The organism is Pantoea sp. Nvir (genome assembly GCF_009829915.1).
Lineage (GTDB): Bacteria > Pseudomonadota > Gammaproteobacteria > Enterobacterales > Enterobacteriaceae > Pantoea.
In genome coordinates, this window is the sequence record NZ_SZZW01000002.1 from 115,344 (window position 1) to 173,014 (window position 57,671).

The 57,671-nt window shown below is 40.7% G+C and carries 37 protein-coding genes, 1 tRNA gene and 2 pseudogenes (2 of these 40 cut by a window edge); 27 read left to right on the forward strand and 13 right to left on the reverse strand.

All coding sequences use genetic code 11. From position 1 onward, the window contains the following. The 5 genes from folC to FD729_RS02360 all read left to right on the forward strand — a co-directional run. Window positions 1–944: the 3' portion of a bifunctional tetrahydrofolate synthase/dihydrofolate synthase gene (folC, locus tag FD729_RS02340; RefSeq protein ID WP_159931684.1), read on the forward strand. The gene continues 337 nt to the left of window position 1, outside the view; the window shows 944 of its 1,281 coding nt (coding positions 338–1,281); the start codon falls outside the window, past its left edge; it ends in the stop codon at window positions 942–944. Beyond that, a complete protein-coding gene (locus FD729_RS02345) occupies window positions 934–1,425 on the forward strand; it encodes an SPOR domain-containing protein (RefSeq protein WP_159931685.1) in 492 nt (163 codons plus the stop codon). Before folC ends, FD729_RS02345 begins: the two co-directional genes overlap by 11 nt. A 248-nt stretch (window positions 1,426–1,673) precedes the next feature. Continuing rightward, window positions 1,674–2,150: a colicin V production protein gene (cvpA, locus tag FD729_RS02350; protein WP_159931686.1), complete on the forward strand. Its 477-nt coding sequence runs from the start codon at window positions 1,674–1,676 to the stop codon at window positions 2,148–2,150. Between the two features lie 46 nt (window positions 2,151–2,196). Continuing rightward, window positions 2,197–3,714 carry an amidophosphoribosyltransferase gene (gene purF / locus FD729_RS02355; RefSeq protein ID WP_159931687.1) on the forward strand — a complete coding sequence of 506 codons (1,518 nt, stop codon included), beginning with the start codon at window positions 2,197–2,199 and terminating at the stop codon, window positions 3,712–3,714. Between the two features lie 124 nt (window positions 3,715–3,838). Then, window positions 3,839–4,408 (forward strand): UbiX family flavin prenyltransferase, encoded by a 570-nt coding sequence (locus FD729_RS02360; RefSeq protein ID WP_159931789.1) that lies wholly within the window; start codon window positions 3,839–3,841, stop codon window positions 4,406–4,408. Window positions 4,409–5,280: 872 nt separating this feature from the next. Here FD729_RS02360 and pta read toward each other — a convergent pair. The 3 genes from pta to yfbR all read right to left on the reverse strand — a co-directional run bounded on the left by pta (window position 5,281) and on the right by yfbR (window position 10,188). Then, complete coding sequence (pta, locus tag FD729_RS02365; protein WP_204162608.1) at window positions 5,281–7,425, reverse strand: phosphate acetyltransferase; 2,145 nt, start codon at window positions 7,423–7,425, stop codon at window positions 5,281–5,283. A gap of 76 nt (window positions 7,426–7,501) precedes the next feature. Continuing rightward, complete coding sequence (ackA, locus tag FD729_RS02370; protein WP_159931688.1) at window positions 7,502–8,704, reverse strand: acetate kinase; 1,203 nt, start codon at window positions 8,702–8,704, stop codon at window positions 7,502–7,504. Window positions 8,705–9,585: 881 nt separating this feature from the next. Next, window positions 9,586–10,188: a 5'-deoxynucleotidase gene (gene yfbR / locus FD729_RS02375; protein WP_159931689.1), complete on the reverse strand. Its 603-nt coding sequence runs from the start codon at window positions 10,186–10,188 to the stop codon at window positions 9,586–9,588. 740 nt (window positions 10,189–10,928) lie between these two features. On the opposite strand from yfbR, the gene ndhC reads away from it, so the two are divergent. From ndhC to elaB, 14 genes are all read left to right on the forward strand, one after another. Then, the gene (gene ndhC / locus FD729_RS02380; protein ID WP_159931690.1) at window positions 10,929–11,384 is read left to right on the forward strand and encodes an NADH-quinone oxidoreductase subunit A; all 456 of its coding nucleotides are present in this window, start codon (window positions 10,929–10,931) and stop codon (window positions 11,382–11,384) included. Further along, the gene (locus FD729_RS02385; protein ID WP_159931691.1) at window positions 11,384–12,061 is read left to right on the forward strand and encodes an NADH-quinone oxidoreductase subunit B family protein; all 678 of its coding nucleotides are present in this window, start codon (window positions 11,384–11,386) and stop codon (window positions 12,059–12,061) included. Before ndhC ends, FD729_RS02385 begins: the two co-directional genes overlap by 1 nt. A 125-nt stretch (window positions 12,062–12,186) precedes the next feature. Then, window positions 12,187–13,986 (forward strand): NADH-quinone oxidoreductase subunit C/D, encoded by a 1,800-nt coding sequence (gene nuoC / locus FD729_RS02390; RefSeq protein ID WP_159931692.1) that lies wholly within the window; start codon window positions 12,187–12,189, stop codon window positions 13,984–13,986. 3 nt (window positions 13,987–13,989) lie between these two features. Beyond that, on the forward strand, window positions 13,990–14,508 hold the full coding sequence (nuoE, locus tag FD729_RS02395; protein ID WP_159931693.1) for an NADH-quinone oxidoreductase subunit NuoE: 519 nt from the start codon (window positions 13,990–13,992) through the stop codon (window positions 14,506–14,508). Next, window positions 14,505–15,851, forward strand: coding sequence for an NADH-quinone oxidoreductase subunit NuoF (nuoF, locus tag FD729_RS02400; RefSeq protein ID WP_159931694.1), 1,347 nt, complete (start codon window positions 14,505–14,507; stop codon window positions 15,849–15,851). Before nuoE ends, nuoF begins: the two co-directional genes overlap by 4 nt. Before the next feature lie 103 nt (window positions 15,852–15,954). Beyond that, window positions 15,955–18,678 (forward strand): NADH-quinone oxidoreductase subunit NuoG, encoded by a 2,724-nt coding sequence (gene nuoG / locus FD729_RS02405; protein ID WP_159931791.1) that lies wholly within the window; start codon window positions 15,955–15,957, stop codon window positions 18,676–18,678. After that, window positions 18,675–19,652, forward strand: a complete 978-nt coding sequence (gene nuoH / locus FD729_RS02410) for an NADH-quinone oxidoreductase subunit NuoH (protein ID WP_159931695.1) — start codon at window positions 18,675–18,677, stop codon at window positions 19,650–19,652. The genes nuoG and nuoH overlap by 4 nt, the downstream gene beginning before the upstream one ends. Window positions 19,653–19,662: 10 nt before the next feature. Continuing rightward, entirely contained in the window at window positions 19,663–20,205 is a 543-nt protein-coding gene (gene nuoI, locus FD729_RS02415) for an NADH-quinone oxidoreductase subunit NuoI (RefSeq protein WP_159931696.1), read from the forward strand. Window positions 20,206–20,216: 11 nt separating this feature from the next. Beyond that, window positions 20,217–20,759 (forward strand): NADH-quinone oxidoreductase subunit J, encoded by a 543-nt coding sequence (nuoJ, locus tag FD729_RS02420; protein ID WP_159931697.1) that lies wholly within the window; start codon window positions 20,217–20,219, stop codon window positions 20,757–20,759. Continuing rightward, window positions 20,756–21,058: an NADH-quinone oxidoreductase subunit NuoK gene (gene nuoK, locus FD729_RS02425; protein WP_159931698.1), complete on the forward strand. Its 303-nt coding sequence runs from the start codon at window positions 20,756–20,758 to the stop codon at window positions 21,056–21,058. Before nuoJ ends, nuoK begins: the two co-directional genes overlap by 4 nt. Continuing rightward, on the forward strand, window positions 21,055–22,896 hold the full coding sequence (gene nuoL / locus FD729_RS02430; protein ID WP_159931699.1) for an NADH-quinone oxidoreductase subunit L: 1,842 nt from the start codon (window positions 21,055–21,057) through the stop codon (window positions 22,894–22,896). The genes nuoK and nuoL overlap by 4 nt, the downstream gene beginning before the upstream one ends. Window positions 22,897–23,102: 206 nt before the next feature. Then, entirely contained in the window at window positions 23,103–24,623 is a 1,521-nt protein-coding gene (gene nuoM, locus FD729_RS02435; protein ID WP_159931700.1) for an NADH-quinone oxidoreductase subunit M, read from the forward strand. Window positions 24,624–24,629: 6 nt separating this feature from the next. Then, the gene (gene nuoN, locus FD729_RS02440; protein ID WP_159931701.1) at window positions 24,630–26,105 is read left to right on the forward strand and encodes an NADH-quinone oxidoreductase subunit NuoN; all 1,476 of its coding nucleotides are present in this window, start codon (window positions 24,630–24,632) and stop codon (window positions 26,103–26,105) included. 249 nt (window positions 26,106–26,354) lie between these two features. After that, entirely contained in the window at window positions 26,355–26,666 is a 312-nt protein-coding gene (gene elaB, locus FD729_RS02445; RefSeq protein ID WP_159931702.1) for a stress response protein ElaB, read from the forward strand. Window positions 26,667–26,964: 298 nt separating this feature from the next. Here elaB and yfaE read toward each other — a convergent pair whose 3' ends face one another. The 3 genes from yfaE to nrdA all read right to left on the reverse strand — a co-directional run bounded on the left by yfaE (window position 26,965) and on the right by nrdA (window position 30,726). Further along, complete coding sequence (gene yfaE / locus FD729_RS02450) at window positions 26,965–27,225, reverse strand: class I ribonucleotide reductase maintenance protein YfaE (protein ID WP_159931703.1); 261 nt, start codon at window positions 27,223–27,225, stop codon at window positions 26,965–26,967. 2 nt (window positions 27,226–27,227) lie between these two features. Then, window positions 27,228–28,358, reverse strand: a complete 1,131-nt coding sequence (gene nrdB / locus FD729_RS02455; RefSeq protein ID WP_159931704.1) for a class Ia ribonucleoside-diphosphate reductase subunit beta — start codon at window positions 28,356–28,358, stop codon at window positions 27,228–27,230. 82 nt (window positions 28,359–28,440) lie between these two features. Next, on the reverse strand, window positions 28,441–30,726 hold the full coding sequence (gene nrdA, locus FD729_RS02460) for a class 1a ribonucleoside-diphosphate reductase subunit alpha (protein WP_159931705.1): 2,286 nt from the start codon (window positions 30,724–30,726) through the stop codon (window positions 28,441–28,443). A 595-nt stretch (window positions 30,727–31,321) separates the two neighbouring features. Here nrdA and gyrA point away from each other — a divergent pair. Together gyrA and apbE are read left to right on the forward strand one after the other, a co-directional pair. After that, the gene (gene gyrA / locus FD729_RS02465) at window positions 31,322–33,943 is read left to right on the forward strand and encodes a DNA topoisomerase (ATP-hydrolyzing) subunit A (protein WP_159931706.1); all 2,622 of its coding nucleotides are present in this window, start codon (window positions 31,322–31,324) and stop codon (window positions 33,941–33,943) included. A 1,234-nt stretch (window positions 33,944–35,177) separates the two neighbouring features. Continuing rightward, window positions 35,178–36,230 carry an FAD:protein FMN transferase ApbE gene (gene apbE, locus FD729_RS02470; protein WP_159931707.1) on the forward strand — a complete coding sequence of 351 codons (1,053 nt, stop codon included), beginning with the start codon at window positions 35,178–35,180 and terminating at the stop codon, window positions 36,228–36,230. 1,138 nt (window positions 36,231–37,368) lie between these two features. On the opposite strand, the gene FD729_RS02475 is transcribed toward apbE, so the two are convergent. Continuing rightward, a tRNA-Pro gene (locus FD729_RS02475) sits at window positions 37,369–37,442 on the reverse strand. Between the two features lie 988 nt (window positions 37,443–38,430). Here FD729_RS02475 and FD729_RS02480 point away from each other — a divergent pair. After that, a pseudogene (locus tag FD729_RS02480) lies at window positions 38,431–39,230 on the forward strand (nucleoid-associated protein). Between the two features lie 223 nt (window positions 39,231–39,453). Here FD729_RS02480 and rplY read toward each other — a convergent pair. The 3 genes from rplY to nfo all read right to left on the reverse strand — a co-directional run bounded on the left by rplY (window position 39,454) and on the right by nfo (window position 43,431). Next, the gene (gene rplY / locus FD729_RS02485) at window positions 39,454–39,738 is read right to left on the reverse strand and encodes a 50S ribosomal protein L25 (protein ID WP_159931708.1); all 285 of its coding nucleotides are present in this window, start codon (window positions 39,736–39,738) and stop codon (window positions 39,454–39,456) included. Window positions 39,739–40,883: 1,145 nt separating this feature from the next. Beyond that, a complete protein-coding gene (locus tag FD729_RS02490; RefSeq protein WP_159931709.1) occupies window positions 40,884–41,582 on the reverse strand; it encodes a hypothetical protein in 699 nt (232 codons plus the stop codon). Between the two features lie 976 nt (window positions 41,583–42,558). Then, window positions 42,559–43,431 carry a deoxyribonuclease IV gene (gene nfo, locus FD729_RS02495; RefSeq protein WP_159931710.1) on the reverse strand — a complete coding sequence of 291 codons (873 nt, stop codon included), beginning with the start codon at window positions 43,429–43,431 and terminating at the stop codon, window positions 42,559–42,561. Window positions 43,432–44,622: 1,191 nt separating this feature from the next. Here nfo and FD729_RS02500 point away from each other — a divergent pair. From FD729_RS02500 to mglC, 5 genes are all read left to right on the forward strand, one after another. Then, the gene (locus tag FD729_RS02500) at window positions 44,623–46,089 is read left to right on the forward strand and encodes an amino acid permease (protein WP_159931711.1); all 1,467 of its coding nucleotides are present in this window, start codon (window positions 44,623–44,625) and stop codon (window positions 46,087–46,089) included. 1,055 nt (window positions 46,090–47,144) lie between these two features. Beyond that, entirely contained in the window at window positions 47,145–47,819 is a 675-nt protein-coding gene (gene folE / locus FD729_RS02505) for a GTP cyclohydrolase I FolE (RefSeq protein ID WP_159931712.1), read from the forward strand. Between the two features lie 1,356 nt (window positions 47,820–49,175). Beyond that, window positions 49,176–50,174, forward strand: coding sequence for a galactose/glucose ABC transporter substrate-binding protein MglB (mglB, locus tag FD729_RS02510; RefSeq protein WP_159931713.1), 999 nt, complete (start codon window positions 49,176–49,178; stop codon window positions 50,172–50,174). 72 nt (window positions 50,175–50,246) lie between these two features. Continuing rightward, a complete protein-coding gene (gene mglA, locus FD729_RS02515) occupies window positions 50,247–51,767 on the forward strand; it encodes a galactose/methyl galactoside ABC transporter ATP-binding protein MglA (RefSeq protein ID WP_159931714.1) in 1,521 nt (506 codons plus the stop codon). Between the two features lie 19 nt (window positions 51,768–51,786). After that, window positions 51,787–52,785, forward strand: coding sequence for a galactose/methyl galactoside ABC transporter permease MglC (gene mglC / locus FD729_RS02520; RefSeq protein WP_159931715.1), 999 nt, complete (start codon window positions 51,787–51,789; stop codon window positions 52,783–52,785). A 101-nt stretch (window positions 52,786–52,886) separates the two neighbouring features. On the opposite strand, the gene sanA is transcribed toward mglC, so the two are convergent. The 3 genes and pseudogenes from sanA to metG form a co-directional block, all read right to left on the reverse strand. Beyond that, a complete protein-coding gene (gene sanA / locus FD729_RS02525) occupies window positions 52,887–53,549 on the reverse strand; it encodes an outer membrane permeability protein SanA (protein WP_159931716.1) in 663 nt (220 codons plus the stop codon). Window positions 53,550–53,686: 137 nt separating this feature from the next. Continuing rightward, window positions 53,687–55,384, reverse strand: a complete 1,698-nt coding sequence (locus tag FD729_RS02530; protein WP_159931717.1) for an NAD-dependent malic enzyme — start codon at window positions 55,382–55,384, stop codon at window positions 53,687–53,689. A 930-nt stretch (window positions 55,385–56,314) separates the two neighbouring features. After that, window positions 56,315–57,671 (reverse strand): annotated as a pseudogene (gene metG / locus FD729_RS02535) (methionine--tRNA ligase) (its annotated part continues 246 nt past the right edge of the window); the annotation flags it as partial.

The following is a 57,671-nucleotide window of genomic DNA, read 5'->3' on the forward strand; positions in this document are numbered from 1 at the left end:
AATCTGAACGAAGCAATGTCTCCCTAACCTATTTTGAGTTTAGCACTCTTTCGGCCCTGAACTTATTTCAGCAGGCACATCTAGATGTAGTGATCCTTGAAGTAGGTCTTGGCGGCCGATTAGATGCTACTAATATCGTCGATTCAGACGTAGCAGTAATCACTAGCATCGCGCTGGATCATACTAACTGGCTCGGCCCAGATCTGGAAAGAATCGGCCGTGAGAAAGCTGGTATATTTCGCAGCGGCAAGCCTGCTGTGGTGGGTGAGCCAGAAATGCCTACTACCATCTCTGCGGTGGCCATGGAGAAAGGCGCACAATTATTACAGTGTAACCGCGATTGGTTTTATAACATCGATCAGACAGGAAAATGGGAATTTTGCGATGCAAAGGGAAAGTTACACAATTTACCAATACCGCAGGTTCCCCTTCCAAATGCAGCTACCGCACTGGCGGCTCTCCGCGTGTCTGGATTTAGAGTTAGCGAAAAAATTATACATAGATACTTACCACTAGTGATACTTCCAGGCCGTTTTCAGACGGTCAGAGAATCGCCTCGTGTTATCCTCGATGTAGCACATAACCCTCACGCAGCCGGTTATCTGGCATTACGTTTAGCACAGTTACCGAAAACTGGCCAAGTGCATGCGATAGTAGGTATGTTAAAAGACAAAGACATCGCCGGCACATTAGCGGCGCTAGCGCCGCTAATTAACTGCTGGTACTGTTCACCACTTGACAACTCGCGAGGCGCTAGCGCTGAGACGATAATAGCGAATTTACCACCAGAAGCAGCGATGATGTCTTTTTCTAATGTGGCACACGCCTGGCAGATGGCGTGCCAACGAGCTAAGATGCAAGATATCGTGCTAGTATGTGGATCCTTCCACACTGTAGCACAGGTCATGACTTTGATAGAGGCAGAGAAAGAGTTTGGCCAGTAAGTTTCTAAACCAGATAGTCGGTACTACTACCCTCGTCGTAGTTAGCGTGATAGTGTTACCAGGTCTGCTTGATGGCAAAAAGAAATACTACCAAGAGGAATGCATAACGATTCCTCTGTTTCCTAAACCAGACCACCAGCAAGAGAGTAAAATTATATCGTCGGTAACGCAGTCGCTGACAGTGAATCAGGGCAAATTGGCTGGTGTTTCAAATTTAACAGAGCAAAAGCTACTCACAGTTAAATCTTATGTAATACAGCTTGGGGCTCTAAAAAATGCCATAAAAACTAATGATATTATAGAGAAGCTTCGTCTATCGGGCTATTGCGCCTTTACTATTCCTTTAATACCAATTCAGGGCCAAATGACCCGTATTTACGTTGGTCCGGATACTTCAAAAACAAAACTACATAATTTTCTTCCAAAGTTGCAAAGAATGTTCGGTCTTGGCGGTGTGGTGAAACCCTATAATACCCATTAATTTATCAGATTGGCGTTATTAATAATAAAAGTTCTACTATCCGTTAGATTAAAACGTTTAAATATATATTTTTATACAAATTTAATAGGGTTATTTATTAACCCCATGCTGGGTAAAGAAGTTTTTATCCTTCTTTTTTATAGAAGGCAGAAAATGAAAAGTGCTATGTGAACATTTCCTTTTTCTGTTAGAATTCACCCTAAAATATATTTAAGTGTGCCAGAGACGCACTCGCGCTAGAAAAGTTCATGATTTACATTGATTACGTAATTATTGCGGTAGTTAGTTTTTCGGTGCTCATTAGCTTTATTAGGGGGTTTGTCTGCGAAGTATTATCTCTCATTACTTGGGGATGTGCATTTTTTATTACAAGTCATTACTATAACTGCCTTGCACCTTGGTTTATTGGCTTTGACGATCCTTTTGTTCGTAACAGCGTTTCTATTGCAGTGCTGTTCGTCGGAACACTAATTATCGGAGCGATGGTTAGCTACATAATTGGCTCGTTGGTCGAAAAGACCGGACTATCGGGAACAGATAGGGTGCTGGGGATCTGTTTCGGGGCATTGCGTGGTGTCTTGATTGTTAGCGTGGCTCTTTTTTTCCTACACACATTCACCGGATTTTCAAAAAGTGCGGATTGGCAACAATCTCAACTTATTCCTCGGTTTAGTTATATAATGAGATGGTTTTTTGAGTATATCAAAAGTACTTCGAGTTTTTGACCATGCTGAAATTACCGGGGGATCCGGTTAGTGAGGGAATAACAACATGTGCGGTATTGTTGGTATTACCGGATTTATCCCGGTTAAACAGTCGATCTATGATGCGTTAACAGTGCTTCAGCACCGTGGACAGGATGCTGCCGGTATTTGTACTATTGATGCACTTAACTGTTTTCATCTACGTAAGGCGAATGGTCTTGTTAGCGACGTTTTTGAAGCACGACACATGAGACGTCTGCAGGGTAATATGGGGATTGGTCACGTTCGTTACCCTACTGCTGGCAGTTCCAGTGCCTCTGAAGCACAACCTTTTTATGTTAATTCTCCATACGGTATCACGCTTGCCCACAATGGCAACATAACTAATGCGTGCGAATTACGTAAACAATTATTTGAAAAGGGACGCCGTCACGTCAATACTACCTCGGATTCGGAAATCTTGCTCAATATATTCGCACAGGAACTGGATCGTTTTCAGCACTATTTTCTAGAAGCAGATAATATTTTCGCTGCAGTCGCTGCATTGCATCAACAAGTTCGCGGTGCTTACGCTGTAGTCGCCATGATCATTAGCCATGGCATGGTAGCCTTCCGTGATCCTCATGGTATTCGTCCGTTGGTCTTGGGTAAGCGTGTTCTACAAGATAACCGCATCGAGTATATGGTCGCTTCAGAGAGCGTAGCACTTGATATCTTGGGTTTTGAAGTTCTACGTGACGTCGAGCCAGGAGAAGGGATATATATCACCGAACAATGCCACCTCTATACGCAACAGTGTGCCAAAAACCCGAAAAATAATCCTTGCCTGTTTGAATATGTTTATTTTGCTCGTCCGGATTCTTTCCTAGATAAAATCTCCGTTTATAGCGCACGGGTGCGCATGGGCACTAAGCTAGGTGAGAGAATTGCTCGCGAGTGGCAAGATCTGTATATCGACGTAGTAATCCCGATTCCGGAAACGTCTACAGATATTGCGCTGGAGATCGCACGCATTCTTAATAAACCCTATCGCCAGGGTTTTGTGAAAAATGGCTACGTGGGGCGCACCTTCATTATGCCAGGTCAACAGATGCGCCTTAATGCTGTACGCCGTAAGCTTAATGCTAATCGCTCCGAGTTTCGTAACAAAAACGTATTATTGGTAGATGATTCTATTGTGCGCGGTACTACCTCGAAGCAGATTATTGAAATGGCGCGTGAAGCAGGTGCAAAACATGTTTACTTGGCGTCAGCCGCGCCTGAGATCCGTTTTCCAAATGTTTACGGTATTGATATGCCGAGAGCTACTGAACTAATTGCTCACGGTCGAGAAGTATATGAGATCTGCCAGCTCATTAAGGCTGACGCGCTAATTTTCCAGGATCTCAACGACCTTATTGAAGCAGTACGTGAAGAGAATCCTGAGATTACCCAGTTTGAAAGTTCTGTCTTCAATGGTATTTATGTAACAAAAGATGTTGATCAGAAGTACTTAGAGTGTCTCCAATCGCTGCGTAACAATGATACTCAAGCGATCCAGCAGCAGAACGAGTTGGAAAATCTCGAGCTGTATAACGAAAGTTAAGTGTATTCAGTTCAGGTAAATTATTTTGGGGCAGAACAATCTGCCCCGTTTGTTTTCATCTTCTATCACAGATTATTATGAGTGTTTATTGCACAGACAAGGAAAAATCATGGAAGAAAAAACTATGAGAAAAATAATTGTTGGTATCTCGGGCGCCAGCGGCGCTCTTTATGGCCTGCGTTTATTGCAGGTCCTGCAACAGATCAACGGGGTAGAAATTCATCTAGTAATGAGTCTGGCAGCGCAGAAAACTCTGAGTCTAGAGACTGATTATAAGCTACGCGAAATAGAAGAGCTAGCGCATGTGGTACATGACGTTCGTAATACTGCCGCTAGTATTTCATCAGGTTCTTTCAAAACCATTGGTATGGCAGTTCTGCCGTGCTCGATGAAAACTCTTTCAGGTATAGTCCATAGCTACAGTGACAACCTGTTAACTCGAGCCGCTGATGTGGTATTAAAAGAGCAGCGTAGGTTAGTGCTGGGGGTACGTGAAACCCCACTACATATCGGACATTTACGCATGATGACAACTGCCGCCGAACTGGGTGCTATAATTATGCCCTTAGTACCAGCGTTCTATCATCGTCCACAGTCAATTATGGCTCTAGTTGCTCAAACGGTTAACCGTATCATTGATCAGTTTGATGTTGTACTACCAGAAGATCTCTTTACTCGCTGGAATGGTATATGATTTATTGAGTGCAAATACGTATCGCATCATGCTAAATACCCTAAAAATTTACATTGTTATTCTGGAATAAGATGTTGCTTCTTAAGAAGTCATAAACATATGACATGCTTATCACTAACTAACAGTTACTGCACTAATGTACATTCTATAATAAAGAGTTTGATTGTTTTTCCATTCTAGGATTTACCTAAATATCCTCCTCTATTTAAATTAAAAAATTAATATACTTCTATTATATTAATATTATTAATTAATAATTAATTTTTAAATATACTCACGTGCAGTCCACATCGATGATAAGCTCACTTGTTTCAATATACTTGGTTATTGACTTTATATAGATACTGTTGTTATTACATTTAATATTATATAATATATTTATTTTATTTAAAAATTAAAGTATGATGTAGTATCACCTGCTACTGATGGCGGACAAAGAGATCTAGATGTTTATCTTACTGATTCCAATATTCCTACATATTTTCTTTCCAGCACAATGCAATACTAACTGTCAAGCATGATAATAACTGGAAAGTTATTTTTAAAACTACGTTCTGTAGTTCCTGTTAATTAAGAATCGATATGCATATAAGGACAGGTAAGTGATGGAAGAAAGCACTTATTAAGTATTCTGCTGCTTGATCTTAGGCGAGATAACCCATGCCTATTATATATTTACCATATCGTCTAGAAACACTACTGGGCTCCAATAGAATTAATTCTAGTTTGAGAATATTCAAATAGGTTGTTTTACTAAAATTAAAAAATAGTCAATAAGTTCACCTAATTGAGGTTATAAATAGGTTACTATTTCACGATCGTTAGAAGTATGAAACTTAGTGCTAAGGGGAGAGCTCTTTTTATGATGAAAATTAGTCTTTCGCCTTCTGCGACTGAATAGCCGTCATAGCAATGGTGTAGATAATATCATCCACTAGTGCACCGCGCGACAAGTCGTTGACTGGTTTTCGCATACCTTGTAACATTGGGCCAATAGAGATTAAATCTGCTGAACGCTGCACAGCTTTGTAGGTGGTATTCCCGGTGTTGAGGTCTGGAAAAATGAAGACTGTGGCACGTCCAGCAACCGCTGAGTTTGGCGCTTTAGACTTCGCTACATCTTCCATAATCGCGGCATCATATTGTAAAGGACCATCAATCACTAAATCTGGCCGTTTTCCTTGAGCAATACGCGTTGCTTCACGTACCTTTTCTACATCGCTGCCTACACCGGAGTTACCGGTAGAGTAAGAAATCATCGCTACTCGTGGTTCAATACCAAAGGCTTGTGCTGAATCTGCAGACTGGATGGCAATCTCTGCAAGCTGCTCTGCGGTAGGAGAAGGGTTAATAGCGCAGTCTCCATAGACTAGCACTTGCTCCGGCAGAAGCATAAAAAATACAGAAGAGACCAACGAGTTGTTTGGTGCAGTTTTGATTAACTGCAAAGGTGGGCGAATGGTATTTGCAGTGGTGTGTGTCGCACCGGATACCAGACCATCGACGTCGCCGCGCTCCAGCATCATGGTGCCTAGTACTACATTGTCTTCCAGTTGTTCCTTCGCCACTACTTCAGTCATCCCTTTATTTTTACGCAGCTCGACCAGGCGCTGTATGTAGTGATCGCGTACCGTCTCAGGATCAACAATTTCAATGTCTTTTCCGAGTTGGCTGCCTTGTACGACAGCAACTCGCTGGATCTCATTAGGATTGCCCAGTAGTACGCAAGTGGCAATGCCACGTTCAGCACAGATAGCAGCGGCTTTTACGATACGAGGTTCTTCGCCTTCCGGGAGGACGATGCGCTTGCATGCTTTGCGTGCTAGTTCAGTGAGCTGATAGCGAAATGCAGGTGGTGATAAGAGACGCCTACGCTCGGACGCAGCTGTTAGTGATTCGATCCAGTCGACATTAATATAGCTTGCTACATACTCCTGAACTTTTTCAATGCGCTGGTAATCATCGCTAGGTACTGCCAGATTAAAGCTCTGTAAGCTGAGTGAAGTCTGCCAAGTATTTGTTTTCACCATAAATACTGGTAGGCCTGTCTGGAAGGCACGTTCACACAATTTCTCAATGCGGCTATCAATTTTATATCCGCCGGTTAGTAGGAGGGCGCTTATCTCAATACCGTTCATAACAGCCAGACAGGCAGCCACGAGTACCTCAGGCCGATCCGCTGAAGTTACTAGCAGCGAACCTGGACGGAAATGCTCTATCATATGTGGAAGGCTACGTGCACAAAAAGTCACTGACTTAACACGGCGAATGGCAACCTCACCTTCATTGATGATTTCAGCATTAAGATGGCGGCACATATCAATAGCACGCGTAGCAATCAAATCTAAGCTCCACGGTACACAACCTAATATCGGAAGCGGACTATCGATAAATATCTGCTTAAGATCGATATTATCCACACTTGGTTTAGGAGAATCGTCGAAAATTTCTGACAGATCTGGGCGTGTGCGACCTTGTTCATCAACCGGTGCATTCATTTTATTGATGATAACGCCGTTGACGTTTTTATTCTTGCTGCCGCCAAAACTACTTTGCGTTAGCTCAATACGCTCTTTTAATTGCATAGGGGAATCGTTATCAAGTGTCATCACAAAAACAATTTCAGCATTAAGAGTTTTAGCAATTTCATAGTTAAGAGCGTTTGCAAACTGATGCTTACGTGTCGGCACTAGGCCTTCTACAAGCACCACTTCTGCATCTTTCGTCTTTTCATGGTAGCGGGCGATGATCTCTTCCATTAAAATGTCCTGCTGATTAGCGCCCAGCAGTGACTCCACGCGCGACATTTCTAATGGATCAGAGGTGGGAATCGACGAGTTTGTACGGAGCATTAAGGTTATATGGTCCAACTTCTCTTTGTTAGAACGCTGTTGTGCAATAGGCTTCAATACACTGAGACGAACACCTTTACGTTCCATGGCACGAATGACGCCGAGACTGATGCTAGTTAGCCCGACACTGGCGTTAGTAGGGATAAGCATAATTGTGCGTGACACGTTTAGGACCTCGGTTTAGGGAACTTCAAAAACGATGCTATTAGCTATTATTAGCTAATAGCAAGAATAATAAACATTAGGTGGTAAGACGCGCCGCATCTTGAGCGATCACCAGCTCTTCATTAGTAGGAATGACAATGGCCGGACGAGTACCTTTTTTATTAATAAATCCTGATTTGCCGAATCGCGCCTCTAGATTGCGCTCATTATCAATTTCAAAGTTAAGTAACCCTAGTTTTTTTAGTGATAATTTGCGCACCATGGCGGAGTTTTCACCGATTCCGCCAGTAAAAATAACCGCATCAAGACGACCTTCCATCATAGTGCTATAGCTACCAATATACTTTGCTAAACGATGGCAAAAAACATCCATAGCTCTCTTTGCATCTCTTTTAATTTCATAGTTATCTTCAATATAGCGACAGTCACTAGTAACTTCAGTAAGGCCTACAAGGCCTGATTCTTGAGTGAGCATCTTATTAATGGCTGTGACGCTCATACCAAGTGTATCATGTAGATAAAAAATTATCGCCGGATCGATATCGCCGCTGCGTGTGCCCATTACCAGACCTTCTAGAGGGGTCAAGCCCATTGAAGTATCAACGCATTTACCATTACGCACTGCTGTAACTGACGCACCGTTGCCAAGATGGCAGGTGATGATATTTAGCTTTTCAACCGGTTTATTGAGGATTTTTGCTGCTTCGTGCGTTACATAGTAATGGCTAGTACCATGTGCGCCATAGCGGCGTATGCCATGCTCTTTGTAAAGTTTATAAGGCAGGGCGTAAAGATAGGACTCTTCCGGCATAGTTTGATGGAATGCTGTATCAAAAACAGCCACATTTTTGTTAGAAAGATGAGGGAAATTTTTTATTGCTTCTTCAATACCTATCAGGTGTGCTGGGTTATGCAGAGGCGCGAAAGAGACATTATCTTTGATTCTTTGTACCACAGCCTCAGTAATCACTACAGATTCAGTCATTTGATCCCCACCATGAACAATGCGATGACCAATTGCAGTAATTTGTGCTGAAATATCAGGTTTTTTTATTAGAATAGTTTTAACTATAAAATTTAAAGCTTCGCTGTGAGTAGCTCCTGCACCGAGAGGGGCTTCGTGTCTTGCTCCATCCTGTTTCCACTTAATGCGTGTATCAGGCAGGTAGAATAATTCAGCTAGACCGGAAAGGTGTTCTTCTCCGCTGGTAGCGTTTAACATGGCAAATTTCAGTGAAGAGCTACCGCAATTTAGAACCAAGACTAACTTATTTGACATGAAAGCACCTATTTATTGAAGATAAATAAATATAAGACGGCCCTACTATCTGAGTAGCCCATGAAAACAAAAAAGAAGGTAGAGCAATTATAAAAATCTTTATAGCCACAAGATTTATAGCTAAAATATTACTTTTATCTATATAATTTTATTATATTTTTTAATATTTAGTTAGAGCTTTAGCTGTTTTATTCATTAAAATAGTCTTTACACGCTTTTAGTGCCTTAATGAAGGTTGTGTTAGAATAGGAAATTAAGCCTTAAAAAATTAAGGAATAATATCATGTAAATTTGCAGAAATTCGAGGTATATCGTTCTTTCCCATTTTAATTGAGATTTGCCATGTTGATTGATTTTGGCAATGTTGCTTGGTGCTACTCTTTCCTAAAACGGCTAGATTTATATAAAAATTTTCGCAAACAAAATGTACGAGTCCTGCTGGGTGAAATAAAGATGGTTTTTGCTTAAAGTAATCATAAATATCCAGTAAGATCAATGAGTTGAAATCACAATACGTAATGTCCTATAATATCGAACTAGCATAAAATCATATATATATTTTAAATCATGATATTTATCGTTATCGACACTAATAAAAAATTATAGAATATGATGCTCGTAAGTTATAAACATAAACGATATTAGGTGCGCTTTAACTCCTGCTTTTTATTTGCTTAACACGCATTAAGAGGCCTGAAGGCAGATGATGAATCATCATGAAAACGCCTCTGCCGTGATACTGTGTGGCTTGAATATTCGCTGAATCGCTAGTGATATTTTATGTTCTAGATTTTTTTGGTGATTACGCTGCGCTGTAGACGCAAGAGATTTTTAGAAGACCAAACTTTATCGTCTGGAGCAATACCACTCATTACCACTCATTATAAGGACAAATCCTGTGATATCTTATCTAGCGAGATGTTGAAGCTGGGAATAAAGACTTCAACGAAATAGTCTATTTCTGGCGAGCGACATCGTAGCAGGATTTTCTTGAGGTGCTCTTTAACCACCGAAAAATCGTTATTACCTGCAGAGATTTCCTCAAGACACTTCAAGTAAGCGCAGAGAGCGTCCGCCTGCTTCACGAGCAATTGTTCTTTTTTGGGGTACTGATTTTTATCCATCAGCAATGGACGGTAAACATCCTGTAGCTCTTCTGGCAACATCTCGAGCAATTGTTGCTGAGCTATTTTTTCTATTTTTTTGTACTCACGGGCAATTTGCGCGTTATAGTACTTCACTGGAGTAGGTAAATCGCCTGTCAGTACCTCACTAACGTCGTGATACAGTGCTAGCATAGCGATTCTATTAGCATTCATATTGCCGTTAAACTTTTTGTTTTTGATCACAGCGAGTGCATGCGCTACCATAGCTACTTGTAGGCTATGTTCTGAAACATTTTCAGTGCGTACATTACGCATCAGAGGCCAACGGTTAATGAATTTGAGACGGGAAAGATAGACAAAAAAATGGCTTTGAGTCATGTGTTACCCTATTAGTAAATATGGGAATAAAAAGCACTGAGCTCCTCTAGATATTAATAGTATATACGCTACAGTTTTTATTGAAATTAGATTTATACTGTAAGTACAGTCACATTTACTAATTGTTATATCTAGATCGTCGGCGTATAGCTTACTATAATGATATATAGTGATTTATTTTTTAAATATATAAACATGTTATGATTTTTATAGCTTATTTAGTTTTACAGACGTAAAGATATATAAAAGCTCCTCCTCTTTCTTATTAAAGAAAGGTTAAGATGGCCATGATACTTTATATATCATAAATACCGTATCTCTTAAAAATAAAAAGAATGTTTTCTGAGGAAACAAAAATACTCTCTGTTAAGTAATAAAGAAGACTTCTACAAAATTGGCTAAAATTAGCTTGAGTTAGTTCTTAATTAATGGTTTTAAAGTCCTACTCCATAATACTAACACTCTAAACACCTTGCGACCTGCATAGATTTATGAGTATAATATTACTCAAGTTATAATATAAATTTCTATGAGCAAAAAATAATATTCCAATACTTGGACATCAAAGTTGACAAAAAACTATAGAAGGAGTAGAAAACTACATAACATTACTTTCCATACGATAGTTATCGCTTAATTTATAAGGTTTCCATTCCTACCTTTAAATCGATATGGTGTATGTGCTGCAGGTAACCATACAAGATGCCATCAACACTTTTGATGAGTAAGCAAAAAAGAATATGTCAGCAGCTACCGAAATCGCTGCCCAACAATGGGCGTTTATTGCATTTATTATTCTCTCTTTCGGCCTTTGTGCCTTCATACTTATCGGAGGGTGGCTTTTAGGTGGCCGTGCGTATGGTCGTTATAAAGAGACGCCTTTTGAATCAGGTATCAAATCCGTTGGCAACACTCATATCCGTTTATCAGCAAAATTCTACCTCGTCGCTATGTTTTTTGTTATTTTTGACGTTGAAGCGCTTTTTTTGTACGCATGGGCAACTTCGATCCGTGAAAGCGGCTGGGGAGGTTTTACGGAAGCTGCAATTTTTATTGCAGTGCTATTGTCTGGGTTATTTTATTTAGTACGCATTGGCGCACTAGACTGGGCGCCAGCGCACCGATGTGTAGTGGTGAAAGCTAGTTCGATTAAATCAATTCTCACAAGCAGTAGTAGTAAAAGTGAGGTAATCTGATGGACTATACACTCACCCGCGTAGAACTGAGCAATAGTGAGAACGACCCCTACCCGCTACAAAAACAGGAGATCGTCTCCGATCCTCTTGAGAAGAGCGTTCATCATAATGTCTATATGAATAAGCTTGAGCATACATTACATGACATGGTGAATTGGGGCCGTAAAAACTCTCTCTGGCCCTATAATTTTGGACTGTCCTGTTGTTATGTTGAGATGACGACCTCCTTTACCGCAGTACATGATGTGGCACGTTTCGGTGCTGAAGTGATGCGCGCCTCGCCGCGTCAGGCAGACTTTATGGTGATCGCTGGAACACCATTTATCAAAATGGCGTCAGTAATTCAGCGTTTATATGATCAAATGCTGGAACCTAAGTGGGTAATTTCAATGGGCGCCTGTGCTAACTCTGGTGGTATGTACGATATCTACTCCGTAGTGCAGGGCGTGGATAAATTTCTTCCAGTTGATGTTTATATTCCTGGATGCCCCCCACGCCCAGAAGCTTATATACAGGCGCTACTGCTTCTACGTGATTCAATTGGGAAAGAGCGCCGCCCTTTGTCGTGGGTGGTCGGAAATCAGGGATTTTACCGCGCTAATATGCAGTCAGAACGTGTAAGAAAACGTGGTGAACGTATTGCTGTTACTAATTTGCGCACACCTGACGAAGTGTAAATAAGTATAAGAATGCCGTACATGGATGTACTATGTGCCTAAAGTAAACATCCAACTATAATGCGCGCTCCCATCCCATGTAACGTCTTTGATGAGTGCTTAGCGACAGGATGAAATGGTAAATTATGACAGATTTAACCAAGCACTATATTGCGCAGCCTGCATGGCAAACTTGGGATCATCTGGATGACCCTGTAATTAGCGAGCTTTATAATCATTTTTTACAGTATACCTTTACCATTCAACCGACTCGCACAGGACTTCCTATCGTTTGGGTGAAGCGTGAGCAGTTATTAGATATCGTGGTATTTTTGCGTACATTGTCTAAACCTTACATAATGCTTTATGACTTACACGGCATGGACGAGCGCTTACGTACCTACCGCACAGGATTGCCCGCCGCGGATTTTTCCGTTTTCTATCACTTGATATCAATTGAGCGTAATCGCGATATCATGCTTAAGGTAGCATTGTCAGAGAAAAATCTATATTTGCCGACACTGACTAATATTTTTCCAAACGCCAATTGGTACGAGCGTGAAACTTGGGAGATGTTTGGTATTACCTTCGATGGACACCCGCATCTAACGCGTATCATGATGCCACAGAATTGGGAGGGACATCCTCTACGTAAAGATTATCCAGCACGTGCGACTGAATTTGATCCCTTCATGCTGACTAAACAGAAAGAAGATTTAGAAATGGAGGCGTTAACTTTCAAACCAGAAGATTGGGGCATGAAGCGTAGCACTCATAATGAGGATTTTATGTTCCTTAATTTAGGTCCGAACCACCCTTCAGCGCACGGTGCCTTTCGTATTATTCTACAGTTGGATGGCGAAGAGATTGTAGACTGTGTGCCAGATATCGGTTACCACCACCGTGGTGTAGAGAAGATGGGCGAGCGCCAGTCCTGGCACAGTTACATTCCTTACACTGACCGAGTGGAATACCTTGGCGGTTGCGTGAATGAGATGCCATACGTACTGGCGGTTGAAAAGCTGGCGGGTATTACAGTACCGGATCGAGTTAATGTGATTCGCGTGATGCTCTCTGAATTATTTCGCATCAACAGTCATTTGCTCTACATATCAACTTTTATTCAAGATGTTGGAGCAATGACACCAGTCTTTTTTGCTTTTACTGATCGTCAGAAAATCTATGATGTGGTTGAGGCTATTACTGGCTTTCGTATGCATCCTGCCTGGTTCAGAATCGGGGGCGTGGCGCACGATTTGCCGAAGGGCTGGGAGCGTTTGTTGTATGAGTTCCTGAACTGGATGCCGAAACGTTTAAGAGAGTACGAGAAAGCCGCTCTGCGTAATAGCATACTGGTAGGTCGCTCAAAAGGAGTTGCAGCATACAATATGGAAGAAGCGCTGGCTTGGGGCATTACTGGGGCTGCGCTGCGGGCTACTGGCCTTGACTTTGACGTACGCAAGTGGCGTCCATATTCTGGCTATGAAAATTTTGATTTCGACATTCCGGTAGGTACAGGTATCAGTGATGCTTATACTCGTGTACAGCTAAAAATGGAAGAAATTTGGCAATCGCTGCGAATTCTGGAGCAGTGCTTGAACAATATGCCAGAAGGACCATTCAAAGCTGATCACCCGCTGACAACACCCCCACCGAAAGAGCGCACGCTGCAGCACATTGAAAGCCTCGTCACCCACTTTTTACAAGTTTCTTGGGGGCCAGTGATGCCAGCTAATGAATCGCTACAAATTATTGAGGCAACTAAAGGCATTAATAGTTACTACCTAACCAGCGACGGCAGTACCATGAGTTATCGTACTCGTGTACGAACACCAAGTTTTCCACATCTACAGCAGATCCCTTCGGTAATACGAGGCAGCTTGGTATCCGACCTGATCGTGTATCTTGGTAGTATCGATTTTGTTATGTCAGACGTGGACCGCTAACTTATGTATGATCAAAAAATTGCTACTTATATAAGCGATCTAAGTGAGGATGTTTTCGTACTGAGCGCGGAAGAATATCACGCTATTGAGAACGAAAAAAACTACTATGAAGATACTCGCGCAGCTTCCATTGAAGCGCTAAAAATTGTACAAAAGCAACGTGGCTGGGTACCAGATGGCGCAATCAAAGCTATTTCAAAGTCTCTAGGCATCCCGGCCAGCGATGTCGAAGGTGTTGCTACTTTTTATAGCCAGATTTTTCGTCAGCCGGTCGGTCGTCATATCATCCGCTACTGTGACAGCGTTGTCTGCCATATTACTAATTATCAGGCCATTCAGTCTGCATTAGAACAAAGATTGAAGATTAAACCTGGTCAAACTACACTAGATGGCCGCTTTACACTGTTGCCAACATGCTGCCTCGGAAACTGTGATAAAGGGCCAACCATGATGGTAAATGAAGATACCCATGTTTATCTGACGCCAGAAGGCATCGCTTCGCTACTGGAGCAGTATCAATGACCTTTAAAAAGAAACTGCGTACTGCGGAAACCCACCCACTGACCTGGCGCCTTCGCGACGATAGGAAGCCTGTGTGGTTTGAGGAATATCGAAGTAAAAATGGCTACGCTGGAGCGGAAAAAGCTCTTAACAGTATGAGTCCTGATGAGATCGTCATGTTGGTAAAAGATTCTGGACTAAAAGGGCGCGGCGGAGCAGGTTTTTCCACTGGTCTAAAGTGGAGTTTAATGCCGCAAGATGAATCTATGCACATCCGCTACCTATTGTGTAATGCCGATGAAATGGAGCCTGGCACCTATAAAGATCGTCTGCTAATGGAGCAAATGCCGCATCAGCTAGTGGAAGGTATCTTGATTAGTGCTTTCGCGCTAAGAGCATATCGTAGCTATATTTTCCTACGTGGTGAATATATCGAGGCAGCTGTGAACTTACGGCGTGCTATTGCAGAAGCGACTAAAGCAGGATTCCTTGGAAAAAATATTCTTGGTGCAAATTTTGATTGCGAGATAATTTTACATACTGGCGCTGGTCGTTACATATGCGGAGAAGAGACAGCGCTAATAAATGCTCTGGAAGGTCGGCGTGCTAACCCACGCTCTAAGCCTCCCTTCCCGGCAAGTGTTGGCGTATGGGGTAAGCCCACTTGTGTAAACAATGTAGAAACCTTGTCTAATATCCCGACTATCCTTGCTAACGGTGTTCAGTGGTATAAAAGTTTATCAAAAAGTGAAGATACCGGTACTAAGATGATGGGCTTTTCTGGAAGAGTGAAAAATCCTGGAGTATGGGAGGTGCCTTTTGGCATCACTGCTCGCGAGATTCTGGAAGATTATGCAGGAGGTATGCAAGAAGGTCTGCGATTTAAAGCTTGGCAACCAGGTGGAGCAAGCACCGATTTCCTCATTGAACATCATCTCGATTTACCGATGGAATTCGCCAGTATTAGTAGAGCAGGCAGTCGTCTTGGTACAGCTCTAGCAATGGCTGTTGATCATGAGATAAATATGGTGTCGCTGGTACGTAACTTGGAAGAATTTTTTGCACGTGAATCCTGCGGTTGGTGTACTCCATGTCGAGACGGGTTACCATGGAGTGTGAAGATCTTACGTGCTTTGGAGCAGGGTAAGGGACATCCTGGTGATATTGAAACCTTGCAGCAGCTTTGTCGTCAGCTCGGTCCGGGAAAAACTTTCTGTGCACACGCACCCGGCGCAGTGGAACCTCTGCAAAGTGCAATCAAATATTTCTATGAAGAATTTGAAGCGGGTATCGATCCTCAAGGGTTCAGTAATATGCACGCGATTAGTGGTATACAGTCTAATCTGTTAAAAGAGTGCTGGTAATTTACAGCAGCAAGTAAAATCAGGTACCGCGCCGCTGCCCTAAAATTTAGGCAAGAATATGATTAACGCTCATCCTCATGAGCCTTACGGAAGTATGTTCAATATGGCGATAATACATGTAGATGGCAAAGAATATGATGTGAACGGAGAGAATAACTTATTACAGGCATGTCTCTCTCTGGGTCTTGATATTCCTTATTTTTGCTGGCATCCGGCACTGGGAAGCATTGGAGCTTGTCGCCAGTGTGTGGTGAAGAAATTTCAAAATACCCAAGATACCCGCGGCAGTCTTGTTATTTCGTGTATGACTCCAGCTTCCAACGGCACCGTTATCTCCATTGATGACGTCGAAGCGAAAGAATTTCGTAAAATTGTGGTAGAGTGGCTGATGATCAACCATCCACATGACTGTCCAGTTTGTGAAGAGGGTGGTAACTGCCATCTTCAAGATATGACGGTAATGACTGGCCATAACCTCCGTCGTTACCGTTTCACTAAGCGGACACACTCTAATCAGGAGCTCGGACCCTTCATTTCTCACGAAATGAACCGTTGTATTGCTTGTTATCGCTGTGTACGTTACTATAAAGATTATGCTGACGGTAAAGACCTAGGAGTCTACGGTGCGCACGACAACATTTATTTTGGGCGTCCGGAAGATGGAATACTGGAGAATGAATTCTCTGGTAACTTAGTTGAAATTTGTCCGACCGGGGTATTTACTGACAAGACACATTCAGAACGCTACAACCGTAAATGGGATATGCAGTTCTCACCTAGTATTTGTCAGCAATGCAGCATCGGTTGTAATACCAGCCCAGGAGAGCGCTATGGCGAGTTGCGTCGTATCGAAAATCGCTACAACGGTACAGTAAATCACTACTTCTTGTGCGACCGTGGCCGTTTCGGTTACGACTACGTCAATCGTAAAGATCGTCCACGTCATCCAATGCAGCTGCGCGGCAACGACTGGGTCACTCTCAATGCTGAACAGGCGGTAAACGCTGCGGCTTATGTGCTTCGTCAGGCGAAATGCGTAATTGGCATCGGTTCTCCGCGTGCTAGCGTTGAGAGTAACTTTGCACTTCGTGAGTTAGTAGGCGAGGAAAACTTCTCGACAGGCGTGCCTGCAGGTGAGCAGGCACGCCTGTCGCTGATACTTAACGTGTTACGTGAAAGCGGCATTTATACACCGTCGCTGCGTGAAATAGAGAGCTATGACGCGGTACTGGTATTAGGAGAAGATATCACTCAAGTAGGTGCACGACTAGCGCTATCCGTACGTCAGGCAATAAAAGGCAAGGCGCGCGAAATGGCTGCTGTACAAAAGATCGCTGACTGGCAGATCGCCGCTACACTTAATATTGGACAAGACGCTAAACATCCTCTTTTCGTCACTCACATTGATAAAACCAACCTAGACGACATCGCAGCATGGAGCTATCACGCTCCAGTCGAAGATCAGGCGCGTCTTGGTTTTGCTATCGCTAACAGACTAGATAAAAACGCACCTGCAGTCAGTAATTTTGACAGTAGCATCAGCAATAAGCTCGATGTAGTTGTACAGGCGTTAGCAGCGGCGAAAAAACCGCTAATCATTTCGGGTACCCATTCATGTAGTACGGCAATAATCGAAGCAGCAGCTAACATTGCTAAGGCATTGAAGGCACGAGGCGTTAACGTTGGTATTACACTTCTTGCCAGTTCTGCAAACAGCGTAGGTCTAGGTCTAATCGGAGGTAATACCCTCGACAGTGCCCTAGAGCGACTAAGCAACGGTCAAGCCGACGTAGTTGTAGTAGTAGAGAATGATCTATATCGTCACGCCCCGAAGGCTTTGGTAGATGCTGCCCTAGCGAACACGTCGGGTGTTATTGTAGTGGACCATCAGCGTACCGCAACAATAGAAAAAGCAGGTATTATTCTATCTGCTGCTAGCTTTGCTGAAAGCGACGGTACCTCCATTAACTATGAAGGTCGCGCCCAACGCTTTTTCCAAGTTTATAATCCTACTTACTATGACAATAGTATTGTAATGTTGGAAAGTTGGCGTTGGTTGCACTCTCTACATAGTACAGTAAAGAGCTGCCGTATGGACTGGACGCAGCTTGATCATGTTATTGACGCAGTGGTAGCTAAGCTACCTCATTTGAAGGGTATTAAAGAGGCTGCACCAGATGCAAGATTTCGTATTTGTGGCCAAAAGTTAGCGCGTTCACCGAACCGTGCTAGCGGCCGCACTGCCATGCTCACTAATATTAGCGTGCATGAACCGCGCCAACCACAGGATAGTGATACTATGTTCACCTTCTCTATGGAGGGTAACAATCAACCGCACGCGCCACGTTCGCACATCCCCTTTGCTTGGGCACCAGGATGGAATTCCCCTCAGGCATGGAATAAATTTCAGACGGAAGTAGGAGGTAAACTGTATAACGGTGACCCCGGCGTGCGTCTGTTCGAAACAGGCAATAGATCTCTTCCTTGGTTCACTCAGGTGCCAACTGCCTTTGTCGGTGGTGAGCAGTGGCGTGTCGTGCCATATTACCAACTGTTCGGCAGTGAAGAGATGACGCAGCGTTCATTAGTATTCCAGAAACGTATGCCGCAGCCAATGTTAGTAATTAATCAAAATGACGCGGCAAAGCTAGGTGTGCATGAAGGTGCAATAATTGAGTGTAGTTGTTCCGGTGAGACCTTACGTATGCCGGTGCGTTTCTCCAGTGCGCTACAAACGGGACAGGTCGGTATGCCGCTAGGTATGCCAGGGGCACCACCGTTCTTGGCAGGAGCGCAAATTGATAAACTGCAGGAGGCAACGCAATGAGATGGATAACGCTCGATGTTATTAACATCACGCTAAATGTGGTAAAGGCAGTGGTTATTTTAATGACCGTAGTAGCGTTCGGTGCTTTTATGAGTTTTGCTGAACGTCGTCTACTTGGCTTATGGCAGAATCGCTACGGCCCGAACCGTGTAGGATGGGGGGGTTCTCTGCAGATTATCGCGGATATGATTAAGATGTTTTTTAAAGAGGACTGGATTCCTTCTTTTGCAGATCGCTTTTTATTTACTCTGGCACCAGTTATAGCTTTTGTCTCTTTGCTATTAGTATTTGCTATTGTACCAGTCTCCCCAACCTGGATGGTCACAGATCTCAATATTGGGATACTTTTTTTCTTGATGATGGCGGGTATGTCAGTATATGCCGTGCTGTTCGCAGGCTGGTCAAGCAATAATAAATACTCGCTGCTGGGTGCGATGCGCGCTTCGGTGCAAACACTCAGCTATGAAGTATTTCTCGGTTTGTCTTTGATGGGTGTAGTGGCACAGTCAGGTTCCTTTAATCTGACTGCTATCGTTGAAAATCAGGCGTATTTATGGAATGTTATTCCACAATTCTTTGGTTTTCTAACTTTTTGTATTGCAGGCGTGGCGGTCTGTCACCGTCACCCATTTGATCAGCCAGAAGCAGAGCAAGAGCTCGCGGATGGATATCATATCGAATATGCTGGGATGAAATTTGGCTTATTTTTTGTTGGCGAATATATAGCTATTACCACCATTTCGTCACTTATTGTTACGCTATTCTTCGGTGGATGGAAAGGTCCTTTCTTAACGCCTTTCATATGGTTTGCAGTGAAAACAGCGTTCCTAATGATGATATTTATCCTGATTCGTGCTGCACTTCCACGTCCGCGCTATGACCAGGTATTATTGTTCGGCTGGAAAGTTTGTCTGCCGTTGACACTATTGAACTTGCTAGCAACCGCAGCAGTAATTTTATATAAAGCGCAGTAAGAGGCTTGACATGACTGTGAAAAGTATTGTCTTCGGCTTTGGCACGATAGTACGTAGCATTTGGATGATAGGCATGCATGCATTCTCTAAACGCGAAACTCAGATGTACCCAGAAGAGGCAGTCTATTTACCGCCGCGTTATCGCGGTCGCATTGTATTGACGCGTGATCCTGATGGAAAAGAACGCTGTGTAGCCTGCAACCTCTGTGCCGTTGCCTGTCCAGTTGGGTGTATTTCACTGCAAAAAGCGGAGATGAAAGATGGACGCTGGTACCCGGAATTTTTTCGCATCAATTTCTCTCGCTGTATTTTTTGTGGCATGTGCGAAGAGGCGTGTCCTACTACTGCTATCCAGCTGACACCCGATTTTGAGCTCGGAGAGTTCAAACGCCAGGACTTAATATATGAAAAAGAGGATCTACTAATCTCTGGTCCTGGCAAATACCCAGAGTATAATTTCTACCGTATGACAGGCATCGCGATCGAAGGAAAAGAAAAAGGTGACGCAGAAAATGAAGCTCATCCTATTAATGTTAAAGAGTTATTACCTTAAGGAGTGAGGCCATGGAGTATGCTTTTTATCTTTGTGGATTAGTAGCAGTCTTGACGACATTGCGCATTATCACTCATACCAATCCGGTACATGCACTGCTATATCTAATCGTGTCACTGCTCTCAGTTGCTGGTGTTTTCTTCTCACTTGGTGCTTATTTTGCTGGCGCACTCGAGGTTATCATTTACGCGGGAGCTATTATAGTGCTATTTGTCTTTGTAGTGATGATGCTTAACCTGGGCAATGCTACAACAACGCAGGAACGTGAATGGTTACAGCACTCTCTTTGGATTGGGCCATGCATTATATCATTGCTACTTCTAACAGTAATGTCTTACTCTATTATAGCAGTGAACAAGCATGAGGGAATCAATGGCACAGTAATCGATACAAAAGCGGTGGGCATCAGCTTATTTGGTCCTTATGTGCTGGCTGTTGAATTTGCCTCGATGTTTTTAATGGCAGCTCTGATAGTCGCGTTTCATATCGGGCGTACAGAACATCATGGTGAAGTACTGAGCAATCGTGACGCTACTAAGGAGGGGCATACGTGATCCCATTACAACATGGCTTAATTCTTGCGACAGTGCTCTTTATACTTGGATTGACATCATTAGTTCTACGCCGTAACTTACTGTTTATGTTGATTAGTCTTGAGATTATGATTAATGCGGCTGCGATGGCGTTAGTTGTGGCAGGGAGCTATTGGGTACAGCCAGATGGACAGGTAATGTATATTTTGGCAATTAGTCTTGCGGCAGCAGAAGCTAGTATTGGTTTAGCACTACTATTCCAGCTCCACCGTCAACGTCAAACGCTGAATATTGACACTGTCAGTGAGATGCACGGATGAATCTTCTCTACTTAACCATTCTGTGTCCTTTGATAGGTTTTTTGCTATTAGCATTTTCCCGTAATCGCTGGTCAGAGAATTTGATAGCTTCCATCGGTATGGGATCAGTAGGCTTAGCCGCATTGGTGACGCTTTATATTGGCATTGATTTCTTTACTAACGGTCAGCAGCTCTTCACCCAGGAGTTTTGGAGTTGGCTCAAGGTCGGTAAATTTGACATCAAAGTAAACTTGGCGTTAGACAAGTTGTCCCTTACTATGTTGTCAGTTGTAACCGGAGTTGGTTTCCTGATACATATGTTCGCCTCTTGGTATATGCGCGGTGAAGAAGGATACTCCCGTTTCTTCGCCTATACTAACCTCTTTATCGCTACCATGGTAGTACTAGTGCTGGCCGATAACCTAATGTTGATGTATCTTGGTTGGGAAGGCGTAGGACTGTGTTCTTACCTATTAATCGGCTTTTACTACAGCAACTCGAAAAACGGCAAAGCGGCTATGAAAGCCTTCATCATCACTCGTATTGGAGACGTTTTTCTCGCCTTTGCAATATTTATTCTCTACAATGAGTTAGGTACTCTTAGCTTCCGTGAAATGATGGATCTCGCACCTCAGTACTTTACTGCAGAAAACCATCATATGTTAAAGTGGGCAACACTAATGCTGCTGGGTGGTGCTGTTGGTAAATCTGCGCAGTTACCATTGCAGACCTGGCTGGCGGACGCGATGGCAGGTCCGACTCCGGTTTCGGCACTTATCCATGCCGCAACTATGGTAACAGCTGGAGTTTACCTGATCGACCGCAGCCACAGCTTATTCCTCTTGACGCCAGAAGTGCTGTATTTAGTAGGTATTATCGGAACGATTACGCTGGTGTTAGCAGGTTTTGCCGCGCTAGTACAAACCGATATAAAGCGTGTGCTGGCTTATTCAACCATGAGCCAGATTGGCTATATGTTTTTGGCACTCGGTGTGCAGGCGTGGGACGCAGCAATTTTCCATTTAATGACACACGCCTTCTTCAAAGCTCTGCTGTTCCTTGCATCAGGTTCAGTCATCATCTCCTGTCATCATGAACAAAACATATTTAAATTGGGCGGTCTGCGTAAGAGTATCCCATTAGTCTACATCTGCTTTTTAGTGAGTGGTGCCTCGTTATCTGCAGTTCCGCTGGTTACAGCAGGATTCTACAGTAAGGATGAAATTTTATTCAGCGCACTAGTGAATGGGCACATTAATTTGGTAATTGCTGGTTTAGTCGGTGGACTTCTAACATCTATCTATACTTTCCGTATGATATTTATTGTGTTCCACGGTGAAGAAAAGATTCGTGCATGTACACAAAAGGGTATAACTCATCATTTGCCACTGATCGTGCTGTTGGTATTATCGACCTTCTTTGGTGTGCTAATTACGTCGCCGTTGGCAATTGTACTACCACACAGCGAAATGGTAAAGACAAGTAAAGTCGTACTAGAAATTGCCTCTGGTATGATGGCTGTTTTTGGCATTCTGATTTCTGCTGTGCTCTGGTTGGGCAAACGTGAGTTAGTCAGCCGTATCTCTACCAGTGCTACAGGTCGTTTATTTAGTACTTGGTGGTTCGCTGCATGGGGATTTGACTGGCTGTATGACAAAGTATTTGTTAAACCTTATCTAGGAATCGCTTGGTTGTTGCAACATGATCCTCTGAATGCGGTAATGAACCTGCCTACACTGGTGTTGCGTATAGCTAATAAAGGTTTGGTGGTCACTGAAAACGGCTATCTACGCTGGTATATTGCCTCAATGAGCATAGGCGCCGTAATGATTTTAACGTTAATACTGCTGCTCATTTAATATTGATGAGGTAGGATTAAATTTATTTCAATTTTATTGAATATATAGAAAAATTGCCTAGTAATGAGCATTATCGGTATCGCCAATTTTATCGGTATCAGCTAATAGCAATCGAAGCGTACTAAAGTATGTGAAAAGTGCGAACGCTGCAGAGGTAAACTAGCTAGTAAGATAGCTCATCAAGGGGCACAGAAGGGAAGACTAAAGTGTTATTACCTTGGCTCATAATTATCCCGTTTATCGGCGGTTTGCTCTGTTTACTATCTGAGCGTGGTGGCACGAAAATGCCGCGTTGGATTGCCCTCATCACAATGTTCATAACTCTAGCGATTTCTCTGCAATTTTGGTTACAGAGCAGATATGTACTAACACAAGCAGGAGGCCTTTTGCAGTGGCAATCAGAATTCTCGGCTTCTTGGATTCCACGTTTTGGTATCAGCTTTCATCTGGCCCTGGATGGCTTATCACTGCTAATGACGGTACTCACTGGCCTACTGGGTCTAATGGCAGTGCTCTGCTCTTGGAATGAAATTGAGAAATACCAGGGCTTTTTTCATCTTAACTTGATGTGGATCTTAGGCGGTGTAATAGGAGTTTTCCTTGCTATTGACATGTTTCTTTTCTTTTTCTTTTGGGAAATAATGCTGGTGCCAATGTACTTTCTTATTGCGCTTTGGGGGCATAAAGCATCGGATGGTAAAACTCGTATTACCGCAGCCATAAAATTTTTTATCTATACCCAAGCATCTGGTCTAGTAATGCTAGTTGCAATTTTAGCAATGGTATTTGTACGATACAATGCAACCGGAGTTTGGACGTTCGACTACGAACAGCTACTACAAACACCGATGTCGTACACAGTGCAGTATTTGCTAATGCTAGGCTTTTTTATTGCTTTTGCAGTAAAAATGCCAGTAGTACCGTTACACGGTTGGTTACCAGACGCACATAGTCAGGCGCCAACTGCAGGTTCAGTGGATCTTGCTGGAATTTTGTTGAAAACTGCGGCGTATGGTTTACTCCGCTTTAGTCTGCCACTGTTCCCTGAAGCATCATCGGAGTTTGCACCAATTGCCATGTGGTTAGGGGTAATTGGCATTTTTTATGGCGCCTGGATGGCATACTCGCAAACTGACATCAAACGCCTAATCGCTTACACCTCTATTTCGCACATGGGGTTCGTGCTCATTGCAATTTATACAGGTAAACAACTCGCCTTACAGGGCGCAGTAGTGCAGATGATTGCTCATGGACTTTCTGCAGCTGCGCTTTTTATACTGTGCGGGCAACTCTATGAAAGGCTGCATACTCGTGATCTGCGTCAAATGGGAGGTCTCTGGTCACGTATCAAATGGATTCCAGGTATGTCGCTCTTCTTTGCAGTAGCTAACTTAGGATTACCGGGTACCGGCAACTTTGCAGGGGAATTTATGATATTAACGGGCAGTTTTCAGGTGGTACCGGTGATTATTGTAGTTGCTACCTTTGGTCTAGTATTCGCCTCAGTTTGCTCGTTGATCATGATGCAGCGAGCATATTACGGAGAAGCAAGGGCAAAGGACCCACTGCTGGGTATGTCACTACGTGAGTTTATCATGATTATGGTACTAATAGTTCTGCTGCTGATACTGGGCGTTTATCCGCGGCCTATACTAGATACCTCACAGGCTGCTATGAGCAATATTCAGAAATGGTTTAACGTTTCCACTTCAGCTATAAGTCAGTAATTTGCCATGATAATGAATTTTCAACAATTGATTGCAGTATTGCCTCTGTTAACTGTCGCATTTACAGTCATTACTGTAATATTATCTATTGCTTGGCGACGTAACCACTTTATTAACGCCACGCTAACTGTTATTGGTTTTAACTTAACTTTAGTGTCTTCTTTAGTGTCTTTCTGCTTTGTAGTACAGATTAGCACAATCGACGTTACACCGCTGCTGCACGTAGATTTTTATGCTGTGTTCTATACTGCACTAGTGATTTTGGCGAGCTTAGCGACTTGTACATTTTCTTATCCTTGGTTGTCTAATTTTCCGGATAATAAAGATGAGTTCTATCCTCTGGTACTGATTGCAGCGTTAGGTGGGATGGTGCTAACCAGCGCTAATCATTTAGCGTCACTATTTGTAGGCATTGAACTGCTTTCAATACCTTTGTTCGGCATGATCGGCTACGTCTTTCGCCAGAAACGTTCCCTGGAAGCGACGCTAAAATATACTATTTTGTCGGCAGTTGCATCATCCTTCTTGCTGTTTGGAATTGCGCTAGTCTATGCTGAGACCGGTAGCCTGAGTTTCGTGAAGTTAGGTCAGACACTAAACGATAGCATGATACAGCAGCAGATGCTACTAATTGGACTAGGAATGATAATCATTGGCCTAAGCTTTAAGTTGTCTCTAGTGCCATTTCATCTCTGGACGCCGGATGTCTATCAAGGCTCCCCTGCACCAGTCTCTACTTTCCTAGCTACCGCAAGTAAGATCGCTATATTTGGTGCAGTGATGCGTTTATTTATGTCTGTACCATTTTTGACAAATAGTGAAGTCATCCGTACCTTGCTAAGTGCTATTGCTTTCGTTTCTATCCTATTCGGCAACTTAATGGCGATTTCACAAAGCAATATTAAGCGTCTGCTTGGCTACTCTTCAATTGCGCATCTTGGCTATTTGCTAGTGGCGCTGATCGCGCTGAAAAGCAGCAATCAGTTATCCCTGGAAACATCGGGCATCTATCTAACCGGCTACTTATTTAGTAGCCTTGGTGCATTCGGTGTAGTGAGCCTGATGTCTGGTCCCTATCGTGGTCCGGATGCCGACTCGCTATATTCTTATCGCGGTCTTTTCTGGCATCGCCCGATCCTGTCAGCGGTGATGACGGTAATGATGCTATCGCTAGCAGGTATCCCGATGACACTCGGCTTTATTGGCAAATTCTACATTATTGCCTTAAGCATTAGTGAGCATTTGTGGTGGCTAACTGCAGCCATAGTAGTAGGTAGCGCCATCGGACTCTACTACTATATGCGTGTAACCGTAAGTCTTTACCTCAGCCCTCCGGAATTATATAAGCGTGACACTCTTGCTAACTGGGCATTCACAGCTGGCGGCTTAGTCGTATTAATTTCAGCTTTTTTAGTTCTGTTTCTTGGAGTGTATCCGCAGCCGTTGATTATGCTAGTGCAGATGACACAGCGTCTGATGTGAATATAATGTCATCTAATTTACCAGACTATCAGTTTTTTTAATATTTAATGCTTCGGCAGCGAAAAGTACACAAATGTATTGTGTAGGATACACAATCTCCACTTATTAAAAAATAATTAATTGAATGTTTGAGAGACTGTCGCTTAACTTGAAACTTAAGTAAATCTTGGTCACTTCATCCTACAAACGGTAATTTTAGCGCTATAGTTAAGAGGCTGTTTTAAACATAGATAACACGGAGGAAGAGATATGGTAAAAGAAACAGAGAGTTTTGATAGTAATCTAGGGGGCGATGCGGCGCTGCTAACGGAAACGTTGGAAGAGGTATTAAAATCTTCAGGAGACCCAACTGATCAGAAGTATATTGAACTAAAAAATAAAGCAAAGCGGGTACTAGAAGATGTAAGGTGTCGTGTTAGCCGTGCGTCAGACAGCTATTATTATCGTGCTAAAAATGCAGCTTACCGCGCAGATAATTACGTGCATGAAAAACCTTGGTATGGTATTGGCATAGGCGTCGCTAGCGGTCTAATCCTCGGTCTGCTGCTAAAACGCCGCTAAAAATTCTAGGATATAGGATATAGAAAAACGGCAGGCAGTCCTGCCGTTTTTACTATTTTTTCAAAGTGTATTCTTAATTATCTAGAAACTTTCTAGGCCATTTGATTTCTTGATATTAGTGTGAGAATAGTATTCTCATGATTAAAGTAACCATAATCTTCTGCTATTGCAGGAGTAGTAAAAAAATAGTGTTAGCGACGAATATATAGTGTTGATAGCTCCGTAGTATATGGAGCGTGGCCCCGCTCTCCCCCCCCACCATAGGCAATCGATGATCCAGTTGTTCCATCTAAATTTTTTAAAGCTCAATTTCGATTTCTTCGGTTACTAGACAGCAGCAAGGCAAAATCTCCCCTTTTTGCAAAAAAGCCAAAGGTTTTTCGGTATAATGTACTTCTCCCTTAATCAGCCGCGTACGACACAATCCGCAGTAGCCTTCACGGCATTGAAATTCTATACAGAGATTATGTGCTTCAAGTGTAGTGAGCAGGTTAGGATGATCTGCTGTACACTCTAGCCGCTGACCAGAGCTACGTAGAATAACAAAGGCACAACTCATATTTATAGCTGAAAATCCTTAAAATCGTTTTTATTCATTGACGAGTCAATTTGACCCACTAGATAAGAGCTTACTTCTACCTCTTGGGGTGCCACTTGCACGTTATCCGAGACCAACCACGAGTTAATCCACGGAATGGGGTTAGAACGTACCTGAAAAGGTAGATTTAGATTTACAGCCTGCATACGAATATTAGTAATATATTCAATATACTGGCAAAGAATGTCCTTGTTCAGACCTATCATCGAACCACTACTGAATAAATATTCAGCCCAATCTTTCTCCTGCTCGGCGACTTTCTTGAATAAATCGCAACATTCGTCGTAACACTCAGCGGCAATTTCTTTTATTTCAGGATCGTCTTCGCCAGTACGCATTAGATTCAGTATATGTTGGGTGCCGGTCAGGTGCAGAGCTTCGTCGCGTGCAATCAAGCGGATTATTTTAGCGTTGCCTTCCATTATTTCACGCTCTGCAAAGGCAAAAGAGCATGCAAAGCTAACGTAAAAGCGTATTGCTTCCAGGGCGTTCACGCTCATTAAACATATATAGAGTTTCTTTTTCAGCATGCGTATATTGACTATAACGGTTTCACCATTGACCATATGTGTCCCTTCCCCCAATATATGCCAAAAATTAGTCATCTCGATTAGATCGTCATAGTACTTTGAGATATCCTGCGCACGGATAAGGATCTGCTCATTTGTAACAATATCGTCAAAAACTAGAGACGGGTCATTCATGATGTTACGGATGATATGGGTATATGAACGCGAGTGAATCGTCTCGGAGAAGGCCCAAGTCTCTACCCACGTTTCTAGCTCAGGAATTGAAATTAACGGCAGAAGAGCAATGTTTGGGCTCCTGCCCTGAATGGAGTCTAAAAGCGTCTGGTATTTCAAGTTACTAACAAAAATGTGCTTTTCGTGCTCTGGCAGAGCCTGATAGTCGATTCGGTCACGTGAAACATCAATTTCTTCTGGACGCCAGAAGAAGGAGAGCTGCTTTTCAATCAGCTTTTCGAAAATGTTGTATTTCTGCTGATCAAAGCGTGCCACGTTGACGGACTGACCAAAGAACATCGGTTCTTTCATTTGATCATTTTTATTCTGTGAAAACGTAGTATAAACCATACAAAACTGTCCTGATGTAAATAGAGGGGAAGCGTAGCCCCGGTCATATGACGCAAGTGGGACAATAGCATCCCGTCTAGCCTTAAATTTTACAAGCCCCGCTTTCGCAACCGTCATCTTGAATGGAAGGCACGAGATCCTCTTGCACGTCTTCCGCACCATCGCGGGTATTTTGGTAGTAGAGAGTCTTTAAACCAAACTTGTATGCAGTTAGTAGATCTTTTAGCAGCTGCTTCATTGGTACCTTACCATTGGAGAAGCGTGCCGGATTATAGTTAGTATTAGAGGAAATCGCTTGATCAATAAACTTCTGCATCAGGCCAACCAGTTGCAAATAACCTTCATTGGATGGCATCTCCCACAGCAGCTCATACTGATTCTTTAGACGCTCATACTCCGGTACTACCTGACGTAGGATGCCATCTTTAGACGCTTTGATACTAATATAACCGCGCGGCGGCTCAATACCATTCGTAGCATTAGAGATCTGCGATGAGGTTTCAGATGGCATGAGTGCAGAGAGCGTAGAGTTGCGTAGACCGTAAGTCTTTATTGATTCTCGTAGGCTTTCCCAGTCAAGATGCAGTGGCTCATTACAAATGTTGTCAAGGTCCTTTTTATAGGTATCGATCGGTAAAATACCTTGTGAATAAGTTGTTTCGTTAAACCATGCACAAGCACCTTTCTCTTTCGCTAGATCATTTGAAGCTCTTAGTAAATAATATTGGATTGCTTCAAAAGTCTTGTAAGTTAAGTTGTTAGCACTACCGTCGGAGTAGCGCACGCCGTTCTTTGCCAGATAGTAAGCAAAGTTAATTACACCTATACCCAGCGTACGGCGACCCATAGTACTACGTTTGGCCGCAGGGATCGGATAGTCCTGATAATCGAGCATAGCGTCGAGCGCACGTACTGTTAGAGTCGCTAGTTCTTTCAAATCATCTAGGCTCTTAATAGTACCAAGATTAAACGCTGACAACGTACAGAGAGCAATTTCTCCGTTTTCATCATTAACATCCTTTAGTGGTTTCGTTGGCAGTGTAATCTCTAGACAAAGGTTGGATTGTCGTACTGGAGCGATGCTAGCATCGAACGGGCTATGAGTATTGCAGTGGTCTACGTTCTGGATGTAGATACGACCAGTAGAGGCACGTTCCTGCATCATCAGCGAGAAGAGTTCAAGTGCTTTTACGCGTTGTTTACGAATACTTTTATCTTGCTCATATTTGATATAGAGGTACTCAAACTTTTCTTGATTAGTAAAGAAAGTATCATATAAATCAGGTACGTCAGACGGGCTAAATAGGGTAATCTCTTCGCCTTGTAGCAAACGCTGATACATCAGCTTATTGATCTGCACGCCGTAGTCTATGTGACGTACACGGTTCCCTTCAACACCACGATTATTTTTGAGCACCAGCAGGCTTTCTACTTCTAGATGCCACATGGGGTAAAAAAGCGTTGCCGCACCACCACGTACTCCTCCCTGTGAGCAGGATTTTACGGCAGTCTGAAAATGTTTGTAGAACGGGATGCAGCCAGTGTGGAAGGCTTCGCCATTACGGATTGGGCTGCCTACCGCACGAATGCGACCGGCGTTGATGCCGATGCCAGCGCGTTGAGAAACATACTTTACGATAGCGCTAGACGTGGCGTTAATTGAATCTAGGCTATCGCCGCACTCAATTAACACGCAGGAGCTAAACTGGCGAGTTGGTGTACGTACACCAGACATTATCGGAGTTGGCAGCGAAATCTTAAAGGTAGAAATTGCATCATAGAAACGCTTAATATAGTCCATACGCGTGTCTCGGGGATAGCTGGAAAAAAGGCAGGCAGAGACTAGAATATATAGGAACTGAGCACTTTCATAGATATCGCCAGTAACACGGTTCTGTGCTAGGTATTTACCTTCAAGCTGTTTTACCGCTGCGTAGGAAAAATTCATATCTCTCCAGTGATCTATAAATTCGTCCATTTGTTCGAATTCTTCAACGGAGTAGTCCTCTAGCAAATGGCGGTCATATTTTCCTATTTCCACCATACGTACCACCTGATCATACAGCTTAGGAGGTTCAAACTGGCCATAAGCCTTTTTACGTAAGTGGAAGATCGCTAAACGTGCAGCAAGATATTGATAATCTGGCGTAACACGAGAAATCAAATCTGCGGCGGCCTTAATAATGGTTTCATGAATCTCAGAGGTCCTGATACCATCGTAAAATTGAATATGGGAGCGCAACTCAACTTGGGAAATAGAGACATTGCTTAGCCCTTCAGAAGCCCAATCGAGTACCCGGTGAATTTTGTCGAGATCAATGCTTTCCTGACTGCCATCGCGTTTAGTAACGAGCAGACTGTGATTCATGTCGTATAATACCATCCATCAGTGAAAAAAATACCTGTTTATTCATAAGTTTATTCAAATGAATAACTCTTTAAATAAACACTATATGTTGGGGGTTAAGAGACAATCGGTAACTATATGGAGGTTTATTCTAGTGACATGACGCCAGATAACAAGATGGAAAATGATATCTACAGAGCTTGTGTTTTTATGGAATTTCTTAACCCCTCGACTTATAAGGGCTAATAGCACAGAAACTAGTGTAGTAAAAAATTCTAGTTTTTGATCAACAGCTGATTTCTCATGCACTATTCATTCTCTGTAGTAGAGTAGATAGAAAGACAGATGGAAAGTGGGTGTAGCATCTTCTTAGCGTTGTACACGATGTACTTGCGTATAACGTGTACATAACATCTAGTTAACATTGATGTTATAACTCAGATAATATTGATTAGTCAGAATATTTTAAGTGCATAACACGTGATATATAATCTGGCGCCGGAAAATTCCATGAAAGCATACGTAAAAAAGGTTGTTAACATTCACCAGTAGGCTGGCGTGTGATATACTTTGCATTTTTAGAATTCGGGCATATGTAGAGGGGGGGATCGGCTCCATGCGCGACCTTGCAAGAAAAATTACATCGGTCAATATCGAAGAAGAATTGAAAAAATCCTATCTCGATTATGCCATGTCGGTCATCGTTGGACGAGCCTTACCTGATGTACGTGATGGTTTGAAACCTGTCCACCGCCGTGTGCTTTACGCGATGAGAGAATTGGGTAATGACTGGGATAGACCCTATAAAAAATCCGCGCGTGTAGTCGGTGATGTGATAGGAAAATATCATCCGCATGGGGACTCTGCCGTTTATGATACTATTGTCCGCATGGCTCAACCTTTCTCGTTACGTTACATGCTGGTGGATGGCCAGGGTAACTTCGGCTCTGTTGATGGTGACTCCGCCGCAGCGATGCGTTATACAGAAGTGCGTATGTCACGTATCGCCCATGATATGCTCGCTGACTTAGAAAAAGAGACCGTTGACTTCGTGCCAAACTATGACGGTACCGAACGAATCCCTAAAGTCCTACCTACTAAAATACCTAGCCTATTGGTTAATGGTTCTTCTGGTATAGCCGTAGGTATGGCCACCAACATTCCGCCACATAACCTGACGGAAGTAATTAACGGGTGCCTCGCTTATATAAACAATGAAAGTATCAGTGTCGAAGGACTGATGGAGCATATTTCAGGACCAGATTTCCCAACAGCAGCGATTATCAACGGTCATCAAGGTATTGAAGAGGCATACCGCACTGGCCGTGGTAAAATTTACATTCGTGCGCGTAGCAAATTAGAAATTGACAATAAAACTGGCCGTGAAAATATCATAATCTATGAGATTCCCTATCAGGTTAATAAAGCGCGCTTGATAGAGAAAATTGCCGAGCTAGTGAAAGAAAAACGTGTTGAAGGCATCAGTGCACTGCGCGACGAGTCTGACAAAGATGGCATGCGCATCGTAATTGAAATAAGGCGCAATGCGGTAGGTGAAGTGATTCTTAATAACCTCTATTCGCTAACCCAACTTCAAATATCTTTTGGTATCAATATGGTAGCTCTGCATAAGGGCCAACCAAAAATAATGACACTAAAGGATATTTTAGAAGCATTTATGCATCATCGGCGCGAAGTTGTAACACGTCGTACCATTTTTGAATTGCGCAAAGCTCGTGACCGCGCACATATCCTTGAAGGTCTGGTAATTGCGCTAGTCAACATTGATTCAATGATTGATCTAATTCGCCGGGCATCAACTCCGCTCGAAGCGAAAACTGAATTGATCGTACAGCCTTGGAATCTGGGCAACATAGCTACTATGCTGAATATCGATAATAATAATACATCTCGTAGGCCGCAGTGGCTTAACGAAGCGTTCGGCATTGCCGGTAATTGCTACTATCTAACCGAGCAGCAAACACAAGCAATCCTTGATCTGCGTTTACATAAACTTACTAGCCTTGAGTATGAGAAATTAGTAAATGAATACAAAGATTTATTGGATAAGATCTCCGAACTACTGAATATTCTAATGAATACTGAGCATTTGATAAAAGTGATTAGTGAGGAATTAATCGCCATACGTGACCGGTTTGGCGACCAACGCCGTACCGAAATTACCAATAATGGCGCAGATATCAATATCGAAGACCTCATCAATCAGGAAGACGTTGTAGTAACATTATCGCATCAGGGTTATGTCAAGTACCAGCCGCTTGCAGATTATGAAGCACAGCGGCGCGGCGGTAAAGGTAAACTAGCGGTACGTATTAAAGAGGAAGATTTTATTAATTGTCTATTAGTAGCCAATACTCATGATACCATCCTTTGTTTCTCCAGCCGTGGTCGCCTTTATTGGAGAAAAGTTTATCAGTTACCAGAAGCAAGTCGTAATGCACGTGGCCGTCCATTTGTCAACCTACTACCACTACAGCTTGATGAACGCATCACTGCTATCCTACCAGTGCGTGAATATACCAAAGGCTTTAACATCTTTATGGCGACTGTCAGGGGTACTGTGAAAAAAACGGCGCTGCAGGAGTTTAGCCGTCCTCGAAGTGCGGGTATTATTGCAGTGACTTTATGTAAGAATGATGAGCTGATTGGTGTTGCACTCACTAACGGCAATGATGAGGCAATGCTGTTCTCCGCTGCGGGTAAAGTAGTGCGATTTTCTGAATCTGAAGTGCGTACTATGGGCCGTACCGCATCTGGCGTTCGCGGCATCAAGCTGGCAGAAAAGGATCGCGTGGTGTCGCTGATCGTGCCGCGTAAAGGGGGTTCAATTCTTACCGTGACGCAAAATGGTTACGGCAAGCGTACAGCTAACAGCAAGTACCCGACTAAATCACGTGCTACGCGGGGAGTGATTTCCATCAAAGTCACTGAACGTAATGGCCCAGTAATTGGCGCAGTGCAGGTCGAGGAGATCGATCAAATTATGATGATCACCGATGCAGGTACTCTAGTTCGTACCCGTGTCTCCGAAGTAAGTATCGTAGGACGTAATACTCAAGGTGTCATCTTGATACGTACTGCAGAAGATGAAAATGTTGTGGGACTACAGCGCGTAGTTGAATCTGTAGAAGAGAAAGAACTAGCCACCTTGAATAGAATGATGATAGAAAAAGAAGAGAATGTAGCATTGGAAGAAGATGCCGGTAATGCGCTATAATTGGATAAGATGAAGTGAATATTTGCTTGTTAAAGCCTCAAGCCAACAGCTTCATGAAAAACGGACATACCATTACGATTTGTGTAGCAGGAAATTTCTACTATATATACCTTTCCTTTTAACTTTTTTGTAACGATGTTTCTTAAACTATCTACGCTCTTTTTGAGATTATGCTACACATGTCATGATATTTAGTTTCTTCATAATTTGTGCTAGCTATATAGCTCCTCAAGTTAGCACAAGCGATTACCATATTTTGCATAATTATTTACTTGCATGATATAAAATATAATTTTAAAACTCCGGAAGTGATATAGTAATTTATTTCGGTTTGTTTTTTCTTTGAAATTTGCAAACCTAACGCGTTGATGATGTATAAAATTAGGGAAAACAAAATTTAAAGAAGTTAATATATTACAAAGTGATCAATTTATATTTGAAAATATATTAACTTACATCGATTATCAAATTTACTTACCGAATCACAATAACTTTATTGAAATTGGCAATTTCAATATTGATAATATGCTATATCATGTTTATCTAGTTTATTCATTTTATCCCTGCTCGCCTTTAGTATTGCATACTATACGCTATTTTCTCGTTTTTCATGTAGCATATTAAGCATATTCTTTAATTTTTATTGCTATCATTTTATTTTTCACCTTAAGTAAGGCCTCCTAGCTTTACAGAAATGTTTTCGCTAATTTTGGAGTGATGGGTATCATAGTATTTCTCATTTTTGCTAGTGAATTAATTTGCTTTGCTTACTGTATTTTATTACATTAATAAATCCGAAAGTCGATAGATATACATCTAGAATAGACTATTTTTTTAAATATAAAAAAGTTGCTAAGTCATCTTTTTGCTTGAGAATCGAAATTTAGCTAGAAGCATAAAATATTTAATATTTTTTAGCAGATAAAATTCTATGTCTAACTAATTAGAGTCACAGGAAGATGAAGATGACTACGCTAGTATTTTTCCCATGAGCATTAGAAGCAAGCTAGTTTTACTGTCACTGCAGAAATTTGCCAATGTTAAAAATAAAAAATGTGGTTCATGGTTGGCAACAAGCACCTCATTTACTGAACCCGCTTTTAATTTACTCTATTAATCTAGGCAAATTTAGAATGATATTTTATATTATCTATGAAATATGATTTATGAAATTTTCAGATTAGTTTTTATTAGATTTTAGCTTTAACTAAAGCATTATAAATAATGAGTCAAAATGCGATATTGGAATATTTTGTTACTATTAACTTTAATAGGTGTTATGAGTGCTTGCGATAAGCAGTCTATGTCGCAGGTGATGGTACTACAAGGTAAAGTCATGGGCACAGTATGGCGTGTAGTGCTGTTTGGTGTTGATAGCGTGCACAAAAAAGCGTTACAGCAGGCAATTCAGCGACAGCTGGACGCAGATGACCATATGCTTTCAACTTGGAAACCAGATTCATTGTTATCACGATTCAATAGTTATCAAGGCTATGCAATGCAGCCGATCAGCGCTGATATGGCGGATATAGTGACCAAGGCGTTACGTATCGGAGCGAAAACTAAAGGTGCTATGGATATTACCATAGGCCGGTTGGTGAATTTATGGGGATTCGGATCGGTGAAACAGCCTGTTCATATGCCAACTGATGCAGAGATTACTTTAGTTAAAACACAAACTGGCTTACAACACTTGCGCGTAATTCAGACGGTTGCGGGACAGTGGTTACAAAAAAAAAATCCGGGACTTTATGTTGATCTCTCCACAATGGGTGAAGGATATGCAACTGATCATTTAGCACGTTTGATAGAACGTCAGGGTATCAATAATTATCTCGTATCAGTCGGTGGTGCATTGTTTAGCCGTGGCCATAATGGAAAAGGCAAATCATGGCGTATAGCTATTCAGAAACCTACCGACAATGAAAACACTGCACAAACTTACGTCAATTTGCAAGGGTATGGCATTAGCACTTCGGGTAGCTATCGCAATTATTATGAACTAGATGGTAGACGTATTTCACATATTATTGATCCAGCAACTGGCTGGCCCATTAAACATAAGTTGGTCTCCGCCACGGTAATTGCTACTACGGCGCTGGAGGCAGATGGGTGGGATACTGGACTGATGGTGCTAGGTAGTGAAAAAGCAAAAGAACTGGCATTAGAACAACAACTGGCTGTATATCTAATCAGTAAAGAGAAAGATAAGTTCGTTAGCTGGATGTCTCCGCAGTTTTTGATTTTTTTGACGAAAGGGAAAAATGGTAATAGGGACAATTTTTAATTTGTGTATTGACAAAACATGATTAAGAGCACCCATACCCTAGTTAATGCAAAAGCGTTTTATGCTATGAAGCTTTAGGGGTAGGTATATATTTTTCTTCGTTCTTCCTTAATATAAACACAGTTTATAAAACGTGGCTAATTAGAATTAGCTGGGAGACTGCCAGTATCTTATTTAGAATCATATATAGATGTTATTAGATTAGTCTGTGATGTATCCATGTTAAAAAAATATTAAGTGAGTTTAGTAGTTAATAGTAGGATTGCTTATCCTTACATCTCTCTGATAAAAAATGGAATCATCCTTTTCTGTTAGAAGCAGTGTATGTGTTGCAATCATGTGAGTAGTGATACTACATATAAAATTCTCGCTATTAATCTTTTTATAAACTATTAATCTTTTATAAAATTAGTGATATTTTATAATCGAACTTAGTAGATTCTTTCGAAAATTTACAGCTAAAGGTAACATGGTGTGTTGCTGTTCTTTAATGTGCATCGCTCTGAGCATATCTGGTCGTGGAGGCGCCACGTAGCTGCGTTATAATGTATGCTCGTATAAAAATAACAAATGATGTACGGTATTCAGTGCAATGTGTGCGTATCTTTACTCACTCTACTCTTGAGAGTGAGTAAAGATATAGCAATGATGCTTAAATTCAGTAACTTTTTTATAAAGACTGTGTTTTGATAAACATGATTTTTGTTAATCTAATATTAAGAGGTGTATTAAATTAATTAATAATAATTGGAGAAGCTCGTAAGGTTGCGTAAGCATACTAAATAAAGTATTTTTATTATAAATAATAGAATAAATATTAATGGATTAGAATGTTTTTATTCTATTAAGTAGTTTCGATATAGGTGTTATGTACATTGGTTGAATATTGACTATTTTAAGTCAGTTAAAGCGATTTATTTCTTTTTTGATTTCCTTGTTTTAAGCTTGTTATTTCTCTAGTTGTAAGACCTCTTTTAGGTTGGAAGATGATGTAGCATCATCACTTGATTTTCGGGAAAGGTACCTTCTGATTTTTGTTTGATAGAAAAATATATTAGAGAGAATAATTTTAGTAAAAAACAAGAATTATGCGCACAAATCAAGGTAAGAATACTGTTGTTAGTGTTGTAGATCGTGATCGGCACGAGAGGATTTGAACCTCCGACCCCTGACACCCCATGACAGTGCGCTACCAAGCTGCGCTACGTGCCGAACAAGGATTATACTTTTTTTTTGGCATAAAACAACTGTGACAGTTGATTATAATTAAGGGAGGGGGGGTCTTTACTATCTTTAGCTTAGTAGAGTGATGACCTACCGATGCTACTCAGCAGGTTATCTGTTTCAACGAATAGATTAAGCATGGATAATTAATTTGAAAACAGTCCTTCTTCATGTTCTTAAGAATCATTTAATAGGCCAGTGCAGTGCGCAAATATAGAAGATTCTGTATAATCAGAACTATTACATCGTAATCAATCAGGTAACCAATAAGCTACAAAGTCAAATCATGCTAAATAAAGCATCAATGAACCTATAAATTAGCAAAAATTCTTAAATTACCGGCCTAGTCTGAACCATGAGCATTATAAATTTCCTTTCAAAAAGGTTCGTAAATTAATAGCACTGCGTGCGTACTCAAAGTGCTAAGTAATGAGCACTGCGCCATCGACATAACAAGCACATGCCATTTTATTATAGTCTGTCATCAACACTCACTCTTATAAAACCAAATTAAGAATATACCGAGTAAAAATTGAAACACCGTCTTTTCCCGATATGATGATCAATATTATCTCGCGGTAAAAATAACTATAGGAAGCAAATACTGTAATTGTAATACTACCATAAAGATCAAGTGTAAAAACAGATTCCTAGAATATATATAGTAAAAAAATGACCTGAATTTCAGTTATTTAAAATAAAAAATTATTAAGAGAAAACCTCAGGTAATAGCAGATTTTTAATAAAAGAACTTTATAAATATTATTAATTATTCATATTCAAAATATAGTATAGTTTATCATTGGATACGATTAGTTTTCTTGTAATTTTATTGAAAATATCTTGATGGGCCATCACACAATATTAGTATCTAACACTGAAGCTGTTTGAATACTCCCCTAAACTAAATGAGAATCTACCATGAGTTTACATATTGAACAAATTATCTTACATCAACTTATTCAATACGAGGAGAATGAGCAAAGCTTACGGTCTATTTAATAAAGACAGTAAGCTTGCAGATTTATTATGTAATTACCAAGAGGAGGGTCATAGTGGATTCATAGAGTTTAGCAATACTACGACCAGTCTTCTGAGTGATCAGCTGACCAAATATCGCTTCTTTGAAGAAAGTGTGGTGTTATTTGCGCATTATCGCTATTTAGTGACATATTAACTGCTAATTGCGGTGTTAAACATCCTAAGCAGGATGCGTGTTAATGAACAATTAGATATTAGCAGCATGCACTCTCTTAACATCAATCATACAAATATTGCTATTCGTATCAATTTAACTGCATGGAAACTAACACCGGGATCTACGTGCTATCTGACTTTCTTACATGGACGAATAGGGAATAAAGCCACTGCTTTTTTATGGATTTTCTCAGAACCAACATTGTTCTGGACGTCAAAACGAAAAACTTTGATCTACTGGAGGCAGTAGGTGAATATTGCACAGAATTAAAATTAGAGAAAAATATTTATCAGCACTATCGCCAGCAAATTTACAGATACTGCAACGGACAGCTACGTACAACAGGTAAGGAAATTGTATTGGAGGATTTATTGAAGGAGCTTCCACTTCTCGGCAGAAAATATTTTTATGAGTTCACACAGGAGCGAGGTTATAATCTCGAAGAGAACTTTCTAGTAGACCGCAACACACACTACGTTAGCTCACTAAATTTACTGGCAGCGGAAGGTGGTCTGACGCTGAATTTTGACGCCTTACTGTTGGGAAATTGTATCTTTTGGGAGTCTATCCACGGATAGATTAACCATTCAGGGCATACCACCAAACGCAAGCAGCTACAATATTGGCTACTACAATATTGTACGGAACACCCTACGTAAGGAGGGTGTTCTTCTAGCTGAAAAATCTTAAAAGCAGCGCTATCAATAGCAGATATTTATCTTGCGTATTACCTGTTAATAGACATTTTCATTTTAGGGTTAAAAAAACGCTTGATAATAATGTCATTTTATTTTTAGGTAATTAAATACGCATAAAGTCAATGTGGTTTAATTTTAGTTTGAACGGATGACGTTGGACAGCCTGTATTTTAACTTTAGTTTCTTTACTGTCGACAACTACAGTCAAAATACTACTGTAAAACTCAGGTTTTTCTTGCATGTTCATTATAGTATCGTGATCTAATATGATGGGTATAGTTTCTTCATCACCACCATAAATAATTGCCGGGAATTTATTTTCTGCGCGTAGTCGGCGGTTCGCACCCTTACCTTTTTTTTTACGTATCTCTGCGTTTATAGTGAACATGATGATATCTCTTAATGAAATCCTCTGCTAAAGGCTACTCAAAAATAGTGATTCTAGATGCTAGAATGGTTATTATTGTAACCACAATATACAGAGAAAGCAAATAATTTACTATCGCCTAGCGAAACTTATCGGAATGATAGAAGCAACTTATGCTTATAATATTTAACAAATAAATTTCTTGATTATTGGGTATGTAGTGTACGCTTCCTGGAGTAGAGGAAAGTTCTCTATTTGATATTAACAGGAACGTCTTGTAGTTATCCTACATTAATCACTTAAAATTAACTATTGACCAGTCAACCAGTGGTATAACCACTCGGCAAATAAAATAAAAAAACAAACACCACTATTTATTTTCCCGTATACCAAGTTTTTATAACAGAAATAACATATTTGATACCTTATTTAATGAAGTGTTTAAAAACTTTATTAAACACTAAAATTAAGATGAAATCTTCTCATAGAAAATTGTTAATATTAGAAAAATATATATCTTGAATATATTTATGAGTAAATATGAACAGAAAGGCGCATGGATCAATAACTTATAGTATTTTCCTATAATGTAATCCAAACTTCATTTGGAGATTCTAGTACTCATTAGCTTACTCTTGAAACTGCTTTGAAAATTACTTTCGTTGTGGATAATCAGTAATTAAAATTAATACGCATATCCGCTATTATTTAGTATAAGGAATGTATTCAAGAGAAGTAGTATAAAACAGAACTTCAGATAGATATAAATTACGAAAGTCATTCATAACTTCTTTTCTGATCAAGTACCCATAAAGCACATCACTATTTTCTCATTGGCTAATATTGGTATGTTAGTTCCATTACTGATGTTTTAATAATAAAAGCGAGCATTAAAGACATTAGGTGATATGTCTTAAAGAAGATCAATTCTTTTGCAAGAAAGAGTGTAGATATCTGTTAATAACTTGCTTATCTTATTGTTAATGTAAAGTAAAGACTTGTTAGTACCAAAGAAAATAGCATAAAAAAATAATCTACTACTCCTTAATGTTCCTAGTTCTTTATGTGATTTAAACCAACTTGAATCATAAGATATAAAAATATTTTTTATTTAACCCTTAACTAAGTGTTTATAAACTCTTCTATTTAAAAGGTAATGACTATGGCTATTTATATTTATACAGCAGTTTATGACACAATGTGTTGATGAGAACATCGCTCAGCGGAGTTAGTAGTATCCAGCTCATTCCAATTAGCAACACCGAAAGCGAACCAACAGCAATATCGGTAAACCAATGCGCACCCGACATTATGCGCGGTAGAGAGAAGATCACACTGATAGAAGCACTGATGAAAAGTGTGTGGAACCCGAAGTAGCGCCACATAAAGCAAGAGAAGATCATTAACATCATGCCGTGATCACCAGGGAAGCTGTTGCTAGAGGCATCTTTAGTAGTAATGCCAGTAAGTAGGCTAACGCGATGCGCGTTTTTGAAAAAAAGAGTTGGGCTTTTATGTTGCACTGGTAAAAGGTGACTAAGTTGATTGATGATCAACGCACTGAGCAACATGATGATGCCGATTGCCAGTATCCGTTGGCGGCCTAATAGTGTTTCTCGGTTCCAGTAAAAAAAATAGATAATACCCATCGCAAATAGTGATATCAGATCGAAAACTCGACAGTTAGTGACTGCGACTAGTAGTGCAAATCCCGGATGGTGAACAATTTGATTATTAAAGCTAAAAAAAATAACCTTATTAATACTTGCCCAGAAACCATGGTTCGGTGGAAGATACCAAGAAAGAAACAGTGCAAAACCAATTGCATTTAGCAATAGTATTGTGACAAGACGAGTTGTGCGCATGGGATGCACTCAAAGAAAAATTATGGTTTAAATTAACTTAATGAGTTGAAATGACTTTTCGACTAATATGACAGACACCTGCATTAAGCTATCGGCCGAAACTATTAGGTTAATAATCAGGTTAATAAGGCCTATTATCGCAAATTTTAACATGCGATTCATTGGTTTAAATACTTATTTATGCAAGATGTACCCCTACAAATTACATATGCTATTTAAGAGTTCATAACTGGTGTTATGATACAATATAGTACTACAAGGTAAAATCTTGTATCTTTTTTGAATCTCCTAGTTGTATGTAAAATGGTTACTCTGTCACATTTTATTACATCTAGTAAGAGCTAGCAAATCGTTTCTTATTTTAGCAGTATTTTTGTATCTATTACCAGATCAGCTGATAGCTATCAGCTTGAAGTTAAGATGTTGTGCAGTCCTCTATTGATTTTCGATTCTACTTGATGTAAGTCAAGATGCGTTAGGATACCGCATCCTAAGTTCACTAAACTGGTCACCAAATACTTCAGTACTTACTAAGTTAAGCTTAGCTTGATAAGCCGTATCAAACATTCAGCTGGTTTCATTGCGAATTCTCGCTTGTCGATGATAGATGATATATATAGAGAGAGGGTAGTACGGTCGGATATTATGCTAGTCGTTTACTGGTAGGTACAGACATAGAGAACACAATACTGCTGTGCACCAACACACCTTTCAAAGGTGTGTCTCTGCTGACACCATGTACCTCAAGAAGGATGGCAGGTGGCATATCTATTGTTCATTTTTAAAATGAACATGCTAACGCTGGTGTTGAGTTACTAAATATTAATTATCACGGGTACGCAATAAGACTAAATTAGTTGAGTATAAAATAACGGGACAGAATTAAAAAAAACTACGGTCTGCTATAATTCACACAGGCCGTTGGTTTCTTCTACCTATTACCTATGCTGCTTGCTTTAAAACAGCACTTAAAAGATTAAGAGAGATACAATAAACTATTTTTTTGATTTTTCTGCTGTGATTTTAACCACGCAATCTCATCTTTCCAGATATCCGGATTGATGGTTTCAAGTATCATTGGAATACCATTAAAGCGCTGATCTTGCATGAGCCAACTAAATACTGTTGTTCCGATATTGCCTGCACCTAAACTATGATGACGATCAACACGACTACCAAGGCAGCTTTTAGCATCGTTAAGGTGCATGCCGCGCAGATACTGAAAGCCGACAATATTCTCAAAAGCGGTAAAAGTCTTTTCACATGCCTCTTCAGTACGTAGATCGTAGCCACTTGCGAAGGCATGACAAGTATCGATACAAACACCTATGCGAGATTTATCTTCAATATGTTCTATAATAGTTGTCAGATGTTCGAAACGGAAACCCATATTGCTACCCTGCCCAGCTGTGTTCTCAATTACTGCTGTTACCTGTGAAGTTTTATCTAATGCAATATTTATTGATTCGGCAATGCGCTTCAAACAAGCATTTTCCTCTATCTGATGTAGATGGCTACCTGGATGAAAGTTAAGCAGTGTTAAACCTAGTCGTTCAGCACGCTGCATTTCATCAATGAAGGCTTCACGCGATTTTTCTAGTGCATCTATGACTGGATGACCGAGGTTAATTAGAAAGCTATCATGTGGTAAAATCTGGTGTGAACCAAAATTATATTTTTTACATGCAGATTTAAATGCGTCAATTGTAAAAGTAGAGAGTGGTGTCGCTTTCCACTGCCTTTGATTCTTGGTAAACAGGGTAAAAGCGGTAGCTTCTAGTTCATGTGCACGGATCACTGCCTGATCCAGGCCTCCAGCAGCACTAACGTGTGCGCCGATATATTTCATGCCGCTTTCTCCTAAAAATACCTAGTTAAACGGGGCCTAATACGTCATATTCAACATGCTTAACTTGTAAAATACTACTCCAGTAGATTGACCTGTACCCGATAAAAAATAAACCATTCACTCTGGGGAAAAATCATATTCTGCGCAAGCATTATTTATTTTCGTACTAGCGCAAAACAGCAGGTGAAAATAACGTACTTGGATACATGTACATATCCTTTCAATAATACCCGCATCAAATTAGAATTTTTGTTAATATCATTAGACTTTAAAATTGGTAGATAATAAAACAATTAAACAGTTGTACGAGGCCATAAATCTAGTGGCACACTTTATAGATTGACGACGTCTTGGGCTGCGACTGTAAAACAGTACTCACTGCTCAAGCAGAATTACATAAATAGTTAATATTGCCTGTTTTATTCCTTAACTCTAACTGTATGACCAGTAATTACCATCTAAAATGTGATATTTATCAATAATCTTAAAATGAAAATGTAAGAAATCTTTTATAAAAAGATTGGTATCAGGAGAAAAACAGTGTTGTAAATGCTCCATGACTACTACTTATGAGTAGGTTTTTTACAAACTGTTTAATAAGAAACAGGTAGTAAAATATAATACTGACAAGTGAGTATATTTGTCGAATGCTACTACTGAGGTAAATATTCACGATATGTTGTATAATGAATGCAAGGAGAAAAGGAGAATATCTAGGACCTGTAAATTATATTTTACCGGTATTGTAATTATCTACATCGCATGTATTAAGCAGTGAAAATAGCACAATATATATCTACGCAAGTAGTACTATCAAAGAATCCTTTGACCATTTTTATGGTGAATAGCAGTCTATGTTCGGAATTTTCCTCTCCTATAACTGAAACTGAGTATCGGTAATGGGATATAATTGGCGTAATTAGTCTCTTTCTGCGTCCATGACCGTTTAATTAATAAATCGAACTAAATGACTTAATGAATAGTCAATTTTGGTTAGAAGATGATCTAGTTATGAACGCACGCCATACAGTATTGCCACTAATAGAAATACTTCTTTTCTATTTTCAGTAGACAATATAGTAGTTTTTCTTGTAATTCGGCGACGACCGTGAAGCTAATGCATGGCAGAACATATTATGTCAGTTCTGTCTAGAATAAAGTGAATTTCTAGAAGAGAGATAGTGTGTGCACATGCATAAAAAAGCAAATAAAACACAACAATCTACTTTACGACGTGATTTAAAAGAACGTCACTTGACGATGATTGCCATTGGCGGGTCGATCGGCACTGGTCTCTTCGTAGCCTCAGGTGCTATCATATCGCAGGCAGGACCTGGCGGTGCGCTACTTTCCTATGGATTGATTGGTTTAATGGTATACTGCTTGATGACAAGCCTCGGAGAACTTGCAGCCTTTATGCCGGTTTCCGGATCCTTTGCTACTTATGGTTCAAAATATGTAGAAGAGGGTTTTGGTTTTTCTTTGGGATGGAACTACTGGTACAACTGGGCCGTGACTATCGCTGTGGATCTCGTGGCTTCACAGTTAGTAATGGATTACTGGTTCCCTAATACGCCGGGTTGGATCTGGAGCGCACTCTTCCTTATCCTAATATTTCTGCTTAACTATATTTCAGTGAAAGGATTTGGTGAAGCTGAATACTGGTTCTCGCTGATTAAGGTGATAGCCATCATTATTTTTATCATAGTCGGTATGTTGATAATCCTTGGTATCCTACATGGCGGTGAACATGTTGGCTGGCATAACTGGCATGTTGGTGAAGCACCATTTGCAGGTGGTTTTTCTGCCATGATAGGCGTGGCGATGATTGTAGGATTTTCTTTTCAAGGTACTGAGATTATTGGAATTGCTGCAGGTGAATCTAAGGATCCGGCAAAAAATATTCCGCGCGCGGTGCGCCAGGTTTTTTGGCGTATTTTGCTGTTCTATATCCTCGCTATTCTAATCATCAGTTTAATTCTACCTTATAACGATCCACTACTGCTGAATAATAACGTTACGGCTATCAGTATCAGTCCTTTTACATTAGTATTCAAAAATGCGGGGCTGATGTTAGCAGCAGCGGTAATGAACGTGGTAATACTAACTGCAGTGTTATCAGCTGGAAACTCGGGCATGTATGCTTCAACGCGTATGTTATATAATTTAGCCAATGAAGGTAAAGCACCGCGCATTTTTGCAAAGCTATCGAAAGGAGGGGTACCGCGTAACGCACTACTAGCTACTACTATGCTGGCAGGACTCTGCTTCCTAACCTCGAAATTCAGCAACCAGGAAGTATACCTATGGTTGCTAAATACTTCAGGCGTGACCGGTTTTATCGCTTGGCTTGGCATTGCCATTAGCCATTATCGCTTTCGACGCGGCTATATTGCACAGGGTAATAGCCATCTTCATCTGCCTTACCGTTCTAGCTTTTTTCCGCTTGGTCCAATTTTCTCCTTTGTTCTCTCCCTGAGTATTACTTTCGGCCAGAACTATAAAGCATTCCTTGCAAATCATATCGACTGGTACGGCGTTACCGCTACTTATATTGGAATCCCGCTTTTTTTAATTATCTGGATGGGATACAGGCTAATATGTGGCACCCGTTTCGTGAAATATAGAGAAATGCAATTCCCAATATACAAAGTTTGACTATTTAAAAAAATCATGAGGTGCGATCAGGAATTTTTTTTCATTTCGACCCCGGGTATAGGGAATCTTACTTTATACAGCTGCCGTGATATCCAGCTGCTAGTGTCGTTATCATCGTTATCTATCTATTATAAATATTCATTTTTCTTTTCATGGTTCCAGTAGCTAGGATATATTCTATTCTTATTAATTAATTATCAACGTGCATTACCATGTGAATGACACACCGATCAATTGATTAATTGAGATTAACGCGACACAGTTAGGAAAATAGCCAAAAGATAGAACATGTTTTATGGGTTACTGACTATGTGTATTAGAATAAATATGATATATTGGTGTTTTAAGATGAATCGTGATTTTCTTTTTCCTCTATGCCTTCATACTTATGCCTAAGTACTTATCGAGAGTACCACGTTCCAATCAATATTAATCTAATATAATTTAGAGGATTATGTAAAAGGTATTGGTGGCAATTAGTTAGATTTTTACAAACAGTGGCGCATTTGTTGAATTTTACTGGAGGTAAAGGGTTACCTATCCAAATGTTTTCAACCTGTACCGGTCGCTAATAATATAGTAACTTTCTGTAAAAGAACCGATGATAGGGCTCCAGTAGAGTTATCGGGTACATTGATGCTGTCTCTCTCCTAACGAAGCGAAAAAAATTTTCAACTGGTTCACTCGTTGCCATACGTTAAGAACCCATATACTGCCTATTTGTAATAGGAAAATGCACTACATTGGAAGATCTATGCATTTTATGAAGGATTTGATGTAAGTTATTTAATTTATTTAAGCTCAATAAGCTGAAAGCGAATGGTGAGATATGTGGAAGACCCTGCGTGGGATCACGATGCAGTTAGTTTTTTATTTAAGATAGATGTTTTTTATTGCCAATCTAGTTTACTGGTATTTTAAAAGACATTATCAATAACTTTCGTAGAAATAATGATTTATTAGTAGATTAATTAAATAGAAAGCTACACAATGTGTACCAGAATGGAGCCTGCTGATCTCTCCGGTGGGTTTTTATATTTATGGAGATGATTACGATGAGCACCCTGAGTCAAGAAGCTATCTTGGTTCACGAAATGCTACTAGCGCGAGGCCTAGAAACACCGTTACATACATTAGCAACTAAAATGGGTTATGAAAACCGTAAACGCCTAATTGCTAGCCATATGACCGAAGTTATACAGCTACTAAATTTAGATCTTGGAGATGATAGCTTAATAGAGACACCATATCGTATGGCTAAAATGTATGTAGATGAAATTTTCTCCGGTTTAGATTATTCTAATTTTCCGAAAATCACAGTTATCAAAAACAAAATGAAAGTTGATGAAATGGTAACAGTACGCGACATCACACTGATTAGCACTTGCGAGCATCACTTTGTAACAATTGATGGTAAAGCTACCGTAGCTTACATCCCAAAAGACAAGATCATTGGTTTATCTAAAATTAATCGCATTGTGCGATTCTTCTCCCAGCGTCCACAGGTGCAAGAGCGTCTAACCCAGCAAGTTCTTGTAGCTCTACAAACTCTTCTCGGCACCAATAGTGTTGCTGTTTCTATTGATGCAGTGCACTATTGCGTAAAAGCACGTGGCGTAAATGACGCTAACAGTGCCACCACTACAACCTCTCTAGGTGGACTGTTTAAGTCGAGTCAAAGTGCCCGTCAGGAATTCTTGCGTACAGTGCGACATGTGGAAATTACATAGCGGTTAATGCTTGCCTCTTCTTCCAATTTAAGAGATTAGTTAGTAGGATCTATGATGTTATTTCGCACTGGCTTTGATTATGTGGTTACTTAGTTTTAAGTATTCTGTTATTCAACAGGGAGTGTTTTTCCTAACTTTGTTTATTACCTTGAAGTTAGCCTAAATAGGCATTTCTTGATTTATTATTCTCTAGAATTTAGTAGTAACAAGTAACTCTAGATTACAACTATTACTACCATGTGGTAGGCATCAGTCTCTGATAGTCGACATATTTTTATTTTTCTATATGAAAAATTAATCCGCAATGTTTCATACGGTTGGTTGGGTTGTGACGTGGGAATAGAAGAGAAGTTTTCTGATTTATTTTTGTTATAAATAGCCCGTTTGAATTACTATTGTATGATATGTAATGTACATTACATAGACACACGTATATTTTATATACCGTTGTATATTAACATAAGTAATGCTGCGTTTCAAATAATGATAATTATTATAAAGTTATATATTGTACATAACTGTCTGCTTTATGTGTGACGTTTTTACTTTACTAACTTGCCATTCCTGAGAATGGCATTTGCAGTGCCTTCTCCAGTGTATTAACTATTGTTATGTAACGTATGCAAAATCTAACTATAAAGTATAATAAGATCCGCTCATTAATTTATGGGATTCAATAACATTATAGGTATTCTAATGTCGACTAGTATAGTCCTACAAGGGAAGACGGATGTATTTACTATTAGGACTCAATGTAACCCCCTCACAGAAATTTTGCTTCTTTAAAAAAGATAACAACGGTAGCGAGGGCACAAGCGCTGCTTGTGAGGGTTAACATAATAAAGGCATCTGTTTTATTTTGAAATGCTTTGTTGCAGTGGAGTATATTACTTATGCTGAGTAGTGTCGCAGTTAGCCCGGTACAAGTGCGTAATCCACCTTTACTATCAAATATAGAACGCCATCATTCGACGGCATAATTGAAAATGCAGATTAGATCACTAATGTGGTCAAGAGTTGTATGTAAGTATTTATAATATGTGATTACATTCACAGTTAATTAACATTGTACTTACTATATACAATGATATTTCCTCAGTATGAGATACTGTATAATGACGTGATAAGCACACCTGGTGTTGCTTCGGCAAGCTGTTAAGGTGGTGGGCATCGTTTTTAATAAAATGTATCGCACAAAGAAAAAAGTCCCTAATCGTAGTTTAGCATCTTAGTGTGATGTTGCCCACTTATTTTTTTAATTAATTCGACGCATTATGTTTTAATAAAGACTCCGCTTACTCTTATGTTAAGAGTGAGGAAGGAGCTATGTATTTCCCTATAAAAATCGGAGATCTTATGAATAAGAAGGTTTTTGCGTTCATAATTTTTTTAGTTACCAGTATGGTATTCGGAGCAACAACCTATGCAGCAGATACGCGTATAGGAGTTGCTATCTATAAATATGATGATAATTTTATGTCTATGGTGCGCAAGGACATTGAGAAAGAAGCTAAAAAAATTGGTGGCATACAACTGTTGATGAATGACTCGCAGAATGACCAGTCTAAACAAAATGACCAAATTGATGTACTGATAGCAAAAGGTGTGAAGTCGCTAGCGATTAATTTAGTTGATCCAGCTGCTGCTGCAGTAGTAATTGATAAAGCACGAAGCAACGATATTCCAATAGTTTTCTTTAACAAAGAACCCAGCATGAAGGTGCTGAACAGCTATGATAAAGCTTACTATGTTGGTGCTGACTCTAAAGAATCAGGTATTATTCAGGGTAAATTAATTGAGAAGCACTGGAAAATGTCTCCAAACTGGGACCTTAATAAAGACGGTCAAATCCAGTTTGTAATGCTAAAAGGTGAACCTGGCCATCCGGATGCTGAAGCGCGTACTAAATACGTTATTGACACCCTGAACAAGGACGATATTAAAACGCAGCAGTTATTAATGGATACCGCGATGTGGGATACCGCTCAGGCCAAAGATAAAATGGACGCTTGGCTCTCCAGCCCGTACGCCAGCAAAATTGAAGTAGTAATTGCTAATAACGATGCCATGGCAATGGGAGCAATTGAAGCGCTGAAATCCCACAATAAGACTTTAATTCCAGTGTTCGGAGTCGATGCGCTTCCAGAAGCGCTGACGCTGGTAAAATCTGGAGCATTAGTAGGCACTGTGCTGAATGATGCTAAACGCCAGGCGCAAGCAACGCTAGATGTGGCGAAAAATTTAGCCGACGGCAAAGCAGCGACGGAAGGCACCAACTTTGCAATTGTTGAAAAAATCGTTCGTGTGCCTTATATCGCAGTTGATAAAGACAACCTTTCTCAATTCCAAGAATAAAATTCTGTCCGTGAGGGTACCGCCAAGCCATACCCCTTTTCAGATGACCAAACCCCTTTAGCCAGGTAAATTATGGGCAGTGATGATCTGACTGTACAGAGTGAATATCTGCTGGAAATGGCGAATATATCAAAATCATTTCCAGGAGTAAAAGCTTTAGATAATATAAACTTAAAAGTACGGCCTTACTCTGTTCACGCATTGGTAGGTGAAAATGGTTCCGGTAAATCAACATTATTAAAATGCCTGTTTGGTATTTATAAAAAAGATACAGGAAATATCCTGTATCAAGGTAAAGCAATTGATTTTCAAAGTTCAAAAGAAGCGCTGAAAAACGGCGTTTCAATGGTGCATCAGGAACTAAATCTTGTTTTACAGTGCTCGGTTATGGACAATATATGGTTGGGACGCTATCCCCAAAAGGGACCCTTTATCAATCAAAATAAAATGTATAGTGATACTAAAGCAATATTTAAAGAACTAGGCATTGATATCGATCCATACCACAAGGTAGTCAATCTTTCTATCTCACAGATGCAGATGATCGAAATTGCTAAAGCATTTTCCTATAACGCCAAAATTATCATCATGGATGAGCCTACCTCGTCATTAACCGAAAAAGAGATAATCCATCTTTTTACTATAATTCGTAAGTTGAAAGATTCCGGTTGCGGCATTATTTATATATCTCATAAGATGGAAGAAATTTTTCAACTGTGTGATGAAATTACGATTCTGCGCGACGGGCAGTGCATTACTACTCAGAAGCTGAAAAGCTTAGGTATGGAGGAAATTACTGCCATGATGGTTGGTCGTTCTCTTAACCAGCGATTCCCGCACAAGAGTAATATGCCAGGAGAAGTTATTCTTGAAGTATGTAATTTAACTGCTCTGCGTCAGCCGTCAATTCAAGATGTCTCATTTTATTTGCATAAAGGGGAGATCCTGGGTATTGCTGGATTAGTAGGTGCCAAACGTACTGATATCGTCGAGACCCTATTCGGCATGCGCGAAAAGGTCAGTGGCACTATCAAACTGTACGGTAAGGAGATTAATAATACCAGTCCCAACAAAGCTATTAAGAACGGTTTTGCGTTGGTAACTGAAGAGCGCCGCTTTACTGGTATTTATGCCTTTCTAGATGTGAAATTTAATTCATTAATCTCTAATATTTATAAATATAAAAATAAAATAGGGTTACTAGATAATAAAAAGATGAAAAACGATACCCAATGGGTTATTGAAGCTATGAGTGTGAAGACATTAGACCATAGTACGCAAATCAGGTTTCTTTCAGGAGGAAACCAACAAAAAGTAATTATTGGCCGCTGGTTATTAGCTCAACCTGAAATATTGATGTTAGATGAACCAACACGCGGTATTGACGTTGGAGCTAAGTTTGAAATCTACCAACTCATTATTGAATTGGCAAAAAAAAAGAAAGGTATTATTATTATTTCCTCAGAAATGCCAGAGCTGTTGGGTATTACCGATCGCATTCTCGTCATGAGTAATGGTAAGGTAGTCAGCATTTTAGATACCAAGAAAACCACGCAGAATGAAATATTGCGTTTAGCGTCATTATACCTTTAATAAAGCAAGGCCTGTTAATATGAAAAAGAATGCGCTAACCTGGCTGAGAGAAAACGGTATTTATGTTGTGCTAATGGTTTTATTGGTTATTATTGTTTTCCGAGATCCAACATTTTTAAATCTAATAAATCTGAGTAATATCCTCACTCAGTCCTCAGTGCGTATTATTATTGCACTGGGGGTAGCAGGGTTAATCGTCACTCAGGGTACTGACTTGTCAGCAGGTCGTCAAGTCGGCCTAGCGGCGGTGATATCTTCGACTTTACTTCAGTCTATGGATAACATCAATAAGGTATTCCCTACGTTGGATACAGTACCAATTCCGGTAGTTGTCCTAGTGGTATGCTTCAGCGGAGCTATTATTGGTTTAGTGAACGGTGTGATTATCGCCTATCTCAAAGTGACACCGTTTATTACCACACTTGGCACCATGATTATTGTTTACGGTATTAACTCCCTCTATTATGACTCCCTAGGTGCCTCGCCTATCTCTGGTTTCGATAGCCGTTTCTCAAAGTTTACCCAAGGGTTCTGCTACTTTGGAAATTTTAAGGTGTCATATATCACTTTTTACGCAATCATTTCTATCATTTTAGTATGGATTCTGTGGAACAAAACTTGCTTTGGAAAAAATATTTTTGCTATCGGTGGCAACTCGGAAGCAGCAAAAGTTTCTGGTGTTAACGTTCGTTTTAACCTTATTTTAGTATATACACTTTCTGCTGTATTCTACGCCTTCGGAGGAATGCTAGAAGCGGGACGTATTGGCAGTGCTACCAATAATCTCGGCTTTATGTATGAGTTAGATGCTATCGCAGCATGTGTAGTGGGTGGTGTTTCCTTTGCAGGCGGCTTGGGAACAGTAACAGGCGTAGTGACTGGTGTGATTATTTTTACCGTTATTAACTATGGTTTAACCTATATCGGCGTTAGCCCTTACTGGCAATATATTATTAAAGGTAGCATAATTATCTTCGCGGTAGCACTAGATTCTCTGAAATACGAACGAAGAAAATAAGCTGTAAAAGATCTACCTCCCTAAGCAAATTTAGGTTAATTTAGGTTAATAATGATGATGTCTTATTGTACGTTTTCTACTAATTTTGCGACTAAATCGTTTTAGTTATGCGCATCTTCCCGCTTATGTACTGTAGGAATAGGTAGATGTGGTCCAAGAAAGCGTGGTTTGCGTTTCATCACATAAAGATCTACTAAAGTGCCAAGTCGTGCTCCTACCTCGCGGAAACGTACGCTGAATATATTCTTCGGCGAGGCTACCGCATAGCACTGAGCCTGAATGCCCATATGTAGGGCAATAAATAGAGCACGTTCGCAGTGGAATCGCTGAGTAATGATGATGAAATCATTAATATCAAATACCTTACAGGTACGTACAATAGAATCAAGGGTACGAAACCCAGCGTAGTCCAGTACTATATCTCGCGGATTGACGCCAGCTTTAATTAGATCATGACGCATGGTCATAGGTTCGTTATAGCTAGTCATAGCATTGTCGCCGCTTAGTAGAAGGTAGCTAATCTTACCTCTATTATAAGCGTTCAAAGCACCTTGAATGCGATAGAGGTAATACTGGTTATAAACACCAGTACGGTAGTACTTAGCAGTTCCTAGCACTACTGCAACCTGCCGAGGCGGCAGCAATTCGATATTTTCATATATATATGGTGCGGTTTTCCAGCTGATCCAGCGATCTAAACTGAGAGTGATCACAATCATTAGTAAAATGACGAAAAAAAGAATAGTAAAACCGGATTTTAACATACGTGCTATCGCTCAATGTTAGAAGAAAATTAGTGCCTCAAGGCTACTTGAAGGCTTGTACTAAAGTAAGATACCACTAATTTTATGTAGTCTTTTCTTTAAGCACTTTCCCGGTCCATTCCAATCAACGTTTACTTTCAGATCGAAGTACGACGATAGTGACGATAATGCGGCGACCAGAAGTTATTTAAGACTGCATGCTGTAGTACGTCTGCTGACGTTACTACTGCCACACCTGCTAGCTGTGATGCTTTACCCACTTCCATTGCAATAATTTTTGAAACACATTGAATATCTTTGATTTCCGGTAACACTGGACCTGTGCCCTCATTTACCAGTGGTGAACAGTCAGCCAGCGCACGGCTCGCCATCATTAGCATTGAATCAGTGACACGTGTAGCACCGGAGGCGATCACACCTAGACCGATGCCAGGGAAAATATAGGCGTTATTACACTGCGCGATAGGATAGGTTTTCCCTTTCCAGTTTACAGGAGAGAAGGGACTACCAGTCGCCACTAGCGCATTGCCGTCCGTCCAGGCAATAATTTCGGCTGGAGTCGCTTCTGCACGTGATGTTGGATTAGAGAGTGGCATAACAATAGGGTTAGGACAGTGCTTGTGCATTTCTCGGATGATTTCTTCGGTAAAGAGTCCTGGTTGACCAGAGACGCCGATAAGAATATCTGGTCGCGTATTGTACACTACTTCAAATAATGAAATTGAATCACTAGTAGTATCCCATTCTTTAAGATTTTTGCTTTTTTGTGCTAGCTTACTTTGGAAATCGAGTAGATTAGGCAATCTATCGGTTAGTAGGCCACCACGATCCACCATCATCACGCGCTCACGTGCCTCTTCGTCGCTTAATCCTTCAGACTTCATGTGTGCAATTATTTGTTCAGCAATGCCGCATCCTGCAGCACCTGCGCCGAGGAACACCACTTTCTGTTCACACAGTCGGCTGCCTGCTGCACGGCTGGCAGCGATCAACGTGCCAACTGTTACAGAAGCTGTTCCTTGAATATCATCGTTAAAGCAGCATAATTCGTTGCGATAACGCTGTAGTAGTGCCATCGCATTTTTTTGGGCAAAATCTTCAAACTGTAGTAGCACATTCGGCCAGCGACGTTTCACCGCTTGGATAAAATCATTAACAAAGGATTGGTACTTTTCACCGGTGATGCGTGGATGACGCCAGCCCATATAGAGTGGATCGGTCAGCAACTGTTGATTATTGGTGCCAGCATCTAGCACTACTGGGAGCGTATAGGCAGGTGAAATACCGCCGCAGGCAGTATAAAGAGATAATTTTCCAATGGGGATACCCATGCCGCCTATGCCTAAATCACCAAGGCCAAGAATACGTTCACCGTCGGTCACTACGATCACTTTCACGTTCTGCTTGGTAGCGTTCTGCAGCATATCTTCAATGCAATCACGATTTGGATAGGAAATAAAAACTCCGCGCGCGCGCCGGTAAATCTCGGAAAAGTGCTCACAAGCCACACCGACAGTTGGCGTATAGATGATGGGCATCATCTCTTCAAGATGGTTGTCGAGTAGTCGATAGAAAAGCGTTTCATTAATGTCCTGAATATTACGTAAATAGACGTGTTTATCGTTATTATTTTTAAAGTCCTGAAACTGACGCCATGCACGCTCAGCTTGTTCTTCAATACTCTCGACAGCTTCAGGTAATAATCCGTTGAGATTAAATTCGTTGCGTTCTTTAATAGTGAACGCACTGCCTTTGTTGAGCAAGGGAAATTCCAGCAAGATTGGGCCAGCATGGGGGATATACAACGGACGCTTACTTTCGTACTCATGTTCCATTAATAGACGCTCCGGTTATAGTATTGTTTGGAAAAGCGCAAACACCAAATCGTTTTTTTGGATGGCGTGGTGCACGATCCTATCCTATCTCTCACCGAGAGATAGGATTTAGAGAGAAAAATTTTTTAAAATCTTGCCTTTTCTTAAGATTTTTTAAAATAGAATACGTACTAGCTGTTGACATCCTTCAGTCCCACCGGTTCGCTTGCTTCATACTTCATATTCAGTAGAATTATTGCGATTTACAGAAAAGCAGTGCGTTTGTAAATAGAAAATAATGGGCACCATACTGTTAAATATCGCAACTAGTCCTCTATCAATCAATACGCAGATAGCGTTGGTGGTATAGGAAGTATTATACAAGAGACGGAATAATCATCATTTTAAGCGATTAGAATAGTTGTGACTATTCTTGAAGGCACAACCATCTCCCTATAGTTGGATGTGCCTTAATTATTGCTTTTTAGATCCACCTATAAAGATAAGGTAGAGTTTTTTTATTTGTATAAAGATCTTTCTCTCTCGTGATATTTAAAAACACCATCTTTTACGGAGATCCCCAGCTCATCTTACATGCGGGATGAATCTAACAACAAACGTCTAGTATTTTCTCTAACAGTAAGGACAGCCTAGGTAGAAAAGGCGTGAATGCCAGCGGCATCTCAAGATTTTCGATTGCCAACTATCAATTAAGAATCTATAACAAATTTTATTACAAGATAACATCAGCGTGGTTTTTGTAGTGGGTACTATTCGTATGGGGATACCCATGCTCCTATCTACTTTATCAAGGACATATCTATTATCTATAATAATCTTTTGTTATGAATTAATGCATCCGATGAAACTAGTCGGTAACAGGTTTATTAGATACTGTAGCATCCTTTTCCGAAGTTTCGATCTCTATCACCGCGTTTACTTTAGTTATTTCAATACGTCTATATAGGGTTTTGAACGGCATGATCTGATGGTTAAGTAATGGTTGAGCGATGGCGTCCCAGTACAGTTCTTTATTAAGAAAGGCTTCAGTACGCTCACTCAAGGTTGGTAACACTGGCTTCAACCAAGTCATCAGTATACGAAATAGGTTAATGCCCATTGAGCATATCGCTTGCAGGTCAGCATTTTGACTTTCTTCTCTCGCTATCACCCACGGCGCCTTCTTATCTACATAGCGGTTTGCCAGATCAGCCAGTGCTATAATTTTACGGATGGCCCGGCTGAACTCACGGTTCTCCCAAGCCGTACCAATCTCTTCAGAGGCATCAAGAAAAGTCTTATAAAGTCGTGGATCCGCTAGTTCGTCCGATAGCTGCCCATTAAAACGTTTAGTTAGGAACCCAGCGTTTCGTGACGCCAAGTTAACCACCTTGTTGACGATATCAGTATTGACGCGCTGCACGAAATCTTCTAGGTTTAGATCGATATCATCAAGACGCGAAGAAAGCTTGGCGGCGTAGTAGTAACGTAGGCTATCGGCATCTAAGTGCTGGAGCCAATTACTAGCCTTGATAAAGGTTCCACGTGATTTTGACATTTTGGTACCGTTTACCGTTACATAACCATGCACAAAAAGATTATTAGGCTTACGGAAAGCACTCCCTTCTAGTATTGCCGGCCAGAATAAGCTATGGAAGTAGACGATATCTTTGCCAATAAAGTGATAAAGCTCGGTAGTGGAATTTTTATCCCAAAACTCATCAAAATTGATATCTCCGCGCCTGTCACATAGATTTTTAAACGCTCCCATATAGCCGATAGGTGCATCTAGCCAGACGTAAAAATATTTACCCGGCGCGTCAGGGATCTCAAAGCCAAAATAGGGAGAATCACGTGAAATATTCCATTGTTGCAGTCCACATCTGAACCACTCCTGCATTTTATTAGCTACTTGCTCTTGTAGTGCTCCTGAGCTTGTCCACGATTGTAACATGATGTTGAATGATGGCAGATCAAAGAAAAAGTGATCGGAGTTGCGTATTTCCGGCGTCGCACCTGAAACCACCGACTTTGGGTTGATAAGCTCAATTGTACTGTAGATTGCACCACACACTTCGCAGTTATCGCCATACTGATCCTGAGCTTTACATCTCGGACAGGTACCTTTTACAAAACGGTCAGGAAGAAACATCCTTTTTTCTGGATCGTAGAGCTGAGAGATATTGCGTTTTTTAATGAATCCTTTTTCTTTCAAACGAGTATACATCAATTCCAACAGCACGCGATTCTCTTTGCTGTGCGTTGAATAATAGTTGTCGTAGCTGATGTTGAATCCATTAAAATCGGC

Excerpts from the sequence above, each read along its gene's own strand:
- nrdA (WP_159931705.1), bottom strand. The coding sequence starts at position 30,726 with ATGAATCACAGTCTGCTCGTTACTAAACGCGATGGCAGTCAGGAAAGC.
- sanA (WP_159931716.1), bottom strand. The coding sequence starts at position 53,549 with ATGTTAAAATCCGGTTTTACTATTCTTTTTTTCGTCATTTTACTAATG.
- yfaE (WP_159931703.1), bottom strand. The coding sequence starts at position 27,225 with ATGAGTTGTGCCTTTGTTATTCTACGTAGCTCTGGTCAGCGGCTAGAG.
- ackA (WP_159931688.1), bottom strand. The coding sequence starts at position 8,704 with ATGTCAAATAAGTTAGTCTTGGTTCTAAATTGCGGTAGCTCTTCACTG.
- nuoI (WP_159931696.1), top strand. The coding sequence starts at position 19,663 with ATGACTGTGAAAAGTATTGTCTTCGGCTTTGGCACGATAGTACGTAGC.
- nrdB (WP_159931704.1), bottom strand. The coding sequence starts at position 28,358 with ATGGTTTATACTACGTTTTCACAGAATAAAAATGATCAAATGAAAGAA.
- purF (WP_159931687.1), top strand. The coding sequence starts at position 2,197 with ATGTGCGGTATTGTTGGTATTACCGGATTTATCCCGGTTAAACAGTCG.
- mglB (WP_159931713.1), top strand. The coding sequence starts at position 49,176 with ATGAATAAGAAGGTTTTTGCGTTCATAATTTTTTTAGTTACCAGTATG.
- FD729_RS02530 (WP_159931717.1), bottom strand. The coding sequence starts at position 55,384 with ATGGAACATGAGTACGAAAGTAAGCGTCCGTTGTATATCCCCCATGCT.
- gyrA (WP_159931706.1), top strand. The coding sequence starts at position 31,322 with ATGCGCGACCTTGCAAGAAAAATTACATCGGTCAATATCGAAGAAGAA.
- mglC (WP_159931715.1), top strand. The coding sequence starts at position 51,787 with ATGAAAAAGAATGCGCTAACCTGGCTGAGAGAAAACGGTATTTATGTT.
- rplY (WP_159931708.1), bottom strand. The coding sequence starts at position 39,738 with ATGTTCACTATAAACGCAGAGATACGTAAAAAAAAAGGTAAGGGTGCG.
- FD729_RS02490 (WP_159931709.1), bottom strand. The coding sequence starts at position 41,582 with ATGCGCACAACTCGTCTTGTCACAATACTATTGCTAAATGCAATTGGT.
- cvpA (WP_159931686.1), top strand. The coding sequence starts at position 1,674 with ATGATTTACATTGATTACGTAATTATTGCGGTAGTTAGTTTTTCGGTG.
- nuoH (WP_159931695.1), top strand. The coding sequence starts at position 18,675 with ATGAGATGGATAACGCTCGATGTTATTAACATCACGCTAAATGTGGTA.
- mglA (WP_159931714.1), top strand. The coding sequence starts at position 50,247 with ATGGGCAGTGATGATCTGACTGTACAGAGTGAATATCTGCTGGAAATG.
- nuoN (WP_159931701.1), top strand. The coding sequence starts at position 24,630 with ATGATAATGAATTTTCAACAATTGATTGCAGTATTGCCTCTGTTAACT.
- ndhC (WP_159931690.1), top strand. The coding sequence starts at position 10,929 with ATGTCAGCAGCTACCGAAATCGCTGCCCAACAATGGGCGTTTATTGCA.
- nuoL (WP_159931699.1), top strand. The coding sequence starts at position 21,055 with ATGAATCTTCTCTACTTAACCATTCTGTGTCCTTTGATAGGTTTTTTG.
- FD729_RS02500 (WP_159931711.1), top strand. The coding sequence starts at position 44,623 with ATGCATAAAAAAGCAAATAAAACACAACAATCTACTTTACGACGTGAT.
- folE (WP_159931712.1), top strand. The coding sequence starts at position 47,145 with ATGAGCACCCTGAGTCAAGAAGCTATCTTGGTTCACGAAATGCTACTA.
- nuoJ (WP_159931697.1), top strand. The coding sequence starts at position 20,217 with ATGGAGTATGCTTTTTATCTTTGTGGATTAGTAGCAGTCTTGACGACA.
- nuoC (WP_159931692.1), top strand. The coding sequence starts at position 12,187 with ATGACAGATTTAACCAAGCACTATATTGCGCAGCCTGCATGGCAAACT.
- FD729_RS02360 (WP_159931789.1), top strand. The coding sequence starts at position 3,839 with ATGAGAAAAATAATTGTTGGTATCTCGGGCGCCAGCGGCGCTCTTTAT.
- nfo (WP_159931710.1), bottom strand. The coding sequence starts at position 43,431 with ATGAAATATATCGGCGCACACGTTAGTGCTGCTGGAGGCCTGGATCAG.
- FD729_RS02385 (WP_159931691.1), top strand. The coding sequence starts at position 11,384 with ATGGACTATACACTCACCCGCGTAGAACTGAGCAATAGTGAGAACGAC.
- elaB (WP_159931702.1), top strand. The coding sequence starts at position 26,355 with ATGGTAAAAGAAACAGAGAGTTTTGATAGTAATCTAGGGGGCGATGCG.
- apbE (WP_159931707.1), top strand. The coding sequence starts at position 35,178 with ATGCGATATTGGAATATTTTGTTACTATTAACTTTAATAGGTGTTATG.
- nuoE (WP_159931693.1), top strand. The coding sequence starts at position 13,990 with ATGTATGATCAAAAAATTGCTACTTATATAAGCGATCTAAGTGAGGAT.
- yfbR (WP_159931689.1), bottom strand. The coding sequence starts at position 10,188 with ATGACTCAAAGCCATTTTTTTGTCTATCTTTCCCGTCTCAAATTCATT.
- nuoG (WP_159931791.1), top strand. The coding sequence starts at position 15,955 with ATGGCGATAATACATGTAGATGGCAAAGAATATGATGTGAACGGAGAG.
- nuoF (WP_159931694.1), top strand. The coding sequence starts at position 14,505 with ATGACCTTTAAAAAGAAACTGCGTACTGCGGAAACCCACCCACTGACC.